The organism is Pseudorhodoplanes sinuspersici, assembly GCF_002119765.1.
In the GTDB taxonomy this organism is placed as follows: Bacteria; Pseudomonadota; Alphaproteobacteria; order Rhizobiales; family Xanthobacteraceae; genus Pseudorhodoplanes; species Pseudorhodoplanes sinuspersici.
Window position 1 is genome coordinate 4,583,549 of sequence record NZ_CP021112.1, and the last position, 56,281, is coordinate 4,639,829.

Annotated in this window: 56 protein-coding genes and 1 tRNA gene (2 of these 57 cut by a window edge); 40 read left to right on the forward strand and 17 right to left on the reverse strand. The window is 60.5% G+C overall.

The window, feature by feature from the left end; genetic code table 11:
* The 7 genes from CAK95_RS22335 to recO all read left to right on the forward strand — a co-directional run.
* Window positions 1-183: the 3' end of a pyridoxine 5'-phosphate synthase gene (locus tag CAK95_RS22335; protein WP_086089926.1), read on the forward strand. It extends 591 nt beyond the left edge of the window; only the last 183 of its 774 coding nucleotides appear in the window; its start codon lies off the left edge, out of view; the stop codon is at window positions 181-183.
* Window positions 184-325: 142 nt separating this feature from the next.
* Window positions 326-733 carry a holo-ACP synthase gene (acpS, locus tag CAK95_RS22340; RefSeq protein WP_086089927.1) on the forward strand — a complete coding sequence of 136 codons (408 nt, stop codon included), beginning with the start codon at window positions 326-328 and terminating at the stop codon, window positions 731-733.
* A gap of 126 nt (window positions 734-859) precedes the next feature.
* A complete protein-coding gene (gene lepB, locus CAK95_RS22345; protein ID WP_086089928.1) occupies window positions 860-1,612 on the forward strand; it encodes a signal peptidase I in 753 nt (250 codons plus the stop codon).
* The gene (gene rnc, locus CAK95_RS22350; RefSeq protein WP_086089929.1) at window positions 1,549-2,430 is read left to right on the forward strand and encodes a ribonuclease III; all 882 of its coding nucleotides are present in this window, start codon (window positions 1,549-1,551) and stop codon (window positions 2,428-2,430) included. Before lepB ends, rnc begins: the two co-directional genes overlap by 64 nt.
* Entirely contained in the window at window positions 2,423-3,358 is a 936-nt protein-coding gene (era, locus tag CAK95_RS22355) for a GTPase Era (RefSeq protein WP_086089930.1), read from the forward strand. Before rnc ends, era begins: the two co-directional genes overlap by 8 nt.
* A gap of 84 nt (window positions 3,359-3,442) precedes the next feature.
* Window positions 3,443-4,690 carry a DUF763 domain-containing protein gene (locus CAK95_RS22360; protein ID WP_086089931.1) on the forward strand — a complete coding sequence of 416 codons (1,248 nt, stop codon included), beginning with the start codon at window positions 3,443-3,445 and terminating at the stop codon, window positions 4,688-4,690.
* A 54-nt stretch (window positions 4,691-4,744) separates the two neighbouring features.
* Window positions 4,745-5,482: a DNA repair protein RecO gene (gene recO, locus CAK95_RS22365; protein WP_086089932.1), complete on the forward strand. Its 738-nt coding sequence runs from the start codon at window positions 4,745-4,747 to the stop codon at window positions 5,480-5,482.
* Between the two features lie 60 nt (window positions 5,483-5,542).
* On the opposite strand, the gene CAK95_RS22370 is transcribed toward recO, so the two are convergent.
* Entirely contained in the window at window positions 5,543-5,785 is a 243-nt protein-coding gene (locus tag CAK95_RS22370) for a hypothetical protein (protein WP_147413504.1), read from the reverse strand.
* A 367-nt stretch (window positions 5,786-6,152) separates the two neighbouring features.
* Between CAK95_RS22370 and parC the strand changes: the two genes are divergently transcribed.
* A complete protein-coding gene (gene parC / locus CAK95_RS22375) occupies window positions 6,153-8,405 on the forward strand; it encodes a DNA topoisomerase IV subunit A (RefSeq protein ID WP_086089934.1) in 2,253 nt (750 codons plus the stop codon).
* Between the two features lie 71 nt (window positions 8,406-8,476).
* Here parC and CAK95_RS22380 read toward each other — a convergent pair whose 3' ends face one another.
* Together CAK95_RS22380 and CAK95_RS22385 are read right to left on the reverse strand one after the other, a co-directional pair.
* The gene (locus CAK95_RS22380; RefSeq protein ID WP_086089935.1) at window positions 8,477-9,217 is read right to left on the reverse strand and encodes an arginyltransferase; all 741 of its coding nucleotides are present in this window, start codon (window positions 9,215-9,217) and stop codon (window positions 8,477-8,479) included.
* An 88-nt stretch (window positions 9,218-9,305) separates the two neighbouring features.
* The gene (locus CAK95_RS22385; RefSeq protein ID WP_086089936.1) at window positions 9,306-9,833 is read right to left on the reverse strand and encodes an RDD family protein; all 528 of its coding nucleotides are present in this window, start codon (window positions 9,831-9,833) and stop codon (window positions 9,306-9,308) included.
* A gap of 157 nt (window positions 9,834-9,990) precedes the next feature.
* On the opposite strand from CAK95_RS22385, the gene CAK95_RS22390 reads away from it, so the two are divergent.
* Complete coding sequence (locus CAK95_RS22390; RefSeq protein ID WP_086089937.1) at window positions 9,991-11,211, forward strand: threonine ammonia-lyase; 1,221 nt, start codon at window positions 9,991-9,993, stop codon at window positions 11,209-11,211.
* A gap of 138 nt (window positions 11,212-11,349) precedes the next feature.
* On the opposite strand, the gene hemB is transcribed toward CAK95_RS22390, so the two are convergent.
* Window positions 11,350-12,414 carry a porphobilinogen synthase gene (hemB, locus tag CAK95_RS22395; RefSeq protein WP_086089938.1) on the reverse strand — a complete coding sequence of 355 codons (1,065 nt, stop codon included), beginning with the start codon at window positions 12,412-12,414 and terminating at the stop codon, window positions 11,350-11,352.
* A gap of 105 nt (window positions 12,415-12,519) precedes the next feature.
* On the opposite strand from hemB, the gene CAK95_RS22400 reads away from it, so the two are divergent.
* The 15 genes from CAK95_RS22400 to CAK95_RS22470 all read left to right on the forward strand — a co-directional run bounded on the left by CAK95_RS22400 (window position 12,520) and on the right by CAK95_RS22470 (window position 25,839).
* Window positions 12,520-13,659, forward strand: a complete 1,140-nt coding sequence (locus tag CAK95_RS22400) for an acyl-CoA dehydrogenase family protein (RefSeq protein WP_086089939.1) — start codon at window positions 12,520-12,522, stop codon at window positions 13,657-13,659.
* 1 nt (window position 13,660) lies between these two features.
* Complete coding sequence (locus CAK95_RS22405; RefSeq protein ID WP_086089940.1) at window positions 13,661-14,722, forward strand: enoyl-CoA hydratase/isomerase family protein; 1,062 nt, start codon at window positions 13,661-13,663, stop codon at window positions 14,720-14,722.
* Window positions 14,719-15,159, forward strand: coding sequence for a DUF6163 family protein (locus CAK95_RS22410; protein WP_086089941.1), 441 nt, complete (start codon window positions 14,719-14,721; stop codon window positions 15,157-15,159). Before CAK95_RS22405 ends, CAK95_RS22410 begins: the two co-directional genes overlap by 4 nt.
* Before the next feature lie 51 nt (window positions 15,160-15,210).
* Complete coding sequence (gene mmsB / locus CAK95_RS22415) at window positions 15,211-16,098, forward strand: 3-hydroxyisobutyrate dehydrogenase (RefSeq protein WP_086089942.1); 888 nt, start codon at window positions 15,211-15,213, stop codon at window positions 16,096-16,098.
* 369 nt (window positions 16,099-16,467) lie between these two features.
* Window positions 16,468-16,983 carry a transcriptional regulator LdtR gene (ldtR, locus tag CAK95_RS22420; RefSeq protein ID WP_086089943.1) on the forward strand — a complete coding sequence of 172 codons (516 nt, stop codon included), beginning with the start codon at window positions 16,468-16,470 and terminating at the stop codon, window positions 16,981-16,983.
* 317 nt (window positions 16,984-17,300) lie between these two features.
* The gene (locus tag CAK95_RS22425) at window positions 17,301-17,498 is read left to right on the forward strand and encodes a DUF6898 family protein (protein WP_086089944.1); all 198 of its coding nucleotides are present in this window, start codon (window positions 17,301-17,303) and stop codon (window positions 17,496-17,498) included.
* A 92-nt stretch (window positions 17,499-17,590) separates the two neighbouring features.
* Window positions 17,591-18,892, forward strand: coding sequence for a serine hydroxymethyltransferase (glyA, locus tag CAK95_RS22430; protein WP_086089945.1), 1,302 nt, complete (start codon window positions 17,591-17,593; stop codon window positions 18,890-18,892).
* 31 nt (window positions 18,893-18,923) lie between these two features.
* Window positions 18,924-19,412 (forward strand): transcriptional regulator NrdR, encoded by a 489-nt coding sequence (nrdR, locus tag CAK95_RS22435; protein WP_086089946.1) that lies wholly within the window; start codon window positions 18,924-18,926, stop codon window positions 19,410-19,412.
* A gap of 26 nt (window positions 19,413-19,438) precedes the next feature.
* The gene (gene ribD / locus CAK95_RS22440; RefSeq protein ID WP_342587964.1) at window positions 19,439-20,539 is read left to right on the forward strand and encodes a bifunctional diaminohydroxyphosphoribosylaminopyrimidine deaminase/5-amino-6-(5-phosphoribosylamino)uracil reductase RibD; all 1,101 of its coding nucleotides are present in this window, start codon (window positions 19,439-19,441) and stop codon (window positions 20,537-20,539) included.
* The gene (locus CAK95_RS22445; RefSeq protein WP_086089947.1) at window positions 20,539-21,144 is read left to right on the forward strand and encodes a riboflavin synthase; all 606 of its coding nucleotides are present in this window, start codon (window positions 20,539-20,541) and stop codon (window positions 21,142-21,144) included. The genes ribD and CAK95_RS22445 overlap by 1 nt, the downstream gene beginning before the upstream one ends.
* An 87-nt stretch (window positions 21,145-21,231) precedes the next feature.
* The gene (ribH, locus tag CAK95_RS22450) at window positions 21,232-21,732 is read left to right on the forward strand and encodes a 6,7-dimethyl-8-ribityllumazine synthase (RefSeq protein WP_086091584.1); all 501 of its coding nucleotides are present in this window, start codon (window positions 21,232-21,234) and stop codon (window positions 21,730-21,732) included.
* On the forward strand, window positions 21,729-22,253 hold the full coding sequence (nusB, locus tag CAK95_RS22455) for a transcription antitermination factor NusB (RefSeq protein ID WP_086089948.1): 525 nt from the start codon (window positions 21,729-21,731) through the stop codon (window positions 22,251-22,253). Before ribH ends, nusB begins: the two co-directional genes overlap by 4 nt.
* Window positions 22,254-22,268: 15 nt before the next feature.
* Window positions 22,269-23,273, forward strand: a complete 1,005-nt coding sequence (thiL, locus tag CAK95_RS22460) for a thiamine-phosphate kinase (protein WP_086091585.1) — start codon at window positions 22,269-22,271, stop codon at window positions 23,271-23,273.
* A 39-nt stretch (window positions 23,274-23,312) separates the two neighbouring features.
* Window positions 23,313-24,548 carry an alpha-hydroxy acid oxidase gene (locus CAK95_RS22465; protein ID WP_086089949.1) on the forward strand — a complete coding sequence of 412 codons (1,236 nt, stop codon included), beginning with the start codon at window positions 23,313-23,315 and terminating at the stop codon, window positions 24,546-24,548.
* Window positions 24,549-24,618: 70 nt separating this feature from the next.
* Window positions 24,619-25,839, forward strand: a complete 1,221-nt coding sequence (locus CAK95_RS22470) for an MFS transporter (RefSeq protein ID WP_086089950.1) — start codon at window positions 24,619-24,621, stop codon at window positions 25,837-25,839.
* Between the two features lie 32 nt (window positions 25,840-25,871).
* On the opposite strand, the gene CAK95_RS22475 is transcribed toward CAK95_RS22470, so the two are convergent.
* Window positions 25,872-27,323, reverse strand: coding sequence for an acetamidase/formamidase family protein (locus CAK95_RS22475; protein WP_120265355.1), 1,452 nt, complete (start codon window positions 27,321-27,323; stop codon window positions 25,872-25,874).
* A gap of 277 nt (window positions 27,324-27,600) precedes the next feature.
* Here CAK95_RS22475 and CAK95_RS22480 point away from each other — a divergent pair, with 277 nt between their 5' ends.
* From CAK95_RS22480 to CAK95_RS22490, 3 genes are all read left to right on the forward strand, one after another.
* Window positions 27,601-28,584: a Bug family tripartite tricarboxylate transporter substrate binding protein gene (locus CAK95_RS22480; protein WP_086089951.1), complete on the forward strand. Its 984-nt coding sequence runs from the start codon at window positions 27,601-27,603 to the stop codon at window positions 28,582-28,584.
* Window positions 28,585-28,586: 2 nt separating this feature from the next.
* Window positions 28,587-30,353, forward strand: a complete 1,767-nt coding sequence (locus CAK95_RS22485) for an adenine deaminase (RefSeq protein WP_086089952.1) — start codon at window positions 28,587-28,589, stop codon at window positions 30,351-30,353.
* A 217-nt stretch (window positions 30,354-30,570) separates the two neighbouring features.
* The gene (locus tag CAK95_RS22490) at window positions 30,571-32,697 is read left to right on the forward strand and encodes a sodium-translocating pyrophosphatase (protein WP_086089953.1); all 2,127 of its coding nucleotides are present in this window, start codon (window positions 30,571-30,573) and stop codon (window positions 32,695-32,697) included.
* Window positions 32,698-32,805: 108 nt separating this feature from the next.
* Here CAK95_RS22490 and CAK95_RS22495 read toward each other — a convergent pair whose 3' ends face one another.
* Window positions 32,806-33,267, reverse strand: a complete 462-nt coding sequence (locus CAK95_RS22495; protein ID WP_086089954.1) for an outer membrane protein assembly factor BamE — start codon at window positions 33,265-33,267, stop codon at window positions 32,806-32,808.
* Window positions 33,268-33,348: 81 nt separating this feature from the next.
* Between CAK95_RS22495 and CAK95_RS22500 the strand changes: the two genes are divergently transcribed.
* From CAK95_RS22500 to CAK95_RS22525, 6 genes are all read left to right on the forward strand, one after another.
* A complete protein-coding gene (locus tag CAK95_RS22500) occupies window positions 33,349-33,888 on the forward strand; it encodes a ubiquinol-cytochrome C chaperone family protein (RefSeq protein ID WP_086089955.1) in 540 nt (179 codons plus the stop codon).
* 18 nt (window positions 33,889-33,906) lie between these two features.
* Window positions 33,907-34,446, forward strand: coding sequence for a YceD family protein (locus tag CAK95_RS22505; protein WP_086089956.1), 540 nt, complete (start codon window positions 33,907-33,909; stop codon window positions 34,444-34,446).
* Between the two features lie 109 nt (window positions 34,447-34,555).
* Complete coding sequence (gene plsX / locus CAK95_RS22510; RefSeq protein WP_086089957.1) at window positions 34,556-35,626, forward strand: phosphate acyltransferase PlsX; 1,071 nt, start codon at window positions 34,556-34,558, stop codon at window positions 35,624-35,626.
* On the forward strand, window positions 35,620-36,597 hold the full coding sequence (locus tag CAK95_RS22515; protein ID WP_086089958.1) for a beta-ketoacyl-ACP synthase III: 978 nt from the start codon (window positions 35,620-35,622) through the stop codon (window positions 36,595-36,597). Before plsX ends, CAK95_RS22515 begins: the two co-directional genes overlap by 7 nt.
* A gap of 163 nt (window positions 36,598-36,760) precedes the next feature.
* Complete coding sequence (locus CAK95_RS22520) at window positions 36,761-37,090, forward strand: integration host factor subunit alpha (protein WP_086089959.1); 330 nt, start codon at window positions 36,761-36,763, stop codon at window positions 37,088-37,090.
* A gap of 78 nt (window positions 37,091-37,168) precedes the next feature.
* On the forward strand, window positions 37,169-37,732 hold the full coding sequence (locus CAK95_RS22525) for a MerR family transcriptional regulator (protein WP_086089960.1): 564 nt from the start codon (window positions 37,169-37,171) through the stop codon (window positions 37,730-37,732).
* Between the two features lie 24 nt (window positions 37,733-37,756).
* Here CAK95_RS22525 and CAK95_RS22530 read toward each other — a convergent pair whose 3' ends face one another.
* From CAK95_RS22530 to CAK95_RS22540, 3 genes are all read right to left on the reverse strand, one after another.
* Window positions 37,757-38,587, reverse strand: a complete 831-nt coding sequence (locus tag CAK95_RS22530) for a hypothetical protein (protein ID WP_086089961.1) — start codon at window positions 38,585-38,587, stop codon at window positions 37,757-37,759.
* Between the two features lie 68 nt (window positions 38,588-38,655).
* Window positions 38,656-39,612 (reverse strand): cupin-like domain-containing protein, encoded by a 957-nt coding sequence (locus tag CAK95_RS22535; protein WP_086089962.1) that lies wholly within the window; start codon window positions 39,610-39,612, stop codon window positions 38,656-38,658.
* Window positions 39,609-40,775, reverse strand: coding sequence for a GNAT family N-acetyltransferase (locus CAK95_RS22540; protein ID WP_157699702.1), 1,167 nt, complete (start codon window positions 40,773-40,775; stop codon window positions 39,609-39,611). The genes CAK95_RS22535 and CAK95_RS22540 overlap by 4 nt, the downstream gene beginning before the upstream one ends.
* 408 nt (window positions 40,776-41,183) lie before the next feature.
* On the opposite strand from CAK95_RS22540, the gene CAK95_RS22545 reads away from it, so the two are divergent.
* The 3 genes from CAK95_RS22545 (at window position 41,184) to CAK95_RS22555 (ending at window position 42,229) form a co-directional block, all read left to right on the forward strand.
* Window positions 41,184-41,456: a hypothetical protein gene (locus CAK95_RS22545; protein ID WP_245303494.1), complete on the forward strand. Its 273-nt coding sequence runs from the start codon at window positions 41,184-41,186 to the stop codon at window positions 41,454-41,456.
* Window positions 41,457-41,672: 216 nt separating this feature from the next.
* Entirely contained in the window at window positions 41,673-41,984 is a 312-nt protein-coding gene (locus tag CAK95_RS22550; RefSeq protein ID WP_245303495.1) for a hypothetical protein, read from the forward strand.
* 167 nt (window positions 41,985-42,151) lie between these two features.
* Window positions 42,152-42,229, forward strand: a tRNA-Pro gene (locus tag CAK95_RS22555).
* A 39-nt stretch (window positions 42,230-42,268) separates the two neighbouring features.
* On the opposite strand, the gene CAK95_RS22560 is transcribed toward CAK95_RS22555, so the two are convergent.
* Window positions 42,269-43,375 (reverse strand): glycosyltransferase family 4 protein, encoded by a 1,107-nt coding sequence (locus tag CAK95_RS22560; RefSeq protein WP_157699703.1) that lies wholly within the window; start codon window positions 43,373-43,375, stop codon window positions 42,269-42,271.
* Window positions 43,376-43,522: 147 nt separating this feature from the next.
* Here CAK95_RS22560 and CAK95_RS22565 point away from each other — a divergent pair, with 147 nt between their 5' ends.
* Window positions 43,523-44,311: a class I SAM-dependent methyltransferase gene (locus CAK95_RS22565; RefSeq protein WP_157699704.1), complete on the forward strand. Its 789-nt coding sequence runs from the start codon at window positions 43,523-43,525 to the stop codon at window positions 44,309-44,311.
* A gap of 46 nt (window positions 44,312-44,357) precedes the next feature.
* On the opposite strand, the gene CAK95_RS22570 is transcribed toward CAK95_RS22565, so the two are convergent.
* From CAK95_RS22570 to CAK95_RS22590, 5 genes are all read right to left on the reverse strand, one after another.
* Window positions 44,358-45,677 carry a polysaccharide biosynthesis protein gene (locus CAK95_RS22570; RefSeq protein WP_086089965.1) on the reverse strand — a complete coding sequence of 440 codons (1,320 nt, stop codon included), beginning with the start codon at window positions 45,675-45,677 and terminating at the stop codon, window positions 44,358-44,360.
* Window positions 45,674-46,894, reverse strand: coding sequence for a glycosyltransferase family 4 protein (locus CAK95_RS22575; protein WP_086089966.1), 1,221 nt, complete (start codon window positions 46,892-46,894; stop codon window positions 45,674-45,676). Before CAK95_RS22575 ends, CAK95_RS22570 begins: the two co-directional genes overlap by 4 nt.
* Window positions 46,891-48,180: an O-antigen ligase family protein gene (locus CAK95_RS22580; RefSeq protein WP_086089967.1), complete on the reverse strand. Its 1,290-nt coding sequence runs from the start codon at window positions 48,178-48,180 to the stop codon at window positions 46,891-46,893. Before CAK95_RS22580 ends, CAK95_RS22575 begins: the two co-directional genes overlap by 4 nt.
* The gene (locus CAK95_RS22585; RefSeq protein ID WP_086089968.1) at window positions 48,177-49,724 is read right to left on the reverse strand and encodes an undecaprenyl-phosphate glucose phosphotransferase; all 1,548 of its coding nucleotides are present in this window, start codon (window positions 49,722-49,724) and stop codon (window positions 48,177-48,179) included. Before CAK95_RS22585 ends, CAK95_RS22580 begins: the two co-directional genes overlap by 4 nt.
* Window positions 49,725-49,813: 89 nt before the next feature.
* Entirely contained in the window at window positions 49,814-50,959 is a 1,146-nt protein-coding gene (locus tag CAK95_RS22590; RefSeq protein WP_086089969.1) for a glycosyltransferase family 4 protein, read from the reverse strand.
* Window positions 50,960-51,125: 166 nt separating this feature from the next.
* Here CAK95_RS22590 and CAK95_RS22595 point away from each other — a divergent pair, with 166 nt between their 5' ends.
* A complete protein-coding gene (locus CAK95_RS22595) occupies window positions 51,126-53,291 on the forward strand; it encodes a GumC family protein (RefSeq protein ID WP_086089970.1) in 2,166 nt (721 codons plus the stop codon).
* Here the strand turns inward: CAK95_RS22595 and CAK95_RS22600 are convergent.
* Window positions 53,288-54,523 (reverse strand): GNAT family N-acetyltransferase, encoded by a 1,236-nt coding sequence (locus CAK95_RS22600; protein WP_157699705.1) that lies wholly within the window; start codon window positions 54,521-54,523, stop codon window positions 53,288-53,290. The genes CAK95_RS22595 and CAK95_RS22600 overlap by 4 nt on opposite strands.
* A gap of 234 nt (window positions 54,524-54,757) precedes the next feature.
* On the opposite strand from CAK95_RS22600, the gene CAK95_RS22605 reads away from it, so the two are divergent.
* Entirely contained in the window at window positions 54,758-55,819 is a 1,062-nt protein-coding gene (locus CAK95_RS22605; RefSeq protein WP_086089972.1) for a polysaccharide deacetylase family protein, read from the forward strand.
* Here the strand turns inward: CAK95_RS22605 and CAK95_RS22610 are convergent.
* Window positions 55,816-56,025 (reverse strand): DUF2842 domain-containing protein, encoded by a 210-nt coding sequence (locus CAK95_RS22610; protein ID WP_086089973.1) that lies wholly within the window; start codon window positions 56,023-56,025, stop codon window positions 55,816-55,818. The two genes, CAK95_RS22605 and CAK95_RS22610, sit on opposite strands and share 4 nt — an antisense overlap.
* A gap of 118 nt (window positions 56,026-56,143) precedes the next feature.
* On the opposite strand from CAK95_RS22610, the gene CAK95_RS22615 reads away from it, so the two are divergent.
* Window positions 56,144-56,281: the 5' end (the start) of a COX15/CtaA family protein gene (locus CAK95_RS22615; protein WP_086091590.1), read on the forward strand. The gene runs 945 nt beyond the window's last position; 138 of the gene's 1,083 nt are visible here — the first part of the coding sequence; the start codon lies at window positions 56,144-56,146; the stop codon falls past the right edge of the window.

Here is a 56,281-nt window from a genome sequence, read left to right on the forward strand (position 1 = left end):
CTTGGCCTCGAAGTGCATGCTGGCCACGGGCTCGATTATGCGAGCGCCGAAACCATCGCGGCTCTACCCGAAATCGTCGAACTCAACATTGGGCATTTCCTGATCGGCGAGGCTGTTTTTGTCGGTCTGGACAATGCGATCGGAACCATGCGTGGTGCGATGGACCGCGGACGCGGAGCATGATGCCGAAAAAGCCTGTCCCGGACTTGATCGGGATGTGAAACGGTTTTCGGACAACATCATGCTCCATTATAAAGGAATCGATCACGTTCATGGTTTTGGATCGTTTCGATCCAAAATCATCGTGATCTAAGGCGAAGGCAGCATGATCCTCGGTCTCGGCTCAGATCTCGTCAATATCCGCCGCATCGAGAAGGTGCTGGAGCGGCACGGCGACCGGTTCATTCAGCGCATCTTCACCCCGATCGAGCAGGCTAAGGCCGAACGGCGTGCGACAAGGATCGATACCTATGCCAAGCGGTTTGCCGCAAAGGAGGCATGCTCAAAGGCGCTGGGGACCGGTTTTCGAAAAGGGGTCTTCTTTCGCGACATGGGCGTCGTGAATTTGCCGTCAGGGCGCCCCACCATGTCGCTGACAGGTGGTGCGCTGGCGCGGCTGAAGGACATCACCCCGGACGGCTTCGAAGCCCGGATCGATATCAGTCTGACGGACGAATATCCGCTGGCGCAGGCCATCGTGATCATCTCGGCGGTCCCGCTCAAACCGAACTGACCGGTCAGTCACTGGCTTTTGATGAACAGCATCAGCCGCTTAAAGGAAATATGTCGTTTCGTTGCGTGGCCCGCGGCCAGCCGCTACAAGGACGCGCCTGCCACTATCTCCCGGACAAGAGGCTAAATGAGCGTGACCAGCACCAAGCGGAAGGAAGGCGGATTCGGTGAAACCGTCCGCGTCATTGTCCATGCGCTCATCATCGCCCTGGTGATCCGCACATTCCTGTTCCAGCCCTTCAACATCCCCTCCGGGTCAATGAAGGAGACATTGCTGGTCGGCGATTACCTGTTCGTGTCGAAATATTCCTACGGCTACAGCCAATATTCATTCCCGCTATCGCCGCCGCTGTTCAACGGCCGCATTTTCGGATCGCCCCCGGACCGGGGTGATGTGGTCGTTTTTCGTCTGCCGAAGGACGACTCGACCGACTACATTAAGCGCGTGATCGGTCTGCCGGGCGACCGCATCCAGATGATCAACGGTCTTCTGCATATCAATGGCGAGCCGGTGAAGCGCGAGCGGATCGACGATTTCATCGAGACCGAGGAATCGGATCGTGCGATTCGTGTGAAGCGCTGGCGCGAGACCTTGCCGAACGGGGTCAGCTACACGACGCTCGATCTGCAGGACAACGGCTTCTACGACAACACGCAGGAATATGTCGTACCTGCCGACCATTATTTTATGATGGGCGACAATCGCGATAACTCGACCGATAGCCGCGTGCTCAGTCAGGTCGGTTACGTGCCGTTCAGCCACCTGATCGGCCGCGCACAGATCATCTTTTTCTCGGTCCGTGAAGGCGATCGGGCATGGCAAGTCTGGCTGTGGCCGTGGAGCGTGCGCTGGGACCGCATTTTCAAGATCGTCCGATGAGCCGCGCGGCGGATGATACTCCGCCCAAGTTACCGGCGCGCGCACGCCGTGCCGCCGGTGCGGTCAAGCAGAAAGCGGCTGTCTCAGTCGATGCCGGGGACGCGCCGCGCAAGGTCAAACGCAAGGCAAAGCCCAAAGCGTCCGCGCTCGAAACCACGATCGGTTATCGGTTCGGCGATCAGGCATTGCTTGAGAGCGCGCTGACGCACATCTCGGCCTTGAAAGGTCAGGGGCGTATCGGCAGCTACCAACGACTTGAATTTCTCGGCGACCATGTTCTGGGTCTTGCGGTATCGGAAATGCTTTTCGAAGCGTTTCCGAAGGCGGAGGAAGGCGAGCTCTCGCGCCGTCTGGCCGATCTGGTGCGCAGGGAAAGCTGCGCCGAGGTCGCCCGCAGCATCGATCTTGGCGCCTCGCTGCGGCTCGGCGCCTCGGAAATCCGTGCTGGCGGCCGCACCCGGATTGCAATCCTGGCCGATGTCTGCGAGTCGCTGATCGGGGCGGTGTTCCTCGATGGCGGCTACAAGGCTGCAAAAGCGCTTGTCGTGCGTTACTGGTCAGACCGGATGCTGAAACCGGCGCGGCCGCTGCGCGATCCAAAAACCGTGTTGCAGGAATGGGCGCAGGCGCGGGGGCTGCCGACCCCGACCTATCGCGAAGTGGAGCGCACCGGCCCGCACCACGATCCAGTCTTCAAGGTGGCCGTGCAGTTGCCGCAGCGCGAGCCGGCGGAGGGCAAGGGCCGCTCCAAACGCGCAGCCGAACAGGCTGCGGCCGAGGCGATGCTGAAACGCGAAGGTGTGCGGACTGATGTCTGAGTCCAACGAACATTCAACCCCGGAAACGCAAACGCGCTGCGGCTTCGTCGCGCTGATCGGGGCCCCCAATGCCGGCAAGTCGACGCTGATCAACGCGCTGGTCGAAAGCAAGGTCTCGATCGTCAGCCACAAGGTGCAGACGACGCGCATGCCGGTGCGCGGAATCGCCATCGAAGGCGCATCGCAACTGATCTTCATCGATACGCCGGGCATTTTCGCGCCGAAGCGCCGGCTCGATCGCGCGATGGTCACCAGCGCCTGGTCGGGTGCGCATGACGCTGATCTGACCGGGTTGCTGATTGACGCGCGCAAGGGACTCGATGCTGAAAACGAAGCGATCGTGTCCAAGCTGCCGGATGTGTCTGGCAAGAAATTTTTGCTGTTGAACAAGGTCGATGTGGTCGACAAACCGGCGTTGCTGGCGCTCGCAACTGCGCTGAACGAACGCGCAAAATTTGAGACCACTTTCATGATCTCGGCGTTGACCGGCGACGGCGTCGCTGATGTGCGGACCTGGCTTGCCGGGCAAGTGCCGCTCGGGCCATGGCATTATCCGGAAGACCAGATCTCGGATGCGCCGATGCGCCAGCTTGCGGCGGAAATCACCCGTGAGAAGCTGTTCCATCGCCTGCACCAGGAGCTGCCGTATCAATCGACGGTCGAAACCGAACTCTGGAAAGAGATGAAGGACGGCTCGGTACGCATCGAGCAGACGATCTATGTCGAGCGCGACAGCCAGAAGAAGATCGTCATCGGCAAGGGCGGGCAGACACTGAAATCGATCGGCGCCGATGCCCGCAAGGAAATATCAAGCATTATCGAAGGCCCGGTGCACCTGTTCCTGTTCGTCAAAGTCCGCGAAGGCTGGGGGGATGATCCCGAGCGATATCGCGAAATGGGCCTGGAGTTCCCGAGAGGGGACACCTGACAACCGGGTCTCGTTGCCCGGTTTGTATTTCGTGCGAAGCAGTCTATCTCCGTCAGTGGACGACGACGCAAAGCGCGGCCATCGATGGCAAAACGAACCGGCAGTGCCGATCTTCCCCTGCATGGCGGGCGCGTGCCGCCATGGCTGGCGGAGCGTATGGCGAGCCTGGGCGCCGTCATTTGCCAGGCCATCGTGCACCACTATGGCCGCGATGAATTTCTGCAGCGTCTGTCGCATCCCTTCTGGTTCCAGTCTTTCGGCGCCGTCATGGGCATGGACTGGCATTCATCCGGCATCACGACGAGCGTGATCGGGGCACTGAAACGCGGCCTTGGGCCGTTGCAGGGAGAGTTGGGCATCCATGTCTGCGGCGGACGCGGCAAGCATTCGCGCCGCACACCGGAAGAGCTGACATCACTTGGCGAGCGTATCGGTTTCGACGGACAGGCTTTGACGCGTGCGAGCCGGCTGGTCGCGAAAGTTGATAGCGCCGCCGTGCAGGACGGTTTCGATCTTTATCTGCACGGCTTCTTCGTGACCGATGACGGGAAATGGACGGTCGTGCAGCAGGGCATGAACGGCGACAAACGCCAGGCGCGCCGCTACCATTGGCATTCGGAGAATCTGACGAGCTTTGTCGACGAGCCGCACAGCGCCATCGATGGCCCAAGCCAGGGCGAGATTGTCAATCTCACCGACAAGCGCGCCGAACGATCGCGCTCGGCGCAGCTCGATCTTCTCGACGCCCTCGGGCCCGATGGCATCGTCCGCGAATATGCCGGCCTCATCGAAGAGCCGCAGGCGCAGCCGTTGCTGCCGCATCTGATCATGCCGGCGCACCATGACGTGCGGTCAAGCGATGTATTCACGCGCCGTCTGCATGGAACGCTGGCGGCTGCCGCCGAACGGGGGCCGGTCGATTTTCCGGACCTGCTGCTAACGCCGGGCGTCGGCGCGCGCACTGTGCAGTCGCTGGCGATGGTTGCCGAAGTGGTTCACGGCACGCCCTATCGCTTTCGCGATCCGGCGCGGTTCTCGCTCGCCCATGGCGGCAAGGACCGTCATCCTTATCCGGTGCCGATCAAGGTCTATGACGAGACGATCCGCGTTCTGAAATCCGCTGTCCGGAAAGCAAAACTCGGGCGCGAGGAGGAGATGCAAGCGGTCAGGCGCCTCGACGATCAGGCGCGTCAGCTTGAAAGCACGGCAACAGGCCCATCGTTTGAAGCCTTTATCGCCGGCGAGCGACATGTGTCGGCGTCGTTGGGCGGACGGTCGGTCTTTGGCTGGGAAGAAGACCTGGTCAAAACCGGAAAGGTGCGGCGGGGCTGATGCTGAAAGACAACGCGGCTCGACAAAGCCACCCGGATCGGATCATGTCATCGCATGCACTGGACTGACGACGGATTTGTCCTTGGCATCAAGCGGCATGGCGAGGCGAGCGCCATCCTCGAATTGATGACGCGCGCGCATGGGCGCCATCTCGGCCTTGTACGAGGTGGGGCAGGGACACGCATGCGGCCGGTTCTGCAGCCGGGCAATCTGGTGCGCGCCGACTGGCGCGCTCGGCTTGATGATCATCTTGGCAGCTACACGGTCGAAGGGCTGGCGCTGCGGGCCGGAGGCTTGTTCTCCGATCCGCATGCTGTGTTCGCCGTCACGCATCTTGCCGCATTGGCACGGCTGTTGCCGGAACGCGATCCGCACGAGATTGTTTTCGATAGCCTTGAAGTCATCGTCGAGCATCTAGCCGATGCGGCACTCGCTGCAGCGCTTATCGTGCGATTTGAAGTGCTGATGTTGTCCGAGTTGGGCTTCGGTCTTGATCTGGACTCGTGCGCGGCGACCGGCACATCATCGGATCTGATTTATGTTTCTCCGAAATCGGGGCGGGCGGTGTCGCGCGGGGCTGGCGAGCCGTGGCGTGACCGCATGCTGGTACTGCCGGCCTACATCAACAGCGACTACGAGGGGCCGGTCAGTGCCAAGGATATCGATGATGGTTTCAAGCTGACCGGGTTCTTCCTGGCCCGTCACGTCCTTGAACCGCGTGGTGTGACGCTGCCGGACGCGCGGGCGCATTTCATCCAGGCCGTACGCCGTACACTTCCAGATGCCGCGTAAAAGCAAAAGGCCGGTCCCTGAAGACCGGCCTTCCGAATTTGGGCGATCAAACGGATGCGATCAGTGGCAGATGCGTTCCCGCCAACAACGCTGATAGGGATAATACCCTGAGCAGCGGCGGACATAATAGCAGCGGGGGCGATAACGGTAGCCATAACCGCCGTAATATTGCGCGGGCGTGAAAAGCCCCTGAACATCGAGCGATGTGCCTGTACTCGGCGTACTGGCCGGCGCGGCAACGGCCGCAGAGCCAATTGCCCCGATGCCGACTGCGACAGCGAGCGCGATAAGAACCTTTCTCATAACTTTGATCTCCATATGCACCTTTGAAGACGCAACGGACGCTGCGTCTTTTCAGTCGATGGAAAATCTCGTGCCGGATCTTGTTCGGAAACGAGTTCAGTCAAAGCCACCCAGCCGCCGACGGTCCCTATGCGGCCACGTTACAAAGCTACCACGAAAAACAGCAGGTTCCTGTGACTTTGGAACCTCTGCCGATAAATCATGCGTGACGATGCGCGCGGCCGGACAAAATTGAGATGGCCGCTGCCAGACCGGAAGAGCGATCTGGTCTGGTCTGTCCTGGCGACGAGAGCCGGTTTGCGGCGAATTGCCGTGACCGCGGGCGTTCATGGCTTGTTCATTGGCTTTCTGCGGAGTACCCAACGCCATGGCTACACGAGTGATTCCCCCGTCGGACAAGGACATTCAGGAGATCGGGCTGCGGGATGCGCTGGAAGAGCGCTATCTCGCCTATGCCCTCTCGACCATCATGCATCGGGCATTGCCGGATGCGCGGGACGGGCTGAAGCCCGTTCACCGCCGCATTCTCTACGGCATGAACCTGCTGCGGCTCGATCCGGGCTCGACGCCAAAGAAGTCGGCGAAGATCGTCGGCGACGTGATGGGTAATTTCCATCCGCATGGCGACCAAGCCATTTACGACGCGCTGGTGCGCTTGGCGCAGGATTTCTCCTCACGTTATCCGCTGATCGACGGGCAGGGGAATTTCGGCAATATCGACGGCGATAATGCCGCCGCCTATCGTTACACCGAAGCGCGCATGACCGAGGTCGCGCGACTCCTGCTCGAGGGGATCAACGAGAACGCCGTCGACTTCCGTCCGAACTATGACGGCTTGTCGGAAGAGCCCGTGGTGCTGCCGGGCGCGTTTCCAAACCTCCTGGCCAATGGTTCACAGGGCATCGCGGTCGGCATGGCGACGTCGATCCCGCCGCATAACGCGGCCGAACTTTGTGACGCAGCCCTGTTCCTGATCGACAATCCCAATGCGCGTTCCAAGACGCTGCTGAAATACGTGCCGGGTCCGGATTTCCCGACCGGCGGCATCGTGGTCGACAGCAGGGAGGCGATTGCCGAGGCCTATACGACGGGTCGTGGCGGTTTCCGTATCCGCGCGCGCTGGGCCAAGGAGGATGGCGGCCGTGGTTCCTATCAGATCGTGGTCACCGAAATCCCGTGGTTGGTCCAGAAGTCCCGGCTGATCGAACGCATCGCCGAATTGCTGAACGAGCGCAAACTGCCGCTGGTCGGCGACATCCGCGATGAATCGACATCGGACGTGCGCATCGTCATCGAGCCGAAAACGCGAACGGTCGACCCGGTATTGTTGATGGAGTCGCTGTTCAAGGTGAGCGAGCTGGAAAGCCGCATTCCCTTGAACATGAACGTGCTCGTCAAGGGCCGCATCCCGCGCGTCATCGGCCTCGCCGAAGCCTTGCGTGAATGGCTGGATCATCGCCGCGATGTACTGGTGCGCCGGTCGCAGTTCCGGCTGGATGCGATCGAGCATCGGCTGGAAGTGCTTGGCGGCTATCTGATCGCCTATTTGAATCTCGACAAGGTGATCAAGATCATCCGGACCGAGGACGAGCCCAAGCCCGTCCTGATCAAGACCTTTACACTGACCGAGGTTCAGGCCGACGCCATTCTCAACATGCGTTTGCGCAACTTGCGCAAGCTCGAGGAGATGGAAATCCGCGGCGAGGACAAGGCTCTGCGCGACGAGCGCAAGAAGCTGAAATCGCTGCTCGCCTCCGAGCCGGAGCAATGGAAGACTGTTGCCGGCGAGATCAGGAACGTGCGCGAGACTTTCGGTCCGAAAACCGCGCTCGGCAAGCGCCGCACGAGCTTCGGTCAGGTGCAGGATGTCGAACAGGAACTGGCAGAAATTCTGGTCGAACGCGAACCGGTCACCGTCGTCGTGTCGGAAAAAGGCTGGGTGCGCGCACTGCGCGGCCACGTCACCGATCTGTCCGGCGTTGCTTTCAAGTCGGACGATTCACTGCAATTCGCTTTCCCGGCGGAAACGACTTCGAAATGCGTGTTCTTTGCCAGCAACGGCAAGTTCTACACCATCGATGCATCCAAACTTCCCGGCGGTCGAGGGCATGGCGAGCCGGTGCGGTTGTTCATCGATCTCGAAGGTGAGGCGTCGATCGTCGCGGCCTTCAAGTTCCAGGGCGGCCGCAAATTCCTCGTTGCTTCGGCGGAGGGCAAAGGCTTCATCGTTCCGGAGGACGAGTGTCTCGCCAACACGCGCAAGGGCAAGCAGGTGATGAATATCAAGGCGCCCGACGCTGCGGTAGCGATCACGCTGATCGAGGGCGATCAGGTTGCGGTGATTGGCGAAAATCGCAAGCTGCTGATTTTCCCGCTCGACCAGGTGCCGGAGATGACACGCGGTGCCGGCGTTCGTCTGCAGCGCTACAAGGACGGCAAGCTGTCGGACATCATGACCTTCCCGGCCAAGGACGGGATGACCTGGTTTGATTCCGCGGGCCGCACCAATGTGACGACCACGAAGGAATTGGCCGATTGGCGCGGCAATCGGTCCGATGCCGGCCGCCTGCCGCCGAAAGGCTTCCCGCGCAGCAACAAGTTCGGAAAGAGCATCGGATAGAGCGCGTTTTCGAGCGAAGTGGATACCGGTTCGCGTGAAGAAAACGCGTCAACTAAGCTAAAGCGTGCGCGCTACAGCTCGGCGCGCACCCACCCTTGCGACATCAGCCGCTCCTGCGGCAGGTAACGGCTCTTGTAATCCATCTTGCGCGAGCCGCGCACCCAATAGCCGAGATAGACGTAAGGCAGCTTCATCTCTTTGGCGCGCGCGATGTGATCGAGGATCATCAATGTGCCAAGCGAGCGCGCCTCTTCCTCCGGCTCGAAGAACGAATAGACCATTGACAGGCCGTCGCTCAGGATATCGGTCAGGGCGACGGCGATCAGCGGCCCGTTGCGGCTGGTCGATGACGGGTTCTTGAGCCGGTATTCCACCATGCGGGTCTCGACATGGCTGTCTTCGACCATCATCGCGTAGTCGAGCACGGTCATGTCGGCCATGCCGCCGTCGCGATGACGGGAATCGAGATAGGCGCGGAAAACCGAATACTGCTCTGAGCTCGGCACCGCCGAGCGCATTTCGCCGACGATATCGGCGTTGCGCTGCTCGACCCGGCGCATCGAGCGGGTCGGCACGAAATCGTCCGCCACGACACGGACCGAGACGCAGGCGCGGCAGGTCTCGCAGGCTGGGCGATAGGCGATCGACTGGCTGCGGCGGAACCCGCCATGGGTGAGGAGGTCGTTCAGACCGGGGGCACGGTCACCCACAAGGTGCGTAAACACCTTTCGCTCCTCCTTGCCGGCCAGATAGGGGCAGGGTGAGGGGGCCGTCAGGTAGAATTGCGGCGTATCGCGCGAATGCTGGGTCACTGTCCACCCAACCGAGTCATCGAACCCGAATCTTCTCCCGTCCGGGCTCTGTCGTCAAATGTTGCCCTGCGGCAGCCGTCCACAAGCGTCACCGGGTTGGGCGCAGGGCGCCAGCTCTTGCCGGATTGTTGATCACGACCGTCCCGACCAGGAAATCATGCAGCAGGCGGCCGCGAGCGTTGAAGAAGCACACCAGCAGGATCAGGGGAGTCAGGACGCTGACCGTCACCCAGAAGACGATGGCGTGGACAGCGCCCAGCACGAAATAGGCCGGCGAGCCGTACCAGGTGCGCATTTCGATATCCATCGTGCGCATGCCGAGCGTGGCCGAACGCGGACCGCCGAGCGTCGCGCCATAGTAAAACAGCGCCCAGACCACGGCGATGGCCGGCATCAGACCGAACAGGACGAAGCCGAAGCCAAGGGTCACGATTCCGACCGCGAAAAAGAACAAGGCGAGGACGACGAGCGGGATCGCGAGAATGATGAGATCGATCAGGAAAGCGATCACCCGCCGCGCGGGCACGCCGTCGAATAATTCCGGGTTGGTTTCCGGATCGTAAGCGTGCGGCTTCAGATCGTTGGAGACTCCAAGGCGCTGCTGGTCATCCGTCATGATATCATTGCCGGTTCGGCGCTCCAGCCATCTACCATTTCATTATAGCACATGACGAAGCCGATGTCGTTGTGCGAGCGATCACTAAGTACAAGTGATCGCTAACGGGAAGTGACCTATATTCACTTCCGTTTCACGAGGATGCGAACGCGCAAAAATGGTCACGCTGCACGAGATCCAGGATGCCCAGACGATACTGGCCGGCCGCGTGCTTCGCACGCCGATGCTGCCGGCACCGAAACTGTCCGAAATCACGGGCGCCGAGATTTTCGTAAAATACGAAAACCTTCAGGTGACCAATTCGTTCAAGGAGCGCGGCGCCCTCAACAAGCTTGCGACATTGAATGCGGTCGAGCGGGCGCGTGGGGTCATCGCCATGTCGGCCGGCAATCATGCGCAGGCCGTGGCTTATCATGCGGCTCGGCTTGGCATTGCGGCGACCATCGTCATGCCGGTGACGACGCCGGCGGTGAAAGTTGCGGCCACGAAGGCCCATGGCGCAACCGTCGTGCTGTTCGGCGAGACGGTCGCCGAGGCGCAGGCCCGCGCCGAAGAATTGCAGGCCGAGTACAATCTCCTGTTCATTCACCCTTATGACGATCCGCGCATCATCGCCGGGCAGGGGACCATTGCGATCGAAATGCTCGATGATCGCTCTGATCTCGACTGCCTGGTGATCCCGATTGGCGGTGGCGGGCTGATCTCCGGCAACGCCATTGCTGCCAAGGCGATCAATCCGAATATCGATATCGTCGGTGTCGAGGCGGAGCTTTATCCTTCGGTCTGGAATGCCTTGCACAAACAGGACCGGCCGATCGGCGGCTCGACATTGGCGGAAGGCATTGCGGTGAAGAACGTCGGCAGGCTGACATTGCCGATTATCCGCGAGCTTGTGTCCGATGTCATTCTGGTCAGCGAGTCGCAGCTCGAACGCGCGGTGAATGCTTATCTGACGCTGCAAAAGACAATGGCCGAAGGGGCCGGCGCTGCCGGCCTTGCGGCGATGCTAAAGGATCCGGAACGCTTCCGCGGCAAGCGGGTTGGGCTTGTTCTCTGCGGCGGCAATATCGACCCGCGCATCCTTGCGTCAATTATGGTCCGCGAGCTGGAGCGCGGCGAACAGATCGTCTCATTCCGCCTCACGATTCCAGACCGGCCCGGCATCCTTGGCCTGATCGCAAGCCGTCTCGGTCATCTCGGCGCCAATATCCTCGAAGTTGATCACAAGCGGCTGTTCCTCGACGTGCCGGCCAAGGGCGCGCGGCTTGACGTAACGGTCGAAACACGGGATCGCGCCCATGCCGAAGAGATTCTTACGGCCATGGCCGAGGATGGTTATCACCCGGTGCGCTTGCAGGGTGGGGATGTGAAGGAGTGATAAGATACAATCGATGTGATCAAGGCTCGCTCTCCCCGCTCATTCCCGCGAAAGTGGGAATCCAGAGTCTTTTTGCTGGGTCCCCGCCTTCGCGGGAACGAGCGAGCAACAAAGCCGGTTCAGTCGAATAGCGATGCATCAGGAAGATCGCAATATCTCCGCGACCTTCGGCGCGAAATAGGTCAGGATGCCATCGGCGCCGGCACGCTTGAATGCATACAGGCTTTCAAGCACCGTCTTGTCGCCGTCGAGCCAGCCATTCTGAACGGCGGCTGAGATCATCGAATATTCGCCAGAGACCTGATAGGCGAACGTCGGCACGCCGAATTCCTCTTTCACGCGCCGGACGATGTCGAGATAGGGCAAGCCGGGCTTGACCATCACCATGTCGGCGCCTTCCTCGAGATCGAGGCCGACCTCACGCAAGGCCTCGTCGGAATTGGCGTAATCCATCTGATAGGTGCGCTTGTCGCCGGTCAACGTCTTGGACGACCCCACAGCATCGCGGAACGGACCATAGAATGCCGATGCATATTTTGCGGCATAGGCCATGATGGCGACGTTCTGATGGCCGGCATCGTCAAGCGCGAGCCGGATGGCACCGACGCGCCCGTCCATCATGTCGGACGGTGCGATGATGTCGCAGCCAGCTTCCGCCTGCACCAGCGCCTGCTGAGTCAGCACATCGACCGTTTCGTCGTTGAGGATTACATCGTCCCGCAACAGACCGTCGTGACCATGACTGGTAAAGGGATCGAGCGCGACATCGCAGAGGACACCGACTTCGGGGACAGCCGCCTTGATAGCGCGGACGGCACGGCAGACAAGGTTGTCCGGATTGGTGGCTTCGCTTCCGGTTTCGTCGCGGAGGCCAGGATCGGTGTAGGGAAAAATAGCCACGCACGGGATCGTCAGTTTCGCCGCGCGTTCAACCTCGCGAACCGCTTCATCGATCGACAGGCGATCGACGCCTGGCATGGACGAGACGGGCGTTCGCGCGGCTTTGCCGTCCACCACGAACATCGGCCAGATCAGGTCTGCGGGCGTCAGCACGTTCTCGCGCACCATGCGGCGCAGCCATTCGGTGCGGCGCAACCGCCGGGGCCGGTGCGACAAGTCGAGCGGAAAGTCCCCCGGGGGCGGGGCATCGACCGGTACGACACGGGTTTTGCTTTCAAGCGGACGGCCGTACTTGATCGCCATGGTGAGAGACTCCGTTATCTAGCCTATGTAGCGGTTCCCACACCCGGCCGCTACCGACCGGCGCCGCAGATTGACGCGGACCCATGCTGAATTTATCGGTTCAACATGGATTTCGATCTGTCCGAGGACCAGCGCGCCTTTCAGGCCACCGCCCGGCAATTCGCGCGCGAGCAGATGATGCCGTTCGCCCGCGAATGGGACGAAAACGAGATTTTTCCGGTCGATACGCTGCGTGACGCCGCCGCTCTTGGGTTTGGCGGCATTTACGTTCGCGACGATGTCGGGGGCTCCTCGTTGTCGCGATTGGATGCGGCAATCATCTTCGAGGAACTCGCGCAGGGCTGTACGTCGACCGCCGCGTATATTTCCATCCACAACATGGCGGCGTGGATGATCGATACCTTCGGCAACGAGGATCAGCGCCAGCGCGTACTGCCGAAGCTTTGCAGCATGGAGCATTTCGCGAGCTATTGCCTGACCGAACCCGGCGCCGGCTCGGATGCGGCAAGCCTCGTAACCCGAGCTCGCCGCGATGGCGACACTTACGTCATTGACGGAGCCAAGGCTTTCATTTCCGGCGGCGGCACGTCGGACGTGTATCTTTGCATGGTGCGGACAGGCGGCGCGGGAGCGAAGGGAATTTCCTGCATCATCGTCGAGAAGGATACCCCTGGCCTGTCGTTCGGTGCGCCGGAGAAGAAGCTCGGCTGGAAATCGCAGCCGACGGCGATGGTAATCCTTGAGAATTGCCGCGTGCCAGTCGCCAATCTGATTGGCCGGGAGGGCGACGGCTTTAAGATCGCAATGATGGGGCTCGATGGCGGCCGGCTCAACATCGCGGCTTGTTCGATCGGCGGTGCGCAATTCTGTCTCGATCGCACGATCGAGTATATGCGCGACCGCAAGCAATTCGGGACGCGCTTGTCGGAATTTCAGGCGTTGCGCTTTCGCATCGCCGATTATGCGACCGAGATCGAGGCCGCGCGGCTGATGTTGTGGCGCGCGGCGCATGCCGTCAGCCAGGGCGAACCAGGCGCGACGCGGCTAGCGGCAATGGCAAAGCGGTTCGCGACCGATGCCGGATTCGAAGCCGTCAATGGCTGCCTGCAACTGCATGGTGGCTATGGTTATCTGCGCGATCATCCGATTGAGCGTGTGATGCGCGATGTGCGCGTACACCAGATCCTCGAAGGCACCAACGAAATCATGCGCCTGATTGTCAGCCGCGACCTGATTGGGAATTAACGTGACTGGCACACAGGACATCCTGTTCGAGCGGCGCGGCGCCGCCGGCATCGTGACGCTGAATCGTCCCAAGGCATTGAACGCCATTACGCACGAGATGGTGCGCGCATTGGCGGCAAAGCTCGATGAATGGGCGAGGGATGCTGCGGTGACACGTGTTGTCGTCACCTCGAACAGCGAACGCGCCTTCAGCGCCGGCGGCGACATCCGTGCGCTGTATGAGTTGACGAAGGCCGGGCGCCAACAGGAAGCGCTGACATTCTTCAAGGAGGAATATCGGCTTAATACGGCGATCAAGCGCTATCCGAAGCCTTATCTTTCGCTGATCGACGGCATCGTCATGGGCGGCGGTGTCGGCATTTCCATCCACGGCTCGCATCGCGTGGCGGGCGACAGATATGCCTTTGCCATGCCTGAGGTCAGCATCGGCTTCTTTCCGGATGTCGGTGGCACCTATGCATTACCGCGGCTCGCCGGCGAGATCGGGACTTACTGTGCGCTCACGGGCGAGCGGTTGAAGGCGGCCGATGCCGTACTGTCGGGGGCGGCAACCCATTATGTGAAATCCCATCGGTTTGCGGATTTGCAGACGGCCTTGTGCGGAGGCGATCCGGTCAACGCTGTGCTTTCCGATTTCATGGAACGGCCAGGTGAGGGCGACGTGACGCCGCGCCGCCGGACCATCGACCGGATCTTCTCGCAGATCAGTGTCGAGGCGATTTTGTCCGCCCTCGATCAGGAAGCCGGAACAGGATCAGACCAGGCCGGATGGTCTGCAGACCTCGCGCAGACCATCCGGAGCAAATCGCCGACAAGCCTGAAGCTGTCGCTGGCCCAGATGCGATATGGCCGCCACCATTCGTTTGAGGATTGCCTGCGGACCGAATTTCGCATCGTCTCGCGGATCGTCTATGGTCACGACATGGCCGAAGGCGTCCGGGCCGTGATCGTGGACAAGGACAACAATCCGCGCTGGAATCCCAAGGACTTGGACGCGGTGTCTGACACGATGATCGAACGTTATTTTGCCCCTCTTCCTGACGCCGAACTGGAACTGTCATGAGCGAACCTGTGTCCATCGAACAGGCGCTCGAGCCGGTTCAATCCTCGAAGAAAGACGATCAGGGCCGCTGGACCCGCTGGTTGCTGTGGTTCCTGCGCGCCATGGCTGTCATTTCGATGCTGAAGGGCCTCTATCATTGGTCTGTGGTGCTCGGCATCGGCGAAGGGCCGGATTCCGCCTTCACCTTGCAGCCGATCCCCTGGCAAACCGCGACGGTTTATTTCGCGATCATCGATCTCGTCGCAGCCGTCGGCCTTTGGCTTGCCGCTGTCTGGGGCGCTGTGGTGTGGCTGACCGCGGGTGTCTCGATGGCGGCGGTGCAGGTGTTTTTCCCGCAGATCTATGGCGGGTCATGGCTTGTCGTCGCGATCGAACTGACGCTGTTTTGTTGCTACCTTGTATTGGCCTTGCAGTCGGCGCGCGAGCATCCGCATTGATGTTCGAGCAGAATAACAACGAAGAACGGCCTGTTCAGGCGGGAGATTAACATGGCGCGGATCGCTTTCATTGGTCTGGGCAATATGGGTTTTCCCATGGCGCAGCATCTCATCAAGGCTGGCCACGTGGTGATTGGCGTTGACGTGAACAATGAAGCGATGGAGCGGCTGATCGCTTCCGGCGGCAATGCTGCAGACAATGTCGGTGCAGCCGCAACGGGCGCCAACATCATCGTGACGATGCTGCCGTCGGGCAACGAAGTGCGCCAAGCTTATCTTGGGGCTGACGGAATCGTCGAACGTGCAGCTACCGGAACCTTATTAATCGATTCATCAACGATCGATGTCGCGACCGCGCGCGAGGTTGCTGCTGCCGCCGAAGCCAAGGGCCTGTTGATGGTCGATGCACCGGTCTCCGGGGGTGTCACTGGCGCGCAGAACGGTACGCTGACATTCATGGTCGGCGGAGAAGAGGCTGCTTTCAACAACGCCAAGCCTATTCTGGACCTCATGGGCAAGACCATCGTGCATGCCGGCGGTCCCGGTAACGGACAGGCCGCCAAGATCTGCAACAACATGGTGCTCGGCATTTCGATGATCGCGGTATCTGAAGCATTCGTGCTGGCAGAAAAACTTGGATTGGATGCCCAGAAACTGTTCGACATCTCATCGAAGTCGTCCGGCCAGTGCTGGGCCATGACGAGCTATTGTCCGGTGCCTGGACCTGTACCGACATCGCCCGCCAATCGGGACTATCAAGCCGGATTCACAGCCAACATGATGTTGAAGGACCTCAAGCTCGCACAGGATGCCGCCAAGAGCGCAAAGGCCACCACGCCGCTCGGCGCGGGCGCCGCGGCGATCTACGATCAGTATGTCGATAGCGGTGAGGGGACGCGAGATTTTTCCGGCATCATCCGATTTCTTCGCGGGGAATGAGGTCACCGCGAGCGGCGGTTTAAGGCGTCACTCCGGCGCAGTTCTTTTGTCGCGGTCCGGACTGCGGCGGTAAACCGCGCATTATCAAGTCTGCTCAAATTGTACATTTCATGTGGCGCGCTGGTGCGAACAGCGAGAACGCCGGCCCTTTCGCCGAGGGAAAAATCTCCAAGGCTACAAATCGGGACCGCACGAAAACGATTAAAGTTTCCAAGTAATTGAAGTTAAACCATTACCGGGACTTAGCCAAAGTAACCTTCTCTTTATTTTGTTGTTTAAGCCGATTTTAGATCATCGGTCGTAGATTTCGGCGTCAACGGGGAAACAGGGCCCCGGTTAAAACATATAAAGAATTCAGGAAGGCGTCACATGAAAGCCGTTGCAAAACCGGTCGAACAACCCATTCAGAACACGCAACGCTTCGAGCATGTTCGTCCGCTCTATCTCGAAGCTTTGACGTTGGTCGAGCGTCTGCATCGTCGTCTGCTCGACGTGATCAAGGACGAATTCGATCGCCGCGGCCGCGCGGATATCAATTCGGTACAAGCGCTGCTGCTCTACAATATCGGCGACAAGGAATTGACTGCTGGCGAGCTTCGCACGCGTGGTTACTATCTCGGCTCGAACGTTTCTTATAATCTGAAGAAGCTTGTCGAGATGGGATTCCTCGATCATCAGCGTTCGCGTGTCGATCGCCGTTCGGTGCGGATCAAACTGACCGACAAGGGCGCCGAGGTTCGCGACATCGTCGAGGCGCTTTATCAGAAGCATGTTCGCACGGTCGAACAGGTTGGCGGCATTACCGCGGAAGAATTCGGCACGTTGAATAAATCGCTGCATCGTCTCGAGCGTTTCTGGACCGACCAGATCCTGTATCGTCTCTGATCGTTTCAGAGGCGACGAAAATACGAACTTGGCGCGTGAGTGCACGTCACGTGCACTGCGATCTGCAGGACGCATATCGCTGCGCACCAGTCCGTTTGTCTTGTGACCAGCCTGCCTGATGCCGTGTTGGCCTCCTGTGCGGAATTCATTTCCGCAACAGGGGGCCCTTTTGTGCATTGAAAGGCGGGGATGCGGTCTTGATCTTCGGAAATTGCAACACGACCATCTGCATTGTCGGGTGGTTTTCGACCGGGCCGTTTACGGCTAAGACCTTCCCAGTCAGAATTGAGGACGAATACGTCGTGATGGAAGCTTGAATGGCCGGCGCAAAGAAGCAGCGCGAGACCTTGTTTGAGTTCACAGTCGTTGGCGCGGTGATGAAAGTGGCTGCGATCGACGCCGTGACCGGGATCGAGGTGACGGTCATGGGGCCGACGCATGCTTCCCGTGCGGATCTGCAGAAGCTGGCTTTGGCCAAGCTGAAGAAGCGTCTGTTCGCATCCGAAAACCGCTAGATGTTGCGGCCTATCGATCGATAGAACCCATCGCTTGGCGCTTCGGCTCACGATGTGGTAGTCGGCGCGTTCCAGGCACAGGAGAAGAAGCTATGTCGGCACCGTCCGCCGCAAGCGCCGAGCGCGCAAACCTGTTTTCCGCCACGCTCGCGGAGAGCGATCCCGAAATCGCGGCGGTGATCCGGAGCGAACTCGGCCGTCAGCGCGACGAGATCGAGCTGATCGCCTCGGAAAACATCGTCAGCCGCGCCGTGCTGGAGGCCCAGGGCTCGGTCCTGACCAACAAATATGCCGAAGGCTATCCCGGTAAACGCTATTATGGTGGGTGCCAATTTGTTGATATCGCTGAACAATTGGCGATTGACCGGATTACGAGGCTGTTCGGTTGTCAGTTCGCGAATGTGCAGCCGCATTCCGGCGCCTCGGCCAATGCGGCGGTCTTTTTTGCGCTGATGAACCCTGGCGACACCTTCCTCGGCCTCAATCTGGCGGCAGGCGGGCACCTGACCCATGGCATGAAAATCAACCTGTCGGGCAAGTGGTTTAACGCGGTGGCCTACAATGTCCGGCCGGACGACCACCGGATCGACCTCGTAGAAGTGCGAAAGCTCGCGCAAGAGCACAAGCCGAAGATCATCATCGCCGGCGGTTCGGCCTATCCTCGGACCTTCGACTTCAAGGGATTCCGCGAGATCGCCGATGAGGTGGGCGCATACCTCTTTGTCGACATGGCGCACTTCGCCGGCCTGGTCGCCGGCGGCGTTCATCCGTCGCCATTCCCACATGCGCATGTGGTCACGACCACCACCCACAAGACGCTGCGCGGACCGCGGGGCGGCGTGGTGCTGACCAACGATCCGGAGATCGCCAAGAAGATCAACTCGGCCGTTTTCCCTGGTCTGCAAGGCGGGCCGTTGATGCATGTGATCGCGGCCAAGGCCGTGGCGTTCGGCGAAGCCCTGCGTCCAGACTTCAAGGTCTACGCGAAGAACATCGTCGACAATGCGAAGGTGCTTTCGGAGACGTTGAAGTCAGCCGGCTATGACATTACCTCCGGCGGCACCGACACGCATCTGATGCTGGTTGACTTGAGGCCCAAGCGGCTGACCGGGAAGGTGTCGGAGACTGCGCTGGGCCGCGCTCATATCACCTGCAATAAAAATGGCATTCCCTACGATCCGGAAAAGCCGACCATCACGTCCGGCATCCGCCTTGGCACACCGGCCGGTACGACGCGCGGCTTTGGTATCGCGGAGTTCAAGCAGATCGGTGAGATGATCGCCGAAGTGCTTGATGTATTATCGCAGAAGCAGACGGATGAGGATTCGCTTGTGGAAGGCGCGGTGCGTGCGAAGGTAAAAGCACTGGTTGGGCGATTCCCGATCTATCAGTAAGCGTCGGCGGGACCGGCGGAGATAAGCGACTATGCGCTGTCCGAGTTGCGGCAGTCTCGATACCCAGGTGAAGGATTCGCGCCCGACGGAGGATTCGAGCGCGATCCGCCGCCGTCGCGTCTGTCTGACCTGCCAGTTTCGCTTCACGACATTCGAGCGTGTGCAGTTGCGCGAACTCATTGTGATCAAGCGCAACGGCCGCCGCGTGCCGTTCGATCGCGACAAGCTGTTGCGGTCGCTGCAGATCGCGCTGCGCAAGCGCAATGTCGAGCCCGAACGCCTTGAGCAGATGGTCTCGAAAATCGTGCGCGATCTCGAAAGCCTTGGCGAAAGCGAAATCACCACCGACACGATCGGCGAGAATGTGATGACGCATTTGCGCGAACTCGACGATATCGCCTATGTGCGTTTCGCCTCGGTTTACAAGAATTTCCGCGAGGCGAAGGACTTCGAGGACGCCCTTAAAGCGCTATCCAGCGAGGACGAGGATCCGAAGGCGGCGGTGCCGCAGCGCAAGTGAACTCTGCGACGGCCAGCGATCCGCCCGTGTCTGCGGCCGATGACCTCCGCTTCATGCGGCTGGCGCTGGCGCTGGGGCGCCGCGGGCTTGGCAACACCTGGCCCAATCCGGCCGTTGGCGCGGTGATCGTCAAGGATGGGATCGTCATTGGCCGGGGCTGGACCATGCCCGGAGGACGGCCGCATGCGGAAACCGAAGCGTTGCGCCATGCCGGCGAAGCGGCGCGCGGCGCAACGCTCTACGTCACGCTCGAACCGTGCTCGCATCACGGCAAGACGCCGCCCTGCGCCGACGCGATCGTTGCCGCTGGCGTCGCACGCGTGGTGTCTGCGCTGGAAGACCCCAATCCGCAAGTCGCAGGGCAGGGCTACGCCCGGCTGCGCGCGGCGGGGATCGAGGTCGTGTCCGGGCTTTGCGCCGAGGAGGCGCGTGGAGCGCATGCGGGCCATATCCGCCGCATTCTCGATGGTCGTCCGCACATCACGCTGAAGCTCGCCGTGTCTGCCGACGGCAAGGCCGCGCTCGCCGGCCGCAAACCGGTTCAAATTACCGGGGAGGAGACGCGGGCTCGTGTACATCTGATGCGGGCGATGAACGATGCCATTCTCGTCGGCATCGGCACTGTGCTGGCCGACGATCCGGAACTGACCTGCCGTTTGCCTGGAATGGGATCGCAATCGCCCGTCCGTGTCATTCTCGACCGGGACCTGCGCCTGCCTCTGACATCGAAACTCGTGCAAGGTGCGCGCGATGTCCCGGTCTGGGTCTATTGCGGCCCGGATGCGTCTGCCGATCGCGAGAATGCGCTGAATGAACAGGGTATGCAGGTGCAACGGGTCCGGCGGGAAGGCGAGACGCTGGCATTGCCGGATGTCGTTCAATCGCTTGCGAACAAGGGCATCACGCGGCTGATGGTGGAAGGCGGGCCGAATGTGGCTGCGTCATTCATTGAAGCCGATCTGGTGGACGAGGCCGCATTGTTCCGGGGGCCCGTCGTCATCGGCATGGATGGTATCGATGCGCTGGACGGGCTTTCGCTTGACGCGCTCACGTCTTCGGCCCATCTGCGTCTCATCGGCAGCGAGACCGTCGGTGCGGACACAATAAGTCATTTCGAGCGGAGCTAATGTTTACGGGCATTGTCACTGATATCGGCGAGATCTCCGACGTGCAGGATCTGGCCGGCGATCTGCGTCGCTTCTTCATCGCCTGCAGCTACGATCGCAATACGATCGCACTGGGCGCATCGATCGCTTGTTCCGGTGTGTGCTTGACGGTTGTTGAAACGGGGCTGGCAGCAGGCCGCACATGGTTTGCCGTCGAAGCAGCGGCAGAAACCATTAGATTAACCACCGTGCGCTCTTGGCAGAAGGATACGAAACTCAATCTTGAGCGTTCGCTAAAGATGGGCGATGAACTGGGCGGCCATCTTGTCAGCGGTCATGTCGATGGTCTCGCCACTGTGCTCGACCGAACGGACTTGACCGATCAGGCCCGGTTTCTCCTGGCGGCTCCCAAAGAGCTGTCACGTTTCATCGCCAAGAAGGGCTCGGTGGCGCTGGACGGCGTATCGCTGACGGTGAATGAGGCCGATGGCAGCCAATTTTCGGTGCTGGTGATCCCCCATACGCTGCAGGTGACAACCATCGGCGGCTGGCGCAAGGACACGCAAATCAATCTCGAAATCGACGTGATGGCGCGCTATGCCGCGCGGTTGATGGAAGCCCGCTGATATCGGTCTTGCGGCGGATTGCGGCGTGTAGTTAGTGGCGCGCGAACAGATAAGATGTGGCGCGGTTGGTTGCGCCTGGAGATTGCGATGGCGGGACCGCGGCAAGGCAAATCGGAAGCGACGAGCGCGAGCCTCAAGGAGGCGCGAATTCTCATCGTCGAGGCGCGCTATTATGAAGACCTTGCCGACGAATTGCTGGCCGGCACGGTCGGTGCTTTGGACGATGCCGGCGCGAGCCACGATTGCATCACCGTTCCCGGTGCGCTCGAGATTCCGACCGCGCTTGCGATCGGGCTTGATGCCGCCGCGGAGCGGAAGGAACCCTATGACGGAGCTGTCGCGCTCGGCTGCGTGATCCGCGGCGACACCATCCATTTCGAGATCGTGTCGGAGCAATCCGCGCGCGGACTGATGGATGTGTCGATCGCCCGCAAGATTCCGATCGGCAATGCTATCCTGACCGTGGACACCGAAGAGCAAGCCTGGGCGCGAGCCCGCACCAGCGAAGGCAACAAGGGCGGCGAGGCGGCGCGTGCGGCATTGACGCTCATCGATATCAAACGCAGCCTGTCGAAAGCAAAAAAATGAACAGCGCACCAAAAGGCGGGCAGCCGACCGAGCGCCAGAAAGCGCAAACCGACGATCGCAAGGCCAACCGGCGCGGGGCGGCGCGGCTCGCGGCCGTGCAGGCGCTGTATCAGATGGACATCGCCGGTACGGATCTGAACGATATTCTTGCCGAGTTCGAGAGCCATTGGCTTGGTGGCGAGGTGGAAGGCGACAAGTATCTGCCGGCCGAAGCCGCGTTCTTCCGCGATATCGTTCGCGGTGTGGTGGCCGATCAGCGCAACCTGGATCCGGCCATCGATCAAGCCCTGAGCAAGGGGTGGCCGTTGAAGCGTGTCGAGGCGCTGGTACGCGCGGTGTTGCGCGCTGGCGCCTTCGAACTGACCAATCGCAAGGATATTCCGGTCCGCGTCATCGTGTCGGAATATGTCGATGTCGCCAATGCGTTCGTCGACCGCGACGAAACCGGCATGGTCAATGCGGTGCTCGATATGCTCGCGCGGAACATGCGGGCGGAGGATTTCGATCCGGCAAGAAAGTGATTGCGGCATACACAGATGCAGTCAGGCGAAGACAAGCTGATCGCCCGATATTTCAAACCGCTCGCGACCGCGGACGGTGCGCTCGGTCTTCGCGACGATGCAGCCTTCTACTCACCGCCTGAAGGGCACGAACTGGTTTTGACCGCGGACGCCATCGTCTCGGGCGTTCATTTCCTGCCCGCCGATCCCGCCAATTGCGTTGCGAAAAAAGCGCTGCGTGTGAACCTCTCCGATCTTGCGGCCAAAGGCGCGGCACCTGCCGGCTGTCTGATGACACTGGCATTGCCGGCCGGATCGAACGACTCTTCGTCAAATGAAACTTGGCTGGATGCTTTCGCGTCGGGGCTCAAGGCAGACTGCGAACACTTTTCATGTCCGGTCTTCGGCGGCGACACCGTCAAAACCGATGGGCCTTTATCGGTCTCGATCTTCGCCTTCGGCGTGCTGCCGCGCGGCACCATGGTTCAGCGCAGCGGCGCGAATCCTGGCGATCGGGTCTTCGTCACCGGCACCATTGGCGATGGCGCGCTCGGGTTGAAATTGCTGCGCGAGCCGGCGCGCAAGGCCGCATGGTCGTTGAGCGACGGCGATGCCAAACATCTCATCGATCGCTATCGTGTGCCGCAACCGCGCCTGGCCATGGCTGCGGCGGTGAGGGCGCTTGCCTCAGCAGCCATGGACGTATCCGATGGGCTGGTCGGCGATCTTGCCAAGCTGTGCGATGTGTCCGGTGTATCGGCGCGGATTGAGGCCAAGGCTATCCCGCTTTCGAGCGGCGCAAGGCATGCGCTGTCATCGGAACCGGCCTTGATCGAAACCATCGCAACCGGTGGTGACGATTACGAAATCCTCTGCACCGTTGCGCCGGATCGTATTGAGAGATTTCGCGAACTCGCGACCGCGGCCGATATTGGGGTGACCGATATCGGTGAAATCCTTGAAGGCCATGATCCGCCACGCATAGTCGGTGCCGACGGTGCGGCGTTGACATTCGCCCGCACCTCGTTCAGCCATTTCTGACAAGAAACAATAAAAGATAATGGTCTGGGGAGAGATGAGATGCATGATCGCACCGCGATGAAACCCGCGCCGATGGGCTGGGGCGTCTCCGGCTCGTCGCGCGAAGCGCAGTTGCGGCGGCGATTTCCCACGATTGAGGATTTGCGGAAAGCTGCCGAGAGGCGCGTGCCCTCGCTTGGCTATGAGACAGTCGCCGGCGGTGCGGGCCAAAACCTTGCGGTGAAGCGCAATGCCGATGCGCTCGATGCGATCACGATGGTGCCGCGCATCGGCGAGGATCGTGGTCCGGTTTCGACCGATGTGGAATTGTTCGGCCGTCATTATGCGGCGCCGATCGGTGTTGCGCCGATGGGTTTGCAGAGTGTGTTCTGGCCGGGCGCGGAACGGTTGCTGGCGCGTGCCGCGCAACGCGCGCGCATTCCCTATACGGCCGGCACCGTCAGCGGCGTGGCGCTGGAAGAGCTTGCAGCGATTGCACCGGACGTGACCTGGTTCCAGCTCTACCGGCTGGCCAAGGACGATCACAAGGTCGGCTTCGACCTGGTGCGCCGGGCGCAGGACGCCGGCATTCATGTGCTGGTCGTCACCGTCGATACGCCGGGACGCGCCAAACGGCCGGGCGAATTGCGCAACGGCCTGACGCTGCCGTTCCGTCCGACCTTCCGCACCATCCGGCAGGCTGCGGTGTCGCCGGGCTGGCTGTCGGCTTTGATGCGCACAGGACAGCCGAGCTTTCCCTGTCTTGCACCCTATTGCGGGCCGAATGCCAGCAAGGCTGATGTCGCCTGGTATGCGCAGCGCGAAGTCAGCGGTGCGATCACCTTCGAGGAGATGAAGCGCTATCGCGATCTCTGGAAGGGCCCAATGGTGATCAAGGGGGTCATGCATCCCGCCGATGCGGAGAAGGCGGTGGCGATCGGGCTGGACGGCATCCAGGTGTCGAACCATGGCGGCCGGCAACTGGAGGCGGCGCCTGCTGTGATCGACGTGCTGCCGGCCATTGCAGAGGCGGTGGGAAACAAGGCGACCATTCTCATTGATGGTGGCATCCGGTCCGGCCTCGATGTGGTGCGGACGATCGCGCTTGGCGCCAAGGCGGCGCTGGCGGGCAGGGCGTTTCTTTACGGCGTCGGGGCTATCGGTTCCGATGGAGCCGACTATGTGACCGACATGCTGGTCGAGGAGATCGGTGTTGCGATGCGGCAGCTCGGCGCCCCGAATTTTGCGGCCTTGCGCGATTTCACCATTCCCCACCCGGGCGCCGTGCAGTTCTGACCTGCCCGGACGGCACTGGCTTATATTCAGCCAGGCCGATATGTAGGGCGTCCTTTGCCGGGAATCTTGCATGTCGGTCGTTGCCGAAGACGCGAAACATCTGATTGACGATACGCTGGCGCGTCGCAATGCGATGGTGCTGGCGGTGACGCAGGCGCTGGCTGGCGGCAACAACACGATCCTGTTGGCGACCGGCTCGATTGCCGGTGCGATACTGGCGCCCGACAAGACACTCGCGACGGTTCCGATTACGGTCTATGTCATTGGCCTGTGGCTTGGCACCTTGCCGGTCGGTGCATTGGCGCGGCGCTATGGCCGGCGGACGGCGTTCCAGATCGGCACGCTGTGCGGGATTTTGACCGGCATCATCTGCTGCATTGCGGTGCTGCAGGGATCGTTCGTGCTGTTCAACGTCGGTGCGATCTTCTCCGGCTTCTACGCTGCCGCGCATCAGGCCTATCGCTTTGCCGCAGCCGATACCGCGAGCGAGGCCTTCCGGCCCAAAGCCATATCCTATGTGCTGATTGGCGGAATCTTCGCCGCCATTATCGGGGCACAGATCGTCATCCAGACCAAGGACATGTGGCCGCCCTATCTGTTCGCCGCGACCTATCTCGCGCAGGCCGTTGTGGCGGCGATTGCCGGCCTGACTTTGATGCTTCTGAAAATCCCGATGCCGCCGGCATTGGCCGAAGGCCGGTCGGGTCGGCCGATATCGGTGATCGCACGGCAGCCGAAATTCATCGTCGCGGTGGCTTGCGGCATTGCCAGCTACGCGATGATGAACATGGTGATGACGGCCGCGCCGCTCGCCATGATCGAGTGCAGCCACAGCGTCACCGATGCCACGCTCGGCCTGCAATGGCACGTGCTTGGCATGTACGTGCCGAGTTTCTTCACCGGCACGCTGATCGGACGCTACGGCGTCGAACGCGTGATCGGCGCCGGCTTCGTGCTGTTGATCGCGAGCGCGGCGATCAGCATTGCCGGAATCACCCTCTGGCATTTCTGGGTTGGCCTCGTGCTGCTCGGCATGGGATGGAATTTCGGCTTCATCGGCGCAACCGCGCTGGTGACGCAGACGCATCGGCCCGAAGAGCGCACCCGCGTTCAGAGCGTCAACGATTTCCTCGTTTTTGGCGCGATGGCGATCGGATCGTTTGGCTCCGGCAAGATCCTGGCCACGTTCGGCTGGGCGGCGGTCAACCAGATTGTATTCCCCGTCGTGTTCATTGCCGGTGCGATGCTGCTGTGGCTGGTGCTGCGCGGAGGAGCGAAAGCGCAGGCCTGATGATGCGGCCTGCGCTTTTGGATAGGCGGGCGCTAAGCCGTCACCCCGGCAAAGATGTCTTTGCGGATCACCGCATGGACGCCCCAGTTGCCGTCGACGACCTGAGTGATGCCGAAATCGCAACCGACTGTGATGAGCGAGATCGCTTCGTCCTCGGTGAGCTTTTTTGTGGTCATCAGGAAGTGGCGCATTTTCCGGAACGCGTCGCGCAACGCGAGATCGACGGACGACTTGCTGTAGATTTCCGACTGTGCCTTGGGGCCAAGCTCGGTGAGATAGTTGGCAAAGCTAAAGCCGTGCACGAGCCACTCGTTCTGAGTTTCAAGCATGGGATAGTCGAGTTGTTCGAGGGGCGTGCCGGCAAGATCGGCTTTCTTGTGCAGGATCAGCTGGAATGTGCCGGTGAGCGAGCATTCGATGGCGGTGCCGCACATCTCTGAATCGCCCTGCGAGGCATGCGGATCGCCAGCAGAGAGCAGGGCGCCTTCGACGGCAACGGGATAATACATGGTTGCGCCCTTGCCGATCCGCCAGTTGTCGATGTTGCCGCCGGTGTAGCTCGGCGGAATCGAGTCGACGATGTCGGCCTCCTTGGGCGCAAGCCCGATCACCCCGAAATGCGGACGGATCGGAATGCGCACGCCCTTGAGGATGCCGTGGTTTTCTTTCACCGTCGCGTGATCGACCGGCACGCCTGGATAGTCGATGGTTTTGTGGACCACGCCGAACGGATCGGTCTGTGGGGTCCACTGAAAATTGTAGACGGCCTGCGCCCAGTTGCGCGTGCCGGTGGCGTCCACCTCGTAGATGGTGATGACCTCGCGCGGTTTTGGTTCGGTGATCAGGTCCTTGTAGTGAAAGCCCCACCAGGCAGCGGCGTTGCTGCCGAAAGCCTTGCCGGAAAATTTCGGGTTTGCGCAGGGGCGCGGCGCGACATCGACAATGCGCACCTCGAGCACGTCGCCGGGCTCCGCGCCGCGCACAAAGACGGGACCCGTGCAGATATGTACGCCGAGCCCTTCGCCTGCGCCGCGACCGAACAAGGACGCGTCTTCAGGCCCGGCGCCACGCCGGTTCACACCTTTCTTGTCCTTGGTCCAGAGATAGACACTCTCGGCGCCGGGATCGCCTTTCACCATCCGCTCCAGATCGTCGGCCGCATGATGGGTGAGGGTCTCGATGGTGATGAAGTCTCCGGAGTCGATTTCGACTTGCGGCTTCAGCTTCTTGCTGAAATAGCCCCAATGCACCGTGTCGGCTGTGGCTGGCAAATGATGATAGCTGCGCTTCGCCGGCATCTGTGCGGCGGCCGCCCTGGCCATGCCCGGTGTCACCAATGAGACGCCACCGCCCCAGGCCGCGGCGCCACCCGCCGCTGCGAAGGCCGACTTCATGAAGGAGCGGCGCTCCTGATCAAGTGCTTCCTTGAACTGACGATAATGCAACTCGTAGTGTGGACATGTCGTATCGTCGCCCGCGCACATGGGTGCTCTCCTGCTTTTTCCTGAGCCCGGCGCGTTCAGTGTAGCGGTCCGGACTTCGGCGGCAATGACGGGCCGCGCCCAAAGTCTTGACGGTACGCCGAGAATAGCGGCAGTGGACCGCGGTCGAGCCAGGCAAGGCGGCGTGATGCTGCGGCGGCCGGTCTTGCGCGAACGCAAACGGCGTATGCGGTATGCAACTTGCAGGCAGCATTGCGAAGCTGGTGACTGCCGCGCATGATGCGTGCTGGCCACTGGCCAGGATCAAGAGAGTATTGTCATGCGCTTATTCGCTGCCCGTTTTGCCGCCATTTTTGCATTTGCCGCGGCTGTTTTGCCGGCTCAGGCCCAAACTCCGAGCTATCCGAGCCGCCCGATCACGTTGATCGTGCCGTATGGGGCCGGCGGCAGCGTCGATGCCATTGCGCGCATCGTTTCCGACCGGCTGGGGGCAAAACTCGGGGTCTCCGTCGTGGTTGAAAACATCGTCGGCGCAGGCGGTGCCATCGGCACGACGCGCGCGGCGCGTGCAGAGCCGGATGGCTATACGCTGTTATTCTCGGTCGAGAGCTCGATCGTGATCCAGAAGCTGGTATCGCCTTCGCTCGTGACCATCGACCCGCTCAAGGATTTCCAGCCGATCTCGATGGTCGGTTCCTCGCCGCTGATCCTGCTCGGCCGCAAGGATTTCCCGGCCAATAACCTTGCCGAACTGATGAAACTCCTGAAAGACAATCCCGGCAAATACAACTACGCGAGCTCTGGCGTTGGCACATCGCTGCATCTGGCCGGCGAGATGATCAACAGCATCGGCAAGGTCAACATGGTGCATGTGCCGTACAAGACCGGCGCACAGATTCCGACCGACCTGATGGGTAACCAGATTGATCTTGCGGTTTTGCCGCTGGTGATGGCGATGGGGAATGTGAAGGCGGGCAACATCAAGGCCTTTGGCATTACCGAGCCGGAGCGATCGGCGATGGCCAAGGACATTCCGAGCCTGGCCGAGTTTCCCGACCTCCGGGGTGTTTCGGTCACGGTCTGGTATGGACTGTTCGCGCCGATCAAGACCGACCCGGCGATCGTCGAAAAGCTGCATCAGGCGCTCGCCGCAGTCGTTAAGGAGCCCGCGGTCGACGAAAAGCTGCGCGCGTCCAATACGCTTCCGTCAGGCAATTCGCCGAAGGAGTTTGCGGCATTCCTCGCCGCCGAGCATGAGAAATTCTCGGCGCTGGTGAAGGCCACCGGTATCAAGGCGGAATAACTTTGTTCGATCCTGTCCCATTCGAAATCCGCAAACGGGCGATCGACGCGGCGCAGAGCCGTGCACCGTTTGATCTCCTGCTGCGCGGCGCGCGTATTGCCAATGTCGCAACCATGGAAATCTACGAGGCCGATATCGGCATCGTTGGTCCGATGATCGCGAGCGTGCATGCGCCAGGTGCTTTTACCGAGGCGAAGGAGACGCACGATCTGGCCGGCCTGATCGTGACACCCGGTTTTATCGACGGTCACGTGCATGTCGAATCCTCGCATATGCTGCCGCATCACTATGCGTCCGTGGTCGTGCCGCAGGGCACGACCACGATCTTCTGGGACCCGCATGAACTCGCCAATGTGATCGGGCTCGATGGCATTCGCTACGCCATTGCGGCGACGCGCAATCTGCCGCTGCGGTTCATCGTCCAGGCGTCTTCATGTGTTCCGGCTGCACCGGGGCTGGAGATATCGGGCGCCGATTTCAAGGCTGATGACATCCGCGAATTGATGTCATGGCCTGACGTCGCCGGCCTTGCCGAAGTCATGGACATGCGCGCGGTGCTGGAGGCGCAGCCGCGGATGATGGGGATCCTCGAGGCCGCAAACGCCTCGGGAAAGATCATCGAGGGACATGCGCGCGAACTGACCGGGCCAGGGCTCATGGCCTATTTGTCCGCCGGCATTTCCGCGGATCACGAAATCGGGTCCGGCGACGATGCGCTGGAAAAGTTACGCGCCGGGTTCACGGTCGAGATCCGCGGCTCCCACGACAATGTGCTACCCGGCGTGGTTGAGGCGCTCAATTCCCTGCCGGTCATTCCGACCAATTTGACCATCTGCACCGACGATGTGTTTCCGGACTATCTCGTCGCGCATGGCGGTATCAACGACGTGCTGCGCCGGCTCATTCGCTACGGCCTCGATCCGCTGCAGGCGATCCGCTGCGCGACCATCAACAACGCGATCCGTTTGCGCCGGGATGATCTTGGCCTCGTCGCGGCCGGACGCAAAGCCGACCTTGTCGCGTTGTCCGATCTGCGTGAGGTGAAAATCGAATCTGTCTATTCGAATGGACGCCACGTCGCCAAAGGCGGACGCATGATCGAGCCTGTACCGGCATACGAGCCGCCGCTCGATAATACGATGAAAGTCGCAACGCTATCGGCCGACGATTTCCGTGTCCGCGTGCTGGGCATGACTAACGGCCGGGCCGTGTTGCAGACGATCAAGGGCGCACGCTTCAATTCCTGGAGCGAAGTGGAGGTCGAGGTGCGCGACGGCTTTGCGGTCGTGCCGCCGGAACTCAGCGTGATGGCGATCGTGCATCGTCACGGCCGCAACGATCCGAAGCCGCAGGTCGCCATCATCGAAGGGTGGGAGAGGTGGCGCGGTGCTTTCGCGACGTCCTATTCGCACGATTCCCATAACCTGATCGTCTATGGCCATGACGCTGCGGAGATGGCGCTGGCCGCGAACACCGTGATCGGCATGAAGGGCGGTACCGCCGTCGTGAAGGACGGCGAGGTGGCTGCCTCGTTAGCGTATCCGGTTGCCGGTATGTTGTCGCTCGATGGACCGGAAGAGGTCGGCCGCGCGCACAAGCGCATTGTCGAGGTCGCCGGCGAAATCTGTGCGTGGCAGCCGCCATACCGGACCTTCAAGGCGTTGAGCGGCCAGTCGCTCGCCTGCAATCCCGGCCCACATCTCACCGACCTTGGGCTGACCGATGGGACGACGAAGGACATTCGGCCGACCCTGATCCGAGCGCTATAAACATCTCTGGCATCCGTTTTATGGGAACTCTTCAAGAAGCGTGGATGCCGGAGAAACCCAATAAAACCAGCGATTGCTTTGCCACAACGTTTTTGGCAATGTCCGCGCGCTTTTGTGGCCGGGCGGAGGCGATTCCGCGCGTCCGGCGGCAATGAAAGCATAGCCTGGCAGGGGGAAATGCCGGCTCGATCCAAACTAAAGAAAACTGGGGTCTACAATGACAGCTTTGTGGGTGATCATCGCCTGCGGTTTGCTCGCTATTCTATATGGCATCTGGGCCACGATGTCGGTGATGAAGTCCGACGCTGGTTCAGCGAAAATGCAGGAGATCGCCGCCGCCGTCCGTGAGGGCGCGCAGGCCTATCTGAAACGCCAATACACAACCATCGGCCTTGTCGGCATCGTCATCTTCGTCATCGTGGGCTATCTGCTCGGCTGGCTCGTCGGGATCGGTTTTCTCGTCGGTGCGGTCCTGTCGGGTGTTGCGGGCTTCATTGGTATGAACGTATCGGTTCGCGCCAACGTCCGTACCGCGCAGGCAGCGATCAGCTCGCTGGCCGGCGGTCTCGATATTGCCTTCAAAGCGGGCGCCATCACCGGCATGCTTGTTGCCGGTCTCGCGCTTCTCGGCGTCGCCGTCTACTATGCGGTGCTGACCGGTCCGCTCGGCCTTGCCCCCAATAGCCGTATCGTGGTCGACGCGCTGGTGGCGCTCGGCTTCGGCGCATCGCTGATTTCGATCTTCGCTCGTCTCGGCGGCGGTATCTTCACCAAGGGCGCTGACGTCGGCGGCGATCTCGTGGGCAAGGTGGAAGCCGGCATCCCGGAAGACGATCCGCGCAACCCGGCCACCATTGCAGACAACGTCGGCGATAACGTCGGTGACTGCGCCGGCATGGCGGCCGACCTGTTCGAGACCTATGCGGTGACCGCGGTCGCCACCATGGTTCTGGCAGCAATCTTTTTCGCCGGTCAGCCAATCCTGTCATCGATGATGATTTATCCACTCGCCATCGGCGCGGTGTGCATCATCACCTCGATCATCGGCACCTTCTTCGTGAAGCTCGGCGCCAACCAGTCGATCATGGGCGCACTTTACAAAGGCCTGATCGCGACCGGCGTCCTGTCGCTTGTCGGCATTGCCATCGTGACCCATCTGATGCTCGGCTTTGGCACGGAGCTGAAGACCGGCGGTGGCGTGACCTTTACGTCGACGGCGCTGTTCATTTGCGGCATCGTCGGCCTTGCGGTGACCGGCCTGATCATCTGGATCACCGAATACTATACCGGTACCAACTTCCGTCCGGTGAAGTCGATCGCGGAAGCCTCGGTCACCGGTCACGGCACCAACGTGATCCAGGGTCTTGCCATCTCGATGGAGTCAACGGCTCTTCCGGCCCTTGTCATCATCGCCGGCATCCTGCTCACCTACGGCATGGCCGGCCTGTTCGGCATCGCCATCGCAACAACCACGATGCTGGCCTTGGCCGGCATGATCGTTGCGCTCGACGCCTTCGGACCGGTCACTGACAATGCCGGCGGCATCGCCGAAATGGCCGGCTTGCCGAAGGAAGTCCGCAAATCCACCGACGCGCTCGACGCGGTTGGCAACACCACCAAGGCGGTGACCAAGGGCTATGCCATTGGCTCGGCCGGTCTTGGCGCGCTGGTGTTGTTCGCGGCCTATAATGAAGATCTGAAATACTTCATTGCGTCGAAAACACCTTACTTCATCGGCGTTGCTCCGGACTTCTCGCTGACCAACCCTTACGTCGTGGTCGGCCTGTTGTTCGGCGGTTTGCTGCCGTATCTGTTCGGCGCCATGGGCATGACCGCGGTCGGCCGTGCGGCATCCTCGATCGTCGAGGAAGTGCGCCGGCAATTCCGTGAGAAGCCCGGCATCATGAAGGGCACCGACAAGCCGGATTACGGCAAAGCGGTTGACCTTCTGACCAAGGCGGCGATCAAGGAAATGATCATTCCGTCGCTGCTGCCGGTGCTGTCGCCGATCGTCGTCTACTTCGCGATCTACTTCATCGCCGGTGGCGGCGCGGCCGGTAAGTCGGCGGGCTTCTCGGCCGTCGGCGCGATGCTGCTCGGCGTGATCGTGACTGGTCTGTTCGTCGCGATCTCGATGACTTCGGGCGGCGGTGCGTGGGACAACGCCAAGAAATACATCGAAGACGGCCATTTCGGCGGCAAGGGCTCGGAAGCCCACAAGGCTGCGGTGACCGGCGATACGGTTGGCGATCCCTACAAGGACACGGCAGGACCTGCCGTGAACCCGATGATCAAGATTACCAACATCGTGGCGCTACTGCTGCTGGCGATCCTCGCGCACTGATCGCGACAGCATGGACTGAAATGAAAAGCCCCGCTGAAAGGCGGGGCTTTTTGCATTTAAGGAGTTGAAGATTGTCTGTGCCCAGGGCTCGCCGATACGAACCGACGCTTACTGGGTACCGATGATCTTGAACAGATAGGTCAGGTAGGACAGTTCGCTGCCGCCGCTTGGCGTCGTGCGGCTGACGAAGTCGAAAATCTTGCCGTCCTGCAGCCGGTAGTCGGCGAGGCGGGCGACCCGGCGGTCCTTGTCGAAATAGACCGCGATCACGCGCTGCTCCACCACTTTCTGCGGCATGAAGGCGGCGGCCTTCTCGGCGCGCTGCGAGATGTAATAAAAAGCTTCGCCGCTGACCGTCGCGACGGTGGACGGCGTGCCAAGCACGATCAGCACCTGTTCCTGGCTGGAGCCGAGCGGGATCTGTTCGAGGGCGCCTTCCGGTACCACATAGCCCCTCTGGAAGGACTGCTCGAGGCTGCCACAGCCCGCGACTAGGAGCGTGAGGGCAAGTGCGGCTGCGCCATGGCGAAGGCGTGCCATCCGTGTTGAAGGCCGTGTCAAAAGCTGCATGACCGTTCGAGTACCCATCGACGCCAAGATTTGCAATGAGGCCATCTGGCGACAAAGGTCGTCTGGCCCTAAAAGGACCCGATGCTGAACGTTTTCCGCCGGAACCCCCGAGCCGCCACCATCGAGGCGCTCTATGGCGCCATCGTGGCGCAAGCGCGCTCGCCTGTCTTCTATCTCGCCTATGGTATTCCGGACACGGTTAATGGCCGGCTTGATGCGCTCATGCTGCATCTGGCGATGGCGTTCGAGCGGCTGTCGCAAGGCGACGAGGACGCCAAGGCGGTCGGGCAGGAGGTCTTCGACCGATTCTGCCTCGATATGGACGACCATCTGCGTGAAGACGGCATCAGCGATATGAAGGTTCCAAAACAGGTGCGCGGCGTGGCTGCGGCCTTCTTCGGCCGGCACGGCGCCTATATATCAGCGTTGCGGGCTGGCGATGAGGCTGCCCTGAAGACCGCAATCAGCCGGAATGTGTTCGAGGGCGTCGATGCGCCATCGGTTCCGAGGCTGGCGGGCTATATGCAGGCAACAATGGCGATGCTGGACCGGCAGGATCCGGCGGTCATCGCGACCGGCAAGATCGTCTGGCCGGATCCCGGACCTTTTGGCCAGACTTGACGTCAAAGAGCTTGGACAATGACTGACACGATTTGGAGCAGCCGGCTTGCGCGCGAGGATGTGCCCGAGGATGGAATACACGTGGAGATCAGTGCCGACGCTGCGGTGCGCGCGGCGCTTGCGCAGAGCGCGGAACTGCGCGATCTGTCACGCTTGGAGGCACAGTTCGACGTGACCCGTAGCGGCCGTGATGGACTTCATGTCGTCGGTGAAGTCTCTGCTTTGGTAGGTCAAAATTGCGTGGTAACCCTTGAGCCTATCGAGACAAATCTCGTTGAGCCGATCGATCTTTTCTTCACGTCGGATCAACAAGCCTCGCTTGGCGATAGCGACGGCGAGGCCTCTTTCGGTTTGACCGAGGCTGAACCGCCGGAGCCGCTGGTCGGTGGAGCGGTTGATCTCGGCGCCATCGCCACCGAGTATTTCCTCCTTGGTCTCGATCCCTATCCGCGCAAAAAGGGCGTGACCTTCGAATCGCCAGCCGCCGGCGATGCCGTCGCCAAGCCATTCGCGGCTCTGGCGGCGCTGAAGAGGCCACCCAAGGGAAGTTCGGAGTGACTGTTGTGTTGAGGCTCCGAAACGCTATTGTCCGCGCCCGCGTCTGCCCCTCCCGACAAGGTCCAATGTTCACCGTTCTGATGATTCAAGGCCTCGGCTAAGGTCGGCTATGCCAGACAAAGTCCGCATTGCGCTCGATGCCATGGGAGGCGACCATGGACCGGAGGTGATTGTCCCCGGCGCTGCGCTCGCGCATGGCCGGCATCGTGATACCGAGTTCATCTTCTTCGGCGATTCCGCGCGGATCGAGCCCGCACTGTCGGCGGAACCGGTGCTCAAGGCCGTGTCGCGGGTTGTCCACACCGATGTTGCGATCAAGATGGATGACAAGCCGAGCCAGGCGCTGCGCCAGGGCCGGCTGAAATCCTCGATGTGGCAGGCGATCGATGCGGTGAAGCAGGGCCAGGCCGACGTCGCCGTATCCGCCGGCAATACCGGCGCGCTGATGGCCATGGCGAAAATTCATCTGCGCACCATGGCTGGGATCGAAAGACCGGCGATTGCGGCGATCTGGCCGACCCTGCGGGGGGAATCGGTTGTGCTCGATCTCGGCGCCAGCATTGGCGCCGATACCCAGCATCTCATCGATATGGCGCTGATGGGCAGCGCGATGGCGCGCATTCTGCTTCACATCGATCGCCCGACCGTGGGCCTTTTAAATATCGGGGTTGAAGAAGTTAAAGGACTCGATGAAGTCCGCGAAGCTGGCCAGATCCTGCGCGAGCGCAATCTGCCGCACATCAATTATGCCGGTTTCGTCGAAGGCGACGATATCGGCAAGGGTACCGTCGACGTTGTGGTCACGGAGGGCTTTGCCGGCAATATCGCGCTGAAAAGCGCCGAAGGCACCGCACGTCAGATCGCGGGATTTCTTCGCGCCGAAATGAAGCGCACGATCTGGACCAGGATCGGCTATTTGTTTGCGCGCGGCGCCTTCCGGGCCCTGCGTGAGAAACTCGATCCGGATCGCTCCAATGGCGGGGTCTTTCTCGGCTTGAACGGAATTGTCATCAAGAGCCATGGCGGCGCGAGCGCGAGCGGTTTCTCTGCGGCGGTCGAAATTGGCTATGAAATGGTGCGTGACGAACTCATGGCGAAGATCGGTCAGGCGCTCGTTCCTGAGGCGCGCGTTGTGGCGGAAGTCCAGGACCAATCTCCCGTGGCCGGAGCGGCATCGTGACCTTACGTTCAGTGATTATAGGCGCCGGCTGTTACTTGCCGGAGCGCGTCGTGACCAATGCCGACCTGGCCAAGATGGTCGATACGTCCGACGAATGGATTGTGCAACGCACAGGCATTCGGGAGCGACATATCGCCGCCGACGGCGAGGTGACATCGGATCTCGGCATCAAGGCGGCCCAGGCGGCACTGGCCAATGCCGGGGTCGATGCGCAATCGATTGACCTGATCGTGGTTGCGACCTCTACGCCGGACAATACGTTTCCGGCTTCGGCCGTTACGGTGCAGGCTGGGCTCGGCATCACCGGCGGGGCGGCGTTCGATTTGCAGGCGGTCTGCTCCGGCTTTGTGTTCGGGCTTGCAACGGTGGATGGAATGTTGCGCACGGGTATGTTCAAACGCGCATTGTTGATTGGCGCCGAGACTTTTTCGCGCATTCTCGACTGGAATGACCGCACCACTTGCGTGCTGTTTGGCGATGGCGCCGGGGCCGTCGTGATCGAGGCTCAGGAACAGCCCGGCACGATGAACGACCGTGGCATCCTGACAAACCATTTGCGATCGGATGGACGGCACAAGAACAAACTCTATGTCGATGGCGGGCCGTCATCGACGCAGACTGTTGGCCACCTCCGTATGGAAGGCAAGGAAGTCTTTAAACACGCCGTTTCGATGATCACCGACGTGATCAAGGATGCCTTTAAAGCCACGGGTTACACTGCACGCGACCTCGACTGGTTTGTGCCACACCAGGCAAACCGCCGCATCATCGACGGCTCGGTCATGAAGCTCGGGCTCGATCCGGCCAAGGTTATCATCACCGTCGACAAGCACGGCAACACGTCGGCAGCGTCGATCCCGCTGGCGCTGTGTGTCGGCATTGCCGATGGCCGGATCAAGAAGGGCGATCTTGTGATGTTCGAGGCCATGGGTGGCGGCTTTACCTGGGGCGCCTCGCTCGTCCGAATGTAGCCTTTTACCGTATTGATGTGCATCGCCTCTTCATGGCTCGCATGAAGTTGACCAGTCGGTCGGCGAATAGCAGGCTTACCGAACTTTCTTCGGTTGACCGTGCAAAAGTAAGTCCATATCGTCTTGTAAAATAAGAAGGATCGCCAGTAGGGGCTGACAGGCGATGACGGTAAAGACAGTTACGCGAGCGGATCTCTGTGAGGCGGTCTACCAGAAGGTAGGCCTGTCGCGGACGGAGTCCGCGACGCTGGTCGAACAAGTGCTGAAGGAAATCACCGACTGCCTGGAGCGGGGTGAGACCGTAAAGCTGTCTTCGTTCGGCTCATTCGTGGTGCGTAAAAAGGGCGAGCGCATCGGTCGCAATCCGAAGACCGGCAAGGAAGTGCCAATCTCGCCCCGGCGCGTGATGGTGTTTAAGCCGTCCGCTATTCTGAAGCAGCGGATCAACGGCGAGTCGGAAAACGGCGTCGTCGACGACACAGACTCGCATTAGCACATGATCCCGAAAAGTGGGGACCGGTTTTCGGCAAGATCATACGCCAACCAAAAGAATCATGATGCGGAGGCCTGATTGGACAAGGCGCCCGACGCATTCCGGACGATCAGCGAGGTGGCCGACGACCTGAAGGTGCCGCAGCACGTGCTGCGGTTCTGGGAAAGTCGCTTTAGCCAGATCAAGCCGATGAAGCGCGCCGGCGGGCGCCGATATTACCGGCCAGATGATGTCGACCTGCTGCGCGGTATCCATCATCTGCTTTACGGCGAAGGCTATACCATTCGCGGCGTGCAGCGAATTTTGCGCGACCAGGGGCTGAAATTCGTTCAGACGGTCTGGCAGCCAGGCGCTGAACAACCGACCCACGGGCCGGTCGAAGAGGATGCTGAAGAACAGGGCGCATCTGGCGAAAGCGACGAAACCGAGGGGGCCTACGATACACCGGATGCCTATGCGCCGCCCTCGCAGCGGCCGGCGCCCATGCCAAGACCACAAGCGACGCCGTCTGCCATTCGTGCTCAGATGTCGCGTGAGGACCTTCGGCGGCTGCAATCGGCATTGTTCGAACTCAGCGAGTGCCGGCGATTGCTCGATGGTGCGCTTCCAGGTGCTGCCCCCGAGCCCGAAATCGACCCTTAGAGCCTTCGAAACCCGCTTCGCGATCTACGCTGGCTGACGAAGTTTTACCGGCTTCAAGGCAAGAATGATGAAGCCTGCGGCCAGCAGCATCGCGGGGGTGCTTGCTACAATCCAGGCCATCCATGTTCTCGGCGCAAAGTCGGAATAGCCGAGGATGAATGCCAGCAGCACGACAAATCCCATCGTGCAAAATCCGACCGCCGGAATGGCGGCCATTCGCCAGTCGCGGGTTCGCGACAGGAGGATGAGTCCAAGGCCGAGCCCCATGAGCGGCGACGAGAACAGCCGCGCCGTTAGCGGTGTGATCCCTTTTGCATCGAACCAGATGATCGCGGCTTCGGAAGCGTCAAAGAAGAACACCAAACCGAGCGCCATAAAAAGAATGCCGACCAAGGCAAGTGACGCGCGAAGCGGGGCGGGCATCGGCCAAACCATCGGTTCTGAAATGTCTGCGTCTCCCGTGAGGTGACGACGCCAACCCGTCCAAAGGCCGTAGCTCAACACCATCAGCATCAGCGCGCCGCCGCCGAAGTAATTGATGGTCATCGGTATATTTGTGCCGAAGCGATCAAGGTGCATCGCGCCGGCCGCAAGCTGCAGTAAACGATAGGTCGCCATCATCACGAACGGAATGGCGGCATAGGAAAAGCGGTTAATGCCGACAGACAGCAACGCCAGTGGAACAGAGACCAAGGTGCTGGCGCCCAGGATGCGTGTGGTGAGCGGCGGCATGGACCACGGCCAGATCGTGCCGATCTGCGCAGGATCGATCATCAGTGTGAGGCCGAATCCCAATTGCATCACCGCCGAAACGGCGACGATCAGGCGCAGCCAGGTCGGAAATGCGCTGTCCATTGACGGGCCCAGTTGCGCGGCGTGAATCGCCGCACTTCAGGCTTGGTCGCTTTGGCAGCGACAAAGGTTCAGGACGCTTTTGCGTCGGGCGCCTTCTTTGCTCCGTCGCGATAATAGTAATTGGCGTTGCGGCCGAAGGCGAGGCGGCGGATGACGCGGCGCATGCCTTCGCTGCGGCGGAGCGGCTCGACCGCGCCGGCAGCCGTGCGGAATACCGCCAGCTTGGCGGTGTCGAGCGCCGGGTTCACGCCGGGCGGGTTCTGCGGAATGCCGATGCTCCGCAGCATCGAGTTCATGGTGGAGATGTCGTTGCGTCGGCGCACGTCTTCCGACTTCCAGGTCAGCGACAATGATATCGAATAGCTGCCGGCGGTGCGCACCCAATGCGGCCATTGATAGGGCACGAAGACACCGTCGCCCGGCTTCAGATTGTAGGTCGTGCATTTGGCATCGAACCTCGCCTCGTAGGGGATGTTGCGATGCTTGACGACGACCTCTTCCAACGCCTCTTCCGATGCGATCGAACGGTCGCGGTTGTCATAGACATGGAAGAACTTGTCGCCATGGATCTGGAAGAAGAAATTCTCGTCGCTGTCGGCGTGGAACGGCGTGGTGGATTCGGCTGAGGACACAAAAATGAAGCCGCGGATATCTTCAAAGCCAGCGTCCTTCAGACTGTCGTAGCCGCGGGTGTGCGCAACTTCGAGCAGCGCATCCTCGATCAGCTTGCCATAGGCTGGATGCTGTTCGACATGTTTCAGCACCATCCAGGCACCGGCGGTTTCGATCTTGCGAACGATGTCCTCGGGGTCGAGATCGACGGTCGGCGTCGTGTCCGGATTCTGGCTGATCGATGCCTTGCCGGAATTGTATTCGATGCGGTCGCGCGGCAATTCGCGCACCAGCTCGGCAAGCTTCGGCAGCGTCAGCAGCGGGTTGCCGGTGAAACGATGATGCAGCGAGAAAGGCAGGTTCGGGAATGCCTCCGTCAATGCGGTCGTGTCCGTCGGCTCGAAATATTTCATGACAGTTTCTCCTTGAAGCGTCTCATTGTTCGAACGCACTCGATCGCCGCATAGCGCGCGCGAAGGAGGGTCTTGATTGCAGCGGCCATCGGGTCGCTGGGGTAAAGCGGGATGAAAACGTCGGCAATTTCGATGCGCTCGCGCCAGACATGGTCGATCATCGGATGTTCGCCGTCTGCCGATGAATCGGCGAAGCTGATCGCGGCGTCAGCGCAGAGATGGCGGGTCAGATCAAGCGTCAGTTGCACGCCGGGTGAGGTGCGGGCTTCGCTTTCATCCATCGCGATCTTGAAGAAATAGGCGCGATCCTGATCGCGCAGCACAAGACCTGAGGCGATCGTCATGCCGTTGCGTGTGAGGCTGATAATTTCAAAACGACCCTCCGCCGCGAGTGCGGCCGAAGCCTCGCGGATGAAAGCCGTGTCGCCGTCATGCTGGCCGAGCCCGGTGCCGCGCAGACCCTTCCAGCCTTTCTGCTCGAGGACGAGGAAACGGTCGAGTGCGGCCGCGACGTCGGCGGGAGTGGTTGCAATCTCGATCGAAATCGGACCTGCATCCTCCAGACGATGACGCTGGCGACGCAGCTCTTTCGATTTCTTGGCACCAAGTGCAGACCGCAGGGTCGCATCACCGTCCTTTGTGGCGTCGAGTGCGGCGCGGCGGAAGCTGCGCATCACATCGAAGCTCAGATCGCGCTCCGACAACGCCATTTTCATCGCCGCGAAGGCCATCCCTTCCGTCGCTGTGCCGGGCAGAAACAGGGCACGTGCGCCGGCGCTGCAGGCCGCGTCGAGCAAGGCATGCGCGGCGTCGACAGCGTGGTCACGATCAAGCGTCGGCACGGCGAGCGAGGCATAACCGTTCCAGCCGACCAGCATCGGGACGGGAAGCGACAAGGCCCGCTTCGCCCATCGAACCGGCATGAGGCCGATCAGACGATCATGCTCGGTGCGGTCCCAGGCGAGCAGGGCAAGCGCGCCAGCACGGCCGCGGGCGAAACGCGCGACCGGCAGCGCCCAGAGCGGGTGGAAATAGGCATTCGGCTCGGTCGCGCGCGCCTGCAACGCGCGCCAGGGCACAATGGGGACGGCGGTTAAGTCACTCAGAGTTTCATGCGCTTTTGGACTGGCCGAAGCGGTGACCACGGACAGCTTCGGGGGCATGCGGTCAGCCTGCCGGGACGGTCCCGATGGAACGGAAACGCGGAGTGGGTCGGCGGGAGCCGGAGCATTCATGGGCCGTAACGCACGCTGATTGAGGTGACCGTCCGATGCGCCCTAGATAGGACCAATCCGTGACCGGGGGCTTTAATCCGGGCCCTCGATGCAGCGCTTTGCGAAGGCAGGGTTAACGAAGGTGAGAGACGATCGCAGAAAACCGGCTCTAGGCGGCCTATGCCGACGACCAAGGCGAGGAAGGCCCGGCGACGAACGCTCGGTGCAGCAAGTCCGGGGCGCGGATGCGGATCGTGCGGCCGGGGATTCCAGGCGAAACGGCAACAGCAAAAACTGAGGAAGCCCGGCGGCTCGCCGTGCTAGCCTTTCCGAGAATCATCGATCAAGGGGGCTTCCATGATCAATCAGTTCGGTTCTGCGTTCCGCCGGGTTTCCATGGCGTTTGCTGTTGCCGGTGTGACGGCTGTTTTCAGCACCGCGCCGGCCGCTGCGCAGGGGACTGTCGCACAGCGCCAGGGCTGTGAAGGCGACGCTTTCAAATTCTGCAGCAACTACATTCCGTTCGTCCACCAGATCGAAAATTGCCTGTACCGCAATATGCGCAATCTCACGCCTGCATGCCGCATCCAGATGCAGGGCGGCACGCCGCAACCACGGCGTCGACGTTAGTCGCCCTTCGCTTGTCGCTATCTGTATTGCTGCAAATGCACTGAGCGATCCTCGACAGCTCAGTGCTGCTGTTCTGGCGCGGGTTACATCGCGATCGCCTTGGCGGTCGCTGATGAGCGCTCATCAAATGCGCTTCGTCACGATGTCACTAAGCCCCATTTACGCACCGCCAACCTTTGATTGGTACGTTGCTGCCGCAAATGATGGGAGAGCACAATGCTCAGAGTCTTTCTTGCCTTGCCGCTCGCAGCGGCTTTCATCGGAACGGCGAGTGCAGCACCGATTGTTCAGACGATCGATATCCAATCCGGCGTTGAACGCGTTGCCGATGGCTGCGGCGCAGGCAAATATCGTGGTCCGGGCGGTGCCTGCCACTGGTACGGTCGCGGACCATTTCCGGGGGGCTATTACGGACCATACATGTGGGGCGCCAGGAGTTGCCCTCCCGGCTATTGGCGCGGCCCGTGGGGGCATTGCCGCGACACGCCATACCATGGCCGGCTGCCCGGCGGCGGCTGGAAGCCCTGAGACCTACGTTGATTTGAGCGTCACACGACCAGACCAGCCCGGCCCCATCTTGCGGGCCGGGTTTTTTTTATTTTCGATTGCGGCCTCGTGGATTTGTATGGGGCTGCCGCTCAGCACAGAAGTCGCGGCTGTTGACGGCCACAATCGCTCGCCTATAACGGCACCGTCGGAGCGTGGCGCAGCCCGGTTAGCGCACTAGTCTGGGGGACTAGGGGTCGTGGGTTCGAATCCCGCCGCTCCGACCATTTCATCTCAACAGCAGAGATCGCGGCTTTGACCATCGGTCAGGTGCGTCGTGCCCCGACCTGACGGCAAAGATCGAGCAGGATGCGCGCCGTCTTGTCCCAGGTGTAGAGCTGCGCGTGTTTGAGGCCGTCGGCCTTGAGCTTCTCGCGCAAGACCGGATCGGAATAAACTGCCTTCATCGCCGCCGCGAGGCTATCAACGTCATTGACGCCGCAGCGAAGCGTCGCGTCGCCGCCGATCTCGACCAGCACGTCATGGTCCGACACGATCGCCGGACAGCCGCACTGCATCGCTTCCAGCGGCGGCAGGCCGAAGCCCTCGTAAGTGGAGGGATAAACGGTGGCGAGCGCATTGTCGTACAGTGCGCGCAATTCGTTGTCGGTGATGTGGCCAGTATCGACGAGATTTTCGTCGTTAACGGTGGCAAGCTTGTTGTGCACGTCGAGCCGTCGCTTGCCGGTGGCCACCAGCGGCACGCCCTTCAGGCCGCTCTTTTTCAGGGCGGCGAGGGTACCGTTGAGATTCTTGTTCAGCGCGTAGATGCCGACACCTAGGAAATATTGACCGGGTTTCAGATTCAGCTTGTCGAGGATCGTATTGTCCGGTGTGTGTCGAAGAATGTGGTCCGAACCTTCGTAGCAGATCGGAATTTTCTTCGGATCGAGGCCGTAATATTTCTGCATTTCCCGGCGCGAGAAATCCGAAACCGAGACGACGAGATCAGCCATCCGCGCCGCGTTGGGAATGATGAAATCGTAAGCGGCAACAAAAGCCTTTGAGAAGGCTTCTGGCATGGCTTTGGTTGACGTGTCGTGGATCACAAGCACCTGGCGGCGTTTCAGCACCGGCCCAAGCATGCAGAGGTTTAATTGCAGCTTGCCGATCGTCCGCAGCGGGAACTCGATCTGCTCCCAGAGATAGCCGCTGGTGAGGCCGGATCGGTTCAGGCGGATATTCTTGAGCGGGAAATCCCGGGCCGATTTGGGCGCCTGCAGTTCCACATGCCCTTTCAGTGCCGCGTAAGCTGGCTCATCCAGCACCTTGTCCATGGCCCGAACGGTCTCGATCGCGAAGCGCTGAACGCCCGCGGTCAATTGCGTCAAAAAACGGCCATTGATGACGATATCAGGTGTCGCGGCAGGCATCCGGCGGTCCATTTCAGGTGCGGCCGTTCCATTCTGCGAGGCGCGCGTAAGACTATCTTAAAAAGGACGAGCTTAAAGAAGTCTCAAGCGCGGCAACTGCGACTGGCCCGGTGCACGTCCAAAAAACTCCCAAAAGCGAGGCGCGTCATGCTCGACAAGACCCCCGGCGACATTCTGGATAATCTCGGTGGCGATGCCGCTCTGGCAAGGGCGTTCCGCGAACTCGGTGTCGAGAACGATCGCCACTGGGCCTGGGATAACTATGAAAATGTGGTGCGCGGTCTTGCCCGTATCCTGAATGCGAAACGTCTGATCGAGATCGGCGGTGGGCGCGATCCGCTGTTCAAGGCCAACGAATTGGCTGCGCTTGGCATCGAAATGACTATCAATGACATTTCGCAAGTCGAGCTCGACGTACTGCCGGACACATACCGGAAGGCCTGTTTCGACGTCGCTGGCGACATTTCCGCAGTGGCGGATCTGCGCGGCCATTTCGACCTCGCGTTCTCGCGCATGGTGTTCGAACACGTCGCGGACGGCCAGCGCGCCTGGAAGAACCTGTATGAGTTGTTGGCGCCCGGCGGTGTCGCGCTGGCCTTCATTCCGACGCTCTATTCATTTCCGTTCGTCGTGAACTGGTTGTTGCCGGACGATGTCGCAGCGAAGATTGTCAAGATGCTCTATCGCAATCGAACCGACGAGGAAGATCCAGTCTTCCCCGCGCGTTATAGCTGGACCTTTGCGAGCGAACGCAAAATGAAACCAATGCTCGAGGGGATCGGTTATAGCGAAGTGCAGATTTTGCCGTTCTATGGACATGGCTATTTCGAGCGCCTTCCGCTGATCCGCGACATCCACGACCGATTCACCGCGATGGCAAGGGCCAATGACTGGCGCACAATTGCCAGCTACGCCTATATCGCTGCGCGCAAATGATTGGCGCAACGCTGGCTTAGACCACGCAGGTCAAGCGAAAAGCCCGCTATTCTGCAGCGTGAGTTTGCTTCCGCGCAGCGTACGGAACATTGTGTTGCGCGATATGGATTGGCCCCCGCCATGCCAGCCAGACATAAATCAGCGCTCCACAGCTATAAATGATCGCGTAGATCCACATGTAATCGACGATGCTCAGCTTAGCGACAAAAGCGAACAGGGCACCAAGCGTCATGGCCACCACGACGACGAGCGCCGCTTGGGCGATCTCCTTGAAGAAGCCGGTGTGAACGAGGAGGGAGAGTGCGACCATCTGGATCATGTTCGCAACCAGCAGCACGATCAGAATCGGCACGACATCCGGCATGACTGCCGCGGGTCCAAGGAGAAACGCAAAGAGCTGCTTGCCGGCGATCAGAAGGATCAGTGAAGCTCCGATTGTCGGGATTGCACACAGACCAAGGGCGATGAGTGTCGAACGGATCAGCGCCGGGAGATCCCGCTCCTTGAAGGCCTGCGTCTGCCGCGGCAACGCGATGTCGCAGGCGGCCGAATAGGCGACGCTGCCGCCGCGGAACACCTTGAATGCGGTGTCGAGAATGATGGTTGGCGCGCCAAGGCCGTAGAAGGCCGGTACGAAGAAATACGGAAAATTGTAGATATAGATTTCCGACACTGAGAAGATCGAACTGCGCAGCAGCATCCGGCCGTTTTCGTGCCAGAAATGCCGAAGGTGCTGCACCTGACCGCGGAGCCTCGTCGTCAATGCCCCATACGCCGTCAGCCGCCGGATGCACATCGTCAGCACCACGATCCACATAAGATTGATGAGGATCAGGAATGCCGTGACCGGCAAGAATAGCAGCATGGCCGCGGTGGCAAAGATCGTGAGAAAGCGCCGCGTGACTTCGAGCGTTTCGAAGTACACATACTGGTCCACCGCGACGGCGATGTTGCGCAGGGCGAACCATGCCAGATTGAGCGCGGTGAAAACAAAAAACAACGCGAATTGCAGCGATTGCAGCCAGCTCTCCGGCCGCAACCAGGACATCGCAAAGAAACAGAGCACGGCGCCGACCAGCGCAAGTGCGATGTAAAGCGTCACGATGGCGCTCGTCTGCGCTGCGACAGAATCCTCCTGCGACTGGTCCAGATGCCGCTGGCGCAGCCGGACAAACAGGATCTTGGTGGCACCGAGATCGCAAAGCAGCAGCGTGAAACCGATTGCGCCGACGAGCACAAATAACGAGAATTGCTCGGGGCTCAACACTCGTGCGAACACGAAGGTTTGCAACAGGCCGGTCAACACCGAGCTCACGGCCGTGGACGACCGCAGGAATAGAAAACGCAATGAGAGAAAGCTTCTCATTGGCGCTCGCCGGCGGCCAGAAGCCCACTGACCGTCTTCGCAAAATGCGTGGGCGACAGATATGCGGCGATATCCTTCGCCGCTTTCGTCCCCATGCGCTGACGCAGGTCCGGATCATCAGCAAGTTGCGTCAGCCAGCGCGCCGCTGCATCAACGTCCGGATCGGCCCATTGCTGGCTCTCGCTATCGAATGCGTTGTCGCGATCCGCAACCGGAATGAGCTTGTAAGGCAGAAGGGCCGAATTCTCCTCATTCATGAAGTCGAGATTGCCGGACCACCCGGTCGCAATGACCGGCTTACCGAGGCGCATAGCTTCAGCACAAATCAAGCCGAAGCCCTCCGAACGGTGCGTTGAAATCACAATGTCGGCCAGTGCCATTAGGCCGGTCATTTCCTTCGACGACAGCGTGCGTTCGATGACGCGGATATTCGGTGCGCCGGCAATCGCCGCGTTCAATTCCTGCCGGGCCCAGGGGACGTTGCCCGGATCGCTCAGCTTGATGACCAGGATGCGGTCGCTGCGATCGCCGAAGGCGCGCCGGAAGGCGTTGATCGCCGCGATCGGATTCTTGCGGGCGAAGTTTGATCCGATATGAAATGAGTTGAGGACGATGAGCGCGTTGTCAGGCAGGCCGAAATCCTGCCGGCGCGAGCTCGGCATTTCGATCTCGGACAGCGGATGCGGCACGACATGCACAGGCAAGTCAGTTGCGTCGGCAATGGCGGACTGCGTGAAGCGGCTCGGCACCCAGATTTCATGAACAAATGACAAAGCGGGCCGCCATGCATCCGACAGCCGCGGCAGTTCCCACGCCCAATATCCGATGATGCGCCGTCCAGCGATCTGACGCCGTCCGAGCATGCACATGGCATAAGGCAGGTATGGCCCGTTGATATGCGCGATGAGACTTCCGCCGGTGCCCGGCTCCAGCGGACGGGTCATGATGGCGCCGGGCAGATCGTTCTGCGCAAAGGCCGCGCTCAGATCGTATGCGGTTGGCTGCAGGCCGGATGTCTCGAGCGCGCGATAGCCGAGCCTTGCGCCTTCGCCGAGGCCGCTGGCTGAACTGAACCATCCGGCAATGCCGATCGGCATGCCGCCTTTTGGATGGAGAGAGGGACGTGGCGCAACGACCGGCGTAACCTCATCGAAAAAACGCTGACGCCATGAATGCGGGATTTTGCGCCACGCGCGATGAACGAAAGATTTGGTCATGCGAGCCGCCGTTTGAAATCGCGCGACGCCGCGACCAGCCCCCAGATAACCCCTAGCAGCAGGAAGAAATGTCGCCAATGGTCGGTATCGATAACAATGCCTTCGCCGACTTCGCCGACGAAAGTTGCGTACACCGCAATCAGATACGGCTGCCACGGCGTCCGCTTCAGGGCGGCACCGAGACCGGCAATGAGTGTCAGTACGATGAGCGCGATATAAGCAAGGCCGCCGATCCAGCCGTAAACGAGGAACGCCTGCAGATACACGTTGTGCTGCTGGATACCGTAAGCCTCGCTAAACGCGAATGGCCCCATCCCGAACGGGTAGTTCAAAACCTCGGTCAGGGCCAAAATCTGCATCGTGAACCGTCCGCCGCTGCCGACATCGTAGGACTGGACCGCCTGCGCTCGCTCTTTGAACATGTTAGCGATTGCATCAAACGACAGCGCCGCCGCCATCGCCGCCGCCAGCAGGCCAACGCAGACGGCGCCGAGCAAGATCAACCGAAGGCGGGTCCGATGGTTTTCCGCCGTCACGATCATTAGTCCCAGCATGATGACGCCCGAAAGGACGAAGTGAATCCAGGCGCCACGCGAAAAGCTCAGGAAGAATCCAAAAAGGATGACAAGGAGTATCGCGGTGGGGAGGATGCGCAAGCCGCGTGATAGCAGAGATTGCAGCAGGAACAGGATCGGCAGGATCAGGAAGGGCCCATAGACATTCGGATCTTTGAACGGTCCGCGCGCGCGACCGCCTGGCGCGAAGAGTTCGCCAAGGCCAGCGGTCAGGTTGAAATATCCGATGATGCCGGCCGTCGCGGCAACCAGTGCAGCGATGATGTAGGCTATGCGCATGATGCGCAGGCGCCGCACGCTATCCGTGGAAAACAGGCTCGCAAAAATGATGGCCGACATCGCCATGAACAAGGTGATGATAACGAACCTGTCCGTAAGGTCTATATCTGATACCCTGAAATAGGCAATTGCGCCGCCGATATTCCATAGCAGAAGTAGCCAGATCATCGGCAGCAATTCGCGCCGGATCGTTACGCCGGCGATCAGGCAGCCGAAGGCGAGCGGACCCATGGCGAACTCATAGGGCGACGGCTCGATGAACACAAAGCAGCTGACGAGGATGGTGAGAAAGAGGAAGAATTCGAGGATTTGCGTCGCGCCACGCGATACCGGCCGTGACGGCGTTATGTCCGTTGCGGGACGTCTCGCGCGGCTCGCGGATTTGACTGATTGCTCATCCGTGAGCCGGCGCGCCTGGTCGAGCGTGATCAATACGCGTTCTCGCTCTTCAACAGCGCGAACGGCGTCATCGCGACGATGTAGAGATCGAACAGCACCGACCAGTTTTCGATATAATAGAGGTCGAATTCGACGCGCTTCTGGATTTTTTCCTGCGTGTCCGTTTCCCCGCGCCAGCCATTGATCTGCGCCCAGCCGGTTACGCCAGGTTTCACGCGATGGCGGGCGAAGTAGCCATCGACGGCTTCGTCATAGAGACGCGCGGCAGCCTTGGCGTTGACGGCATGGGGACGGGGACCGACCAGTGACAGGTTGCCCTTGAAGACGACATTGAACAGTTGCGGCAGCTCATCGATGCTGGCCTTGCGGATGAAACGGCCGACGCGCGTGACGCGCGGATCACCCTTGGTCACGAGCTTCGAAGCCGTCGCATCGCATTGGTCCACATACATCGAGCGGAATTTGTAGACTTCGATGAGATCGTTGTTGAAGCCATAGCGCTTCTGCTTGAACAGCACTGGACCGCGACTGTCGATTTTGATTGCCAGCGCAACCACCGCCATGACCGGTAAAAGGGCGAGCAGCAACAGGCCGCCGACGATCTTGTCGAACAGCCATTTCATCACCACGTCCCAATCGGCGATCGGCCGGTCGAACACATCGAGGACCGGGACTTCGCCGATATAGGAATAGGAGCGGGGCCGGAAGCGCAGGCGGTTGGAATGTGCCGACAAACGAATATCAACCGGCAACACCCAGAGCTTCTTCAGCATCTGCAGCAAACGGTTCTCGGCGCTGATCGGCAACGAGAAGATGACGAGATCGACCCGCGTGCGCCGGGCGAATTCGACAAAGTCATCGACAGTGCCAAGCTTTGGCAGGCCGCCGCACGCTGTGGGCGAACGATCGTCATTGCGATCGTCAAACACGCCGATGATACGAACGTCGCTGTCGACTTGCTCCTTCAGCGCATTGATCAAACTTTCGCCTGCTTCTCCGCCACCGACAATCACAGCGCGGCGGGTGAGCCGCCCATCCCGCATCCAACGGCGCACAAGAACATAGACGACAGATCGTGATGCCATGAGCACCACTGCGCCGACGCCCCAGAAAGCCAGCAGCCAGACGCGCGAAAACATCTGATCAAACTTGAAGAAGAACGACAGGGTGGTGGCGAACAGGAAAACGACCGACCAAGCCGTGAGCATTCGCGCCATCTGATGCAAGGGCTGGCGGAAGGCGTGAATATGATAGATATCGACAGCCTCGAACGCGACGATCGAGAGGCCGGAAATGACCGCGATCGCGGCGAGGTAGGGCCAGCTAAAACCTTCGGCCGGCATGACATAAAGGGCGTAGATTACCGCACCGACAAGCGCGATCAGCGTGCTTTCGATGGTCCGCACGATACCGGCGACAACGATCGGTGAATACGCCGCGCGTGTTTCGACCGATGCGGCCGCGAGAGCAGCAGGAGATAATTGTCTGGGCGCACGCCGACGCGAATCCTGACTGCCGATGGCAGAGCTCGCAGCAGCGGACGCGCTCAACATTTTGCGAGCGTCCAACTCAAACATTTACGCCGTCCCTCGGATCGTCGCGCCATGACGGCACGCGACCCTTATTTTGATGGCGTCGGTCTTATCGGAAAAGATTCAACAAAAGCTTATTCGTATTTTAGCTTTTGCGATGCGAGAGCCGCCCGGTACGCGTCGATTCCGCCACTGACCATGTCATCAAGAGAAAAGGTGGCCCGTACACGCTCTTGTAACAAGCGGGCGGCGCTATTTGTCGTTTCCGGATGGTTAATCGCCAAAGCTAAAGCGCTCTCCAGCGCCTCGCGATCGTCTGCGGGAATAAGCCGGTCTGCATAAGGTCCGAACATATCCGGGATCCCGCCCACATGGGTCGCGATTAGCGGTTTTCCCGCGGCAGCGGCTTCAAGGACGATGTAGGGGAATGACTCCATCCGCGACGGCACGACCATCACGCGGCCAAGCGAAAAGGCTTCACGCGCTGGCTTTGGCAATTGGAACCGGACAGAGTCGCCTAAACCAGCCGTTTGCGCTTGCCGCTGCAGATCGAGACGCGCCTTGCCATCGCCAACGATGGTGGCAGACAAAGCAATGCCCTTGGCTCGCAGACCGGCGAGTGCGGCCAGGAGCACGTCGACGCCCTTCAGATGCCGCAGTTCACCGATGAAAAGAATATCGGTTGCGTCCGCACGCAGAGGAACCTCGGCGAACTCTGCCTCGGCAACGCCGTTCGGCACAATCCGCGTCATCGCGCGGGGATCGCCGACCTTCGCATGATACAGACGTTCGATGAAGGCGCTCTCGAACAGAAACAGATCGGTGCGACGCTGCAGGATTTTCTCCAGCGTCAGGTAGAAGCGGCCCAGCATCGCATCCGGTTTAAACAGCAGGCTGCCGCCATGCGGCGTATAGGCACGGACGGGGCCATCGGCGCCGACCGCCAGCCGCGCATAGGCGCCGCCCTTGGCGCCGTGCCCATGAACGATATCCGGGGCATTCCGCTCCACACTTGCCGCGATCTGGCGGATCGCAGAATAATCGCTCACCGCCAGATGGCGGCCCATTGGCAGGCGAACAACGCCAAGCGCCAGCTCCGGCGCAACGGCATCGAGAAGGCGCGACGCGCGTTCACCGCCCGTCAAGGCGTCGCATACGATGCCGACCTGGTGACCGCGCGCTGTCTGTCCGCGCACCAAGTCGATGACATGACGAAACAGCCCACCAACAGGCGAGCGGAAAACATGCAAAATCCGTAGAGGCTTTTCTGGCCGGCTCATTGTCTAGAATTTGCCCGAGATTGGTTAATTCCCGTTAACGCTGGCTATGGTTAAGAAACATCACCACGACAAGACTTTGCGCCATTCGCCGCACCGCTCGCCGAAATTAACGCGGCAGCAACCATAATGGGACGAAATGGCCCTATGAGTTGCGGTGGAGTCGGTGATGCAGTCAGTTCAGACCTTCAATGGTGGTGTCGGCATTCAGCTTTCCGAACCCGGTGGCGAGCTTGATCTTCGAGCCCTTGGTCTTTCGCTCTGGCGCAAGAAATGGCTGATCCTGTTTCCGGCTCTCATCGTCGGTGCCCTCACGGTCTTTGCTGTCAACGCCATCACACCCGTCTATCGTTCCGAAGCTAAGATTTCCGTCGAAGGTCGAGAAAACGTATTTCTGCGGCCGGAGGCTGAGAAGTCGGTCGAGCGTGCCGCGGCTGACCAGGAAACCATTGCAACTCAGGTCCAGGTTCTTCAGTCTCGCGACATTGCGCATCAGGTCATTCGTGAGTTGAAACTCGCCGAGCGGCCGGAATTCGACCCTGTCCGCTCAGGTCCCTCTCGATTAGGCGCCATCCTGTCGGCATTCGGTATCGGCCGCGATCAACTCAAGATGTCGCCCGAAGAGCGGGCGATGGATGCTTATTTTGCGCGCCTGAGCGTGGTGGCCGTGGATAAATCGCGAGTCATCACTGTGGCATTTCAGTCCAGCGATCCCGAGCTGGCCGCGAAGGTCGTCAATGCCATCGTCGACGCCTATTTGCGGCAGACGCAAATTGCCAAACAGGAACAGATCAAGAATGCCGCCGCCTATCTTGCAAGCGAGATCGAGCAACTGCGCAAGACAGTGCAGGACGCGGAATCCAAAGTTGAAAACTTTCGGGCAAAATCCAATCTATTTTTGGGCTCGAACAGCACGAGCCTCGGCACGCAACAACTCGGCGAATTGACGACGCAGCTTGCCGCGGCACGCGCGCAAAAAGCCGATCTCGATGCGAAGTCGCGATTGATCCGCGATATGCTGAAGAGCGGCAGGGAGGTCGAGTCAGCCGACATCGTCAATTCAGATCTCCTCAAGCGGCTGGTCGAACAGCGTGTGCTGCTGCGCGCGCAATTAGCCGAACAATCGTCGACGCTGCTGGAACGGCACCCGCGCATTCAGGAATTGAATGCGCAGATCAACGCGCTGGATGCGCAGATGCGTGGCGAATTGCAGCGCCTTGTGCTGTCGCTGGAAAACGACGCCCGCATTGCCAATGCGCGTATCCAAGCGACCAACGAAGCAATCGACCGTCTCAAGAATCAGATCAGCGGCTCCTCTTCCCAGGATGTGCAGCTGCGAGCCCTTGAGCGCGAAGCCAAGGCGCAGCGCGATCTGCTCGAAGCCTATCTCGCTCGTTATCGTGAGGCGACGGCCCGCGAGAATATCGATGCGACGCCGGCTGAAGCACGTGTGATCTCACGTGGAACAGTCTCCAATGTGCCGGCTGCTCCAAAAAAGCTGCCGATCATCATGATCGCGACGCTGGCGACGGCTTTCATGGCCGCGGCCTTCGTGCTGGCAAGCGAAATCCTGAAACAGGCTCCGGCGCAATCACCAGCTCCGGCTTTTTCGGAATCGGAGAATGCAGTTTCTGCAACGCCACGTCGTTCCATTTTCTCTGTCTTGAAGCGCAGAAAGCCTGTGCCGCCTGCAGGAATTGAGCCCGTGCTGGAGCCGGACTCCGGCAAGACGGTCGCTGGCCGGCCCATTGAGCATCTGGTCAAGGCCGTCAGCGAGCGCGGGGAGGCTGGCCGGCGTGTCACTGTCATCGGCGCAGGCCGCAATGTCGGCACCACCTATACGGCAATTTCTCTGGCGCGTGCGCTGGCAGCGGAAGGGGAGCGTGTCATACTTGCCGACCTTGCGCTGCATGCTCCCAATCTGTCGATCCTTTCGACCGACCCCGTTGCACCGGGCTTCGCCGAGCTTGTGCGCGGCACGGCATCCTTTGGAGACATCATCACCCGCGACAAGTTTTCCAAGGTCCATCTGATCGCGGCCGGCAACGTCGCGGGAGAGGCGCCAACGATCCTGACATCGCCGCGCTTGCTCGTCACGCTGGAGGCCCTGGCACGCAATTACGATCACGTCATCGTTGATGGGGGAGCGTTGGCCGAAGCGGTCCCGGAGTTTTTCGCCCGCATGGCGCCTTGTGCCGTTCTGGTCGCGACCGACATCGACAATGCCGCGACCAAAAACGCACGCGATCAGCTTGTGGCGGCCGGCTTTGCCGATGTACTGCTGTGGCTCGGAACGCCTGGCCCCGATGCCTCGTCGCAACCGGTCGCTGCTTAATCGGCGTCAGACGCTTGCTTGGATTTATGTCCGCCGAGCAGGGCACGGACATTGTGCGCGACTTGCCAGAGTTTGGGATTGCGCTTGATCGCGCTTTTGGCAAGCCGGATGGCCCGAAGTGCCGGAGCCGCGGCCTGTCCGCGCAGCGAGAGTGGCAACACACTGTCGTAGATCAGTTCGAGATCCTTGCAGAAGAAGGTCTTGTAGCGTGCTTCGCCCGGACCGATGTCGAAGGAGCGGAAACCGCGTTTCGCGCAATCGACGATCAGATGCTGCAACAGGATCAGGCCGGGACTGAAGCGTGAATTGTCCGACGCTGTGTGCGAGTTGAACATCGAGGTGAAGCGCTGCTGGTCATGGATGCCCGAAAACAGCGCCAGCATATCCCCGTCGCATTCCAGCGCATGTAATTCGATCACGGGCTCACCGCGATCGAGGCCTGCAAGACATGCAGCGCGAATGAAACTCTCGACGCCCGGTTGCGCAAATGCATTCTCGATACCGAGTGCGCGCAGCTTTCCTTCCTTCTGCTGAAAGAAGAAACCAAGCTGGCGATAGACATCGTCCGGCGTCGCCGCGCGGATATAACGATAGCCATTTAGCTTGGCGAGCTTGCGCTCCTTGTTGCGCAGGCGGCTGCGCATTGTGCCGGAAATCTGTTGCTCGATGATGGCGGGGCCACTGGTGCCGATATTCAGCACGAAGTTGTCTTCATTCGAGCGTTGATGTGCAAGCGTCATGAAAGGATTGCGTGCACCGCTCCAGAACGCCGGCTGGCTGTGCAGCATCAACAGGTCAAGGTCGGGCCGCTGACGTGCAATCTGCGACAGCGCATCATGCATGTCGTCGCTCGTGAATGTATCGGCGATGTCGCGGCGCCATAGCGGCATGTTGAGTGTGGCGTGCTTGCCGCCAAAGAAACAGGCGAGGCGAAGCGGACCGAGCCGTTGCGCCACCAGGGGCCAGATGAATAGCGGTGCGCCCGAGCGGTCGCTGCCGACGATAATGACCGGTTCTTCGCCGAGCGGGCCACTGACATACTCATGCCAGAGCCTGATCCATTCGAGCCCCTGATAGGGCGAGGCGACCGAATCCTGTCCGGCCAGCGCGTGCCAGAGCGGTTCCACCATTTCGAGGTCGCGATAGACTGTGACCGCGAAAGCAGTGCGCGTCGACGAAGATTGTCGGGCGGGGAGCTGCGCGCTGCCCGCTTCTCGAAAGGCGATGGTCATGGCCCGGTTCCGTTGGAGCATGATGCCGAAAAGTGGGAAGCGGTTTTCGGACGACATCATGCTCCAATGTATTAGAATCGATCACGTTTATGAGTTTTGGATCATTCGATCCAAAACTCATCGCGATCTCGCGCGCAGGCTGTCAGGGATTTGTCAATAAAGCGTTGGCAGGATCACCGCTTCTTTCGGGAATCGGCCAGATTCCGGCCGAAATAGCAGGGTGTATTGCCTGTCGTGAGTGGCCTCAAGAAAACCATCATCCGGGCGGGCCTCGAAACACTCTATTTCAGTGGCGCCCATATAGCTTTGCGGCCTTTGTTCCAGGGCGTCGGGGTGATCCTGACCCTGCATCACGTCAAGCCCTCGCGTCCCGGCACGTTCCAGCCGAACCGCCTGCTGGAGGTGGCTCCGGGATTTTTCGCCGCGGTCGTTCGGCGCCTGCGGCGATCGGGTCTCGATATCGTATCGCTCGACGAGATGCATCGGCGGCTGGTCGAGCGTGATTTCAAACGGCGGTTCGTCTGTCTGACCTTCGACGATGGCTACCGCGATCTTTTACAATGGGCCTATCCGGTCCTGAAGAAGAACGACGTGCCGTTCGCGCTCTATGTCCCAACTGGATTTGCGGACCGTATTGGCGAAATCTGGTGGGTGGCTTTGGAGCGCATCGTCGCCAGGAACGATCGTATCGGCCTTTACATCGACGGCGACGAGCGCCGGTTCGATTGCACAACTGACTCCGACAAGAAGAACATTTACGAGCAGCTGTACTGGTGGCTGCGCAGCATGAAGACAGAGGATGAACTTCGTGGCGTGGTCCGGGATCTCTGCGGGCGTTACGGCGTCGACATGAAAGCGCTCTGCGAAGAGCTTTGCATGAGCTGGGAAGATATCGCAGAGCTGTCACGCGATCCTTTGGTCACCATCGGTGCGCATACTGTCAATCACCCGATCCTGAAGAAAACCAGCGATCGCGTGGCCCGTTCGGAAATGGAGATGAGCCGCGCGGTGATCGAATCCGCCATCGGCATTCGTCCCGAACATTTCGCCTATCCGGTTGGCGATCCGACTTCGGCCGGTTCGCGTGAATTCGCGATCGCTGCCGAACTCGGCTTCAAGACGGCGGTCACGACGCAGCCCGGCGTGCTTTTCCCCGGACATCGGGATCACTTGATGGCGCTGCCGCGTATTTCGCTTAACGGCGAATACCAGCAACTCCGCTATCTGCGGGTTCTGATGTCCGGCACGGCAACGGCGATGTGGAATGGCTTCCGCCGCCCGAAGGCCGCGGCCTAGGCTTTTCGCCCGCCTTCCATCCATCTGATCAGCGGCATGGCGGGGAAGATCCAACCCATCCCGGCGACCACGTAGAAAATCCAGGCCACATAGGCGTTGGGATTGGAAAAGGCGAATTGCGCAAATGCCATCGCCAAAAGCGCCCAGGCGGTGACAAGGACCAAAAGTCCAATGGCGCCGATCAGTTTGCGGGTGCGAATAGACATGCAGATGGACTGGTTGTGGCAGCTGGGCTGCTGCCTATATGGTCCCCGCGCAATCGGCAAGATATCAAAACAAGATCGAAAGAATCGCATCGGAAACTCTGGTGCAGGACAGAAAACGATGTCGCAAAGTTCCGAAAACTCACGCCTGTCCATCATCAGGATCTGGCTTCTGATTGTCGCAGCCCTTGTGGTGGGAACCTTGATCGTCGGCGGCGCGACGCGGCTGACCGAATCTGGCCTCTCGATCGTCGAGTGG

What these genes read in the sequence shown, in the direction of transcription:
- CAK95_RS22425 (WP_086089944.1), top strand. Translation starts at nt 17,301, where the DNA reads ATGGCCGGCGCAAAGAAGCAGCGCGAGACCTTGTTTGAGTTCACAGTC.
- ribH (WP_086091584.1), top strand. Translation starts at nt 21,232, where the DNA reads ATGGCGGGACCGCGGCAAGGCAAATCGGAAGCGACGAGCGCGAGCCTC.
- CAK95_RS22500 (WP_086089955.1), top strand. Translation starts at nt 33,349, where the DNA reads ATGCTGAACGTTTTCCGCCGGAACCCCCGAGCCGCCACCATCGAGGCG.
- CAK95_RS22545 (WP_245303494.1), top strand. Translation starts at nt 41,184, where the DNA reads ATGATCAATCAGTTCGGTTCTGCGTTCCGCCGGGTTTCCATGGCGTTT.
- rnc (WP_086089929.1), top strand. Translation starts at nt 1,549, where the DNA reads ATGGCAAGTCTGGCTGTGGCCGTGGAGCGTGCGCTGGGACCGCATTTT.
- CAK95_RS22540 (WP_157699702.1), bottom strand. Translation starts at nt 40,775, where the DNA reads ATGCCCCCGAAGCTGTCCGTGGTCACCGCTTCGGCCAGTCCAAAAGCG.
- CAK95_RS22495 (WP_086089954.1), bottom strand. Translation starts at nt 33,267, where the DNA reads ATGCAGCTTTTGACACGGCCTTCAACACGGATGGCACGCCTTCGCCAT.
- parC (WP_086089934.1), top strand. Translation starts at nt 6,153, where the DNA reads ATGGCTACACGAGTGATTCCCCCGTCGGACAAGGACATTCAGGAGATC.
- CAK95_RS22370 (WP_147413504.1), bottom strand. Translation starts at nt 5,785, where the DNA reads ATGAGAAAGGTTCTTATCGCGCTCGCTGTCGCAGTCGGCATCGGGGCA.
- thiL (WP_086091585.1), top strand. Translation starts at nt 22,269, where the DNA reads ATGCAGTCAGGCGAAGACAAGCTGATCGCCCGATATTTCAAACCGCTC.
- era (WP_086089930.1), top strand. Translation starts at nt 2,423, where the DNA reads ATGTCTGAGTCCAACGAACATTCAACCCCGGAAACGCAAACGCGCTGC.
- nrdR (WP_086089946.1), top strand. Translation starts at nt 18,924, where the DNA reads ATGCGCTGTCCGAGTTGCGGCAGTCTCGATACCCAGGTGAAGGATTCG.
- CAK95_RS22585 (WP_086089968.1), bottom strand. Translation starts at nt 49,724, where the DNA reads ATGTTTGAGTTGGACGCTCGCAAAATGTTGAGCGCGTCCGCTGCTGCG.
- CAK95_RS22445 (WP_086089947.1), top strand. Translation starts at nt 20,539, where the DNA reads ATGTTTACGGGCATTGTCACTGATATCGGCGAGATCTCCGACGTGCAG.
- CAK95_RS22360 (WP_086089931.1), top strand. Translation starts at nt 3,443, where the DNA reads ATGGCAAAACGAACCGGCAGTGCCGATCTTCCCCTGCATGGCGGGCGC.
- CAK95_RS22385 (WP_086089936.1), bottom strand. Translation starts at nt 9,833, where the DNA reads ATGACGGATGACCAGCAGCGCCTTGGAGTCTCCAACGATCTGAAGCCG.
- CAK95_RS22520 (WP_086089959.1), top strand. Translation starts at nt 36,761, where the DNA reads ATGACGGTAAAGACAGTTACGCGAGCGGATCTCTGTGAGGCGGTCTAC.
- lepB (WP_086089928.1), top strand. Translation starts at nt 860, where the DNA reads ATGAGCGTGACCAGCACCAAGCGGAAGGAAGGCGGATTCGGTGAAACC.
- CAK95_RS22465 (WP_086089949.1), top strand. Translation starts at nt 23,313, where the DNA reads ATGCATGATCGCACCGCGATGAAACCCGCGCCGATGGGCTGGGGCGTC.
- CAK95_RS22470 (WP_086089950.1), top strand. Translation starts at nt 24,619, where the DNA reads ATGTCGGTCGTTGCCGAAGACGCGAAACATCTGATTGACGATACGCTG.
- CAK95_RS22535 (WP_086089962.1), bottom strand. Translation starts at nt 39,612, where the DNA reads ATGAAATATTTCGAGCCGACGGACACGACCGCATTGACGGAGGCATTC.
- hemB (WP_086089938.1), bottom strand. Translation starts at nt 12,414, where the DNA reads ATGGCGATCAAGTACGGCCGTCCGCTTGAAAGCAAAACCCGTGTCGTA.
- CAK95_RS22570 (WP_086089965.1), bottom strand. Translation starts at nt 45,677, where the DNA reads ATGAGAAGCTTTCTCTCATTGCGTTTTCTATTCCTGCGGTCGTCCACG.
- plsX (WP_086089957.1), top strand. Translation starts at nt 34,556, where the DNA reads ATGCCAGACAAAGTCCGCATTGCGCTCGATGCCATGGGAGGCGACCAT.
- CAK95_RS22600 (WP_157699705.1), bottom strand. Translation starts at nt 54,523, where the DNA reads ATGACCATCGCCTTTCGAGAAGCGGGCAGCGCGCAGCTCCCCGCCCGA.
- CAK95_RS22550 (WP_245303495.1), top strand. Translation starts at nt 41,673, where the DNA reads ATGCTCAGAGTCTTTCTTGCCTTGCCGCTCGCAGCGGCTTTCATCGGA.
- CAK95_RS22560 (WP_157699703.1), bottom strand. Translation starts at nt 43,375, where the DNA reads ATGCCTGCCGCGACACCTGATATCGTCATCAATGGCCGTTTTTTGACG.
- nusB (WP_086089948.1), top strand. Translation starts at nt 21,729, where the DNA reads ATGAACAGCGCACCAAAAGGCGGGCAGCCGACCGAGCGCCAGAAAGCG.
- CAK95_RS22410 (WP_086089941.1), top strand. Translation starts at nt 14,719, where the DNA reads ATGAGCGAACCTGTGTCCATCGAACAGGCGCTCGAGCCGGTTCAATCC.
- recO (WP_086089932.1), top strand. Translation starts at nt 4,745, where the DNA reads ATGCACTGGACTGACGACGGATTTGTCCTTGGCATCAAGCGGCATGGC.
- CAK95_RS22475 (WP_120265355.1), bottom strand. Translation starts at nt 27,323, where the DNA reads ATGTGCGCGGGCGACGATACGACATGTCCACACTACGAGTTGCATTAT.
- CAK95_RS22575 (WP_086089966.1), bottom strand. Translation starts at nt 46,894, where the DNA reads ATGACCAAATCTTTCGTTCATCGCGCGTGGCGCAAAATCCCGCATTCA.
- CAK95_RS22590 (WP_086089969.1), bottom strand. Translation starts at nt 50,959, where the DNA reads ATGAGCCGGCCAGAAAAGCCTCTACGGATTTTGCATGTTTTCCGCTCG.
- CAK95_RS22595 (WP_086089970.1), top strand. Translation starts at nt 51,126, where the DNA reads ATGCAGTCAGTTCAGACCTTCAATGGTGGTGTCGGCATTCAGCTTTCC.
- CAK95_RS22530 (WP_086089961.1), bottom strand. Translation starts at nt 38,587, where the DNA reads ATGGACAGCGCATTTCCGACCTGGCTGCGCCTGATCGTCGCCGTTTCG.
- CAK95_RS22480 (WP_086089951.1), top strand. Translation starts at nt 27,601, where the DNA reads ATGCGCTTATTCGCTGCCCGTTTTGCCGCCATTTTTGCATTTGCCGCG.
- mmsB (WP_086089942.1), top strand. Translation starts at nt 15,211, where the DNA reads ATGGCGCGGATCGCTTTCATTGGTCTGGGCAATATGGGTTTTCCCATG.
- glyA (WP_086089945.1), top strand. Translation starts at nt 17,591, where the DNA reads ATGTCGGCACCGTCCGCCGCAAGCGCCGAGCGCGCAAACCTGTTTTCC.
- CAK95_RS22390 (WP_086089937.1), top strand. Translation starts at nt 9,991, where the DNA reads ATGGTCACGCTGCACGAGATCCAGGATGCCCAGACGATACTGGCCGGC.
- acpS (WP_086089927.1), top strand. Translation starts at nt 326, where the DNA reads ATGATCCTCGGTCTCGGCTCAGATCTCGTCAATATCCGCCGCATCGAG.
- CAK95_RS22490 (WP_086089953.1), top strand. Translation starts at nt 30,571, where the DNA reads ATGACAGCTTTGTGGGTGATCATCGCCTGCGGTTTGCTCGCTATTCTA.
- ldtR (WP_086089943.1), top strand. Translation starts at nt 16,468, where the DNA reads ATGAAAGCCGTTGCAAAACCGGTCGAACAACCCATTCAGAACACGCAA.
- CAK95_RS22565 (WP_157699704.1), top strand. Translation starts at nt 43,523, where the DNA reads ATGCTCGACAAGACCCCCGGCGACATTCTGGATAATCTCGGTGGCGAT.
- CAK95_RS22610 (WP_086089973.1), bottom strand. Translation starts at nt 56,025, where the DNA reads ATGTCTATTCGCACCCGCAAACTGATCGGCGCCATTGGACTTTTGGTC.
- CAK95_RS22505 (WP_086089956.1), top strand. Translation starts at nt 33,907, where the DNA reads ATGACTGACACGATTTGGAGCAGCCGGCTTGCGCGCGAGGATGTGCCC.
- CAK95_RS22400 (WP_086089939.1), top strand. Translation starts at nt 12,520, where the DNA reads ATGGATTTCGATCTGTCCGAGGACCAGCGCGCCTTTCAGGCCACCGCC.